General features: G+C 70.0%; 55 protein-coding genes and 2 pseudogenes (2 of these 57 cut by a window edge). 28 read left to right on the forward strand and 29 right to left on the reverse strand.

Features of this window, described 5'->3' with window-relative positions; genetic code table 11:
- From ACYU7G_RS05995 to ACYU7G_RS06025, 7 genes are all read left to right on the forward strand, one after another.
- Positions 1-517 carry the 3' portion of a hydroxyacid dehydrogenase gene (locus ACYU7G_RS05995; protein ID WP_461105805.1) on the forward strand. It extends 497 nt beyond the left edge of the window, so 517 of the gene's 1,014 nt are visible here — the last part of the coding sequence; its start codon lies off the left edge, out of view; its stop codon occupies positions 515-517.
- A 248-nt stretch (positions 518-765) separates the two neighbouring features.
- Positions 766-3,000 carry an FAD-dependent oxidoreductase gene (locus ACYU7G_RS06000; RefSeq protein ID WP_461105807.1) on the forward strand — a complete coding sequence of 745 codons (2,235 nt, stop codon included), beginning with the start codon at positions 766-768 and terminating at the stop codon, positions 2,998-3,000.
- Entirely contained in the window at positions 3,000-4,100 is a 1,101-nt protein-coding gene (locus ACYU7G_RS06005) for a GntR family transcriptional regulator (protein ID WP_461105809.1), read from the forward strand. Before ACYU7G_RS06000 ends, ACYU7G_RS06005 begins: the two co-directional genes overlap by 1 nt.
- A 142-nt stretch (positions 4,101-4,242) precedes the next feature.
- Positions 4,243-5,559, forward strand: a complete 1,317-nt coding sequence (locus ACYU7G_RS06010; RefSeq protein ID WP_461105811.1) for an ABC transporter substrate-binding protein — start codon at positions 4,243-4,245, stop codon at positions 5,557-5,559.
- Between the two features lie 2 nt (positions 5,560-5,561).
- Positions 5,562-6,506: a carbohydrate ABC transporter permease gene (locus tag ACYU7G_RS06015; protein ID WP_461105813.1), complete on the forward strand. Its 945-nt coding sequence runs from the start codon at positions 5,562-5,564 to the stop codon at positions 6,504-6,506.
- Positions 6,503-7,438: a carbohydrate ABC transporter permease gene (locus tag ACYU7G_RS06020; protein WP_461105815.1), complete on the forward strand. Its 936-nt coding sequence runs from the start codon at positions 6,503-6,505 to the stop codon at positions 7,436-7,438. The genes ACYU7G_RS06015 and ACYU7G_RS06020 overlap by 4 nt, the downstream gene beginning before the upstream one ends.
- A gap of 28 nt (positions 7,439-7,466) precedes the next feature.
- Positions 7,467-8,450, forward strand: a complete 984-nt coding sequence (locus ACYU7G_RS06025) for a hydroxyacid dehydrogenase (RefSeq protein ID WP_461105817.1) — start codon at positions 7,467-7,469, stop codon at positions 8,448-8,450.
- 69 nt (positions 8,451-8,519) lie between these two features.
- Here ACYU7G_RS06025 and ACYU7G_RS06030 read toward each other — a convergent pair whose 3' ends face one another.
- Positions 8,520-9,188 (reverse strand): ThuA domain-containing protein, encoded by a 669-nt coding sequence (locus tag ACYU7G_RS06030; protein WP_461105819.1) that lies wholly within the window; start codon positions 9,186-9,188, stop codon positions 8,520-8,522.
- Between the two features lie 58 nt (positions 9,189-9,246).
- Here ACYU7G_RS06030 and ACYU7G_RS06035 point away from each other — a divergent pair, with 58 nt between their 5' ends.
- The 3 genes from ACYU7G_RS06035 to ACYU7G_RS06045 all read left to right on the forward strand — a co-directional run bounded on the left by ACYU7G_RS06035 (position 9,247) and on the right by ACYU7G_RS06045 (position 11,431).
- A complete protein-coding gene (locus tag ACYU7G_RS06035; RefSeq protein WP_461105821.1) occupies positions 9,247-10,221 on the forward strand; it encodes an aldo/keto reductase in 975 nt (324 codons plus the stop codon).
- The gene (locus ACYU7G_RS06040) at positions 10,218-11,054 is read left to right on the forward strand and encodes an amidohydrolase family protein (RefSeq protein WP_461105823.1); all 837 of its coding nucleotides are present in this window, start codon (positions 10,218-10,220) and stop codon (positions 11,052-11,054) included. Before ACYU7G_RS06035 ends, ACYU7G_RS06040 begins: the two co-directional genes overlap by 4 nt.
- A gap of 107 nt (positions 11,055-11,161) precedes the next feature.
- Positions 11,162-11,431 (forward strand): hypothetical protein, encoded by a 270-nt coding sequence (locus ACYU7G_RS06045; RefSeq protein WP_461105825.1) that lies wholly within the window; start codon positions 11,162-11,164, stop codon positions 11,429-11,431.
- Between the two features lie 425 nt (positions 11,432-11,856).
- On the opposite strand, the gene ACYU7G_RS06050 is transcribed toward ACYU7G_RS06045, so the two are convergent.
- The 3 genes from ACYU7G_RS06050 to ACYU7G_RS06060 form a co-directional block, all read right to left on the reverse strand.
- Positions 11,857-12,339, reverse strand: a complete 483-nt coding sequence (locus ACYU7G_RS06050; RefSeq protein WP_461105827.1) for a nucleoside deaminase — start codon at positions 12,337-12,339, stop codon at positions 11,857-11,859.
- 171 nt (positions 12,340-12,510) lie between these two features.
- Positions 12,511-14,628: an FAD-binding protein gene (locus ACYU7G_RS06055; RefSeq protein WP_461105829.1), complete on the reverse strand. Its 2,118-nt coding sequence runs from the start codon at positions 14,626-14,628 to the stop codon at positions 12,511-12,513.
- Between the two features lie 10 nt (positions 14,629-14,638).
- On the reverse strand, positions 14,639-15,400 hold the full coding sequence (locus ACYU7G_RS06060; protein ID WP_461105831.1) for a 3-ketoacyl-ACP reductase: 762 nt from the start codon (positions 15,398-15,400) through the stop codon (positions 14,639-14,641).
- A 164-nt stretch (positions 15,401-15,564) separates the two neighbouring features.
- On the opposite strand from ACYU7G_RS06060, the gene ACYU7G_RS06065 reads away from it, so the two are divergent.
- From ACYU7G_RS06065 to ACYU7G_RS06075, 3 genes are read left to right on the forward strand one after another with little or no spacing between them, the layout of a single operon-like run.
- Positions 15,565-16,746 (forward strand): Gfo/Idh/MocA family protein, encoded by a 1,182-nt coding sequence (locus ACYU7G_RS06065; RefSeq protein ID WP_461105833.1) that lies wholly within the window; start codon positions 15,565-15,567, stop codon positions 16,744-16,746.
- Between the two features lies 1 nt (position 16,747).
- Positions 16,748-17,617 (forward strand): sugar phosphate isomerase/epimerase family protein, encoded by an 870-nt coding sequence (locus ACYU7G_RS06070; RefSeq protein WP_461105835.1) that lies wholly within the window; start codon positions 16,748-16,750, stop codon positions 17,615-17,617.
- A gap of 11 nt (positions 17,618-17,628) precedes the next feature.
- The gene (locus ACYU7G_RS06075) at positions 17,629-18,660 is read left to right on the forward strand and encodes a LacI family DNA-binding transcriptional regulator (RefSeq protein WP_461105837.1); all 1,032 of its coding nucleotides are present in this window, start codon (positions 17,629-17,631) and stop codon (positions 18,658-18,660) included.
- Positions 18,661-18,755: 95 nt separating this feature from the next.
- Here ACYU7G_RS06075 and ACYU7G_RS06080 read toward each other — a convergent pair whose 3' ends face one another.
- Positions 18,756-19,613, reverse strand: coding sequence for a sugar phosphate isomerase/epimerase family protein (locus ACYU7G_RS06080; RefSeq protein WP_461105839.1), 858 nt, complete (start codon positions 19,611-19,613; stop codon positions 18,756-18,758).
- Between the two features lie 178 nt (positions 19,614-19,791).
- Between ACYU7G_RS06080 and ACYU7G_RS06085 the strand changes: the two genes are divergently transcribed.
- Complete coding sequence (locus ACYU7G_RS06085; RefSeq protein WP_461105841.1) at positions 19,792-22,011, forward strand: beta-galactosidase; 2,220 nt, start codon at positions 19,792-19,794, stop codon at positions 22,009-22,011.
- 126 nt (positions 22,012-22,137) lie between these two features.
- Here ACYU7G_RS06085 and ACYU7G_RS06090 read toward each other — a convergent pair whose 3' ends face one another.
- Positions 22,138-23,910 (reverse strand): glycoside hydrolase family 35 protein, encoded by a 1,773-nt coding sequence (locus ACYU7G_RS06090; protein WP_461105843.1) that lies wholly within the window; start codon positions 23,908-23,910, stop codon positions 22,138-22,140.
- A 211-nt stretch (positions 23,911-24,121) separates the two neighbouring features.
- On the opposite strand from ACYU7G_RS06090, the gene ACYU7G_RS06095 reads away from it, so the two are divergent.
- Positions 24,122-24,649 carry an ABC transporter ATP-binding protein gene (locus tag ACYU7G_RS06095; protein WP_461105845.1) on the forward strand — a complete coding sequence of 176 codons (528 nt, stop codon included), beginning with the start codon at positions 24,122-24,124 and terminating at the stop codon, positions 24,647-24,649.
- Positions 24,650-24,757: 108 nt separating this feature from the next.
- Positions 24,758-25,510 carry an SDR family NAD(P)-dependent oxidoreductase gene (locus ACYU7G_RS06100; RefSeq protein ID WP_461107248.1) on the forward strand — a complete coding sequence of 251 codons (753 nt, stop codon included), beginning with the start codon at positions 24,758-24,760 and terminating at the stop codon, positions 25,508-25,510.
- Positions 25,511-25,556: 46 nt separating this feature from the next.
- Here the strand turns inward: ACYU7G_RS06100 and ACYU7G_RS06105 are convergent.
- Positions 25,557-26,400: pseudogene (locus ACYU7G_RS06105) on the reverse strand (IS5 family transposase).
- A gap of 169 nt (positions 26,401-26,569) precedes the next feature.
- On the opposite strand from ACYU7G_RS06105, the gene ACYU7G_RS06110 reads away from it, so the two are divergent.
- Both ACYU7G_RS06110 and ACYU7G_RS06115 read left to right on the forward strand, forming a co-directional pair.
- A complete protein-coding gene (locus ACYU7G_RS06110) occupies positions 26,570-28,228 on the forward strand; it encodes an FAD-binding dehydrogenase (protein WP_461105847.1) in 1,659 nt (552 codons plus the stop codon).
- Positions 28,229-28,237: 9 nt separating this feature from the next.
- Entirely contained in the window at positions 28,238-29,326 is a 1,089-nt protein-coding gene (locus tag ACYU7G_RS06115) for a Gfo/Idh/MocA family protein (RefSeq protein ID WP_461105849.1), read from the forward strand.
- Between the two features lie 75 nt (positions 29,327-29,401).
- Here the strand turns inward: ACYU7G_RS06115 and ACYU7G_RS06120 are convergent, their stop codons facing one another.
- Positions 29,402-29,584, reverse strand: a complete 183-nt coding sequence (locus ACYU7G_RS06120) for a hypothetical protein (protein WP_461105851.1) — start codon at positions 29,582-29,584, stop codon at positions 29,402-29,404.
- A gap of 65 nt (positions 29,585-29,649) precedes the next feature.
- Between ACYU7G_RS06120 and ACYU7G_RS06125 the strand changes: the two genes are divergently transcribed.
- Positions 29,650-30,315, forward strand: coding sequence for a carbohydrate ABC transporter permease (locus tag ACYU7G_RS06125; RefSeq protein ID WP_461105853.1), 666 nt, complete (start codon positions 29,650-29,652; stop codon positions 30,313-30,315).
- A gap of 1 nt (position 30,316) precedes the next feature.
- Complete coding sequence (locus tag ACYU7G_RS06130; RefSeq protein ID WP_461105855.1) at positions 30,317-31,063, forward strand: hypothetical protein; 747 nt, start codon at positions 30,317-30,319, stop codon at positions 31,061-31,063.
- A 180-nt stretch (positions 31,064-31,243) separates the two neighbouring features.
- Here the strand turns inward: ACYU7G_RS06130 and ACYU7G_RS06135 are convergent, their stop codons facing one another.
- The 9 genes and pseudogenes from ACYU7G_RS06135 to ACYU7G_RS06175 all read right to left on the reverse strand — a co-directional run bounded on the left by ACYU7G_RS06135 (position 31,244) and on the right by ACYU7G_RS06175 (position 38,123).
- On the reverse strand, positions 31,244-31,396 hold the full coding sequence (locus tag ACYU7G_RS06135; protein ID WP_461105857.1) for a hypothetical protein: 153 nt from the start codon (positions 31,394-31,396) through the stop codon (positions 31,244-31,246).
- Entirely contained in the window at positions 31,393-31,821 is a 429-nt protein-coding gene (locus ACYU7G_RS06140) for a hypothetical protein (RefSeq protein WP_461105859.1), read from the reverse strand. The genes ACYU7G_RS06135 and ACYU7G_RS06140 overlap by 4 nt, the downstream gene beginning before the upstream one ends.
- Complete coding sequence (locus ACYU7G_RS06145) at positions 31,818-32,135, reverse strand: hypothetical protein (RefSeq protein WP_461105861.1); 318 nt, start codon at positions 32,133-32,135, stop codon at positions 31,818-31,820. The genes ACYU7G_RS06140 and ACYU7G_RS06145 overlap by 4 nt, the downstream gene beginning before the upstream one ends.
- Positions 32,132-32,980, reverse strand: a complete 849-nt coding sequence (locus tag ACYU7G_RS06150) for an SPFH domain-containing protein (RefSeq protein ID WP_461105863.1) — start codon at positions 32,978-32,980, stop codon at positions 32,132-32,134. Before ACYU7G_RS06150 ends, ACYU7G_RS06145 begins: the two co-directional genes overlap by 4 nt.
- A complete protein-coding gene (locus ACYU7G_RS06155; protein ID WP_461105864.1) occupies positions 32,970-33,608 on the reverse strand; it encodes a hypothetical protein in 639 nt (212 codons plus the stop codon). The genes ACYU7G_RS06150 and ACYU7G_RS06155 overlap by 11 nt, the downstream gene beginning before the upstream one ends.
- Positions 33,609-33,751: 143 nt before the next feature.
- Positions 33,752-36,046 (reverse strand): annotated as a pseudogene (locus ACYU7G_RS06160) (nitric-oxide reductase large subunit); the annotation flags it as partial.
- 51 nt (positions 36,047-36,097) lie between these two features.
- A complete protein-coding gene (locus ACYU7G_RS06165; protein ID WP_461105866.1) occupies positions 36,098-36,403 on the reverse strand; it encodes an extracellular solute-binding protein in 306 nt (101 codons plus the stop codon).
- 176 nt (positions 36,404-36,579) lie between these two features.
- Positions 36,580-37,587 carry a LacI family DNA-binding transcriptional regulator gene (locus ACYU7G_RS06170; RefSeq protein ID WP_461105868.1) on the reverse strand — a complete coding sequence of 336 codons (1,008 nt, stop codon included), beginning with the start codon at positions 37,585-37,587 and terminating at the stop codon, positions 36,580-36,582.
- Between the two features lie 74 nt (positions 37,588-37,661).
- Positions 37,662-38,123: a hypothetical protein gene (locus tag ACYU7G_RS06175; protein ID WP_461105870.1), complete on the reverse strand. Its 462-nt coding sequence runs from the start codon at positions 38,121-38,123 to the stop codon at positions 37,662-37,664.
- 64 nt (positions 38,124-38,187) lie between these two features.
- Between ACYU7G_RS06175 and ACYU7G_RS06180 the strand changes: the two genes are divergently transcribed.
- The 3 genes from ACYU7G_RS06180 to ACYU7G_RS06190 are packed head-to-tail and all read left to right on the forward strand — an operon-like array spanning position 38,188 to position 39,870.
- Positions 38,188-38,742: a hypothetical protein gene (locus ACYU7G_RS06180; RefSeq protein ID WP_461105872.1), complete on the forward strand. Its 555-nt coding sequence runs from the start codon at positions 38,188-38,190 to the stop codon at positions 38,740-38,742.
- A gap of 5 nt (positions 38,743-38,747) precedes the next feature.
- A complete protein-coding gene (locus tag ACYU7G_RS06185) occupies positions 38,748-39,089 on the forward strand; it encodes a hypothetical protein (RefSeq protein WP_461105874.1) in 342 nt (113 codons plus the stop codon).
- A gap of 4 nt (positions 39,090-39,093) precedes the next feature.
- The gene (locus tag ACYU7G_RS06190) at positions 39,094-39,870 is read left to right on the forward strand and encodes a hypothetical protein (protein WP_461105876.1); all 777 of its coding nucleotides are present in this window, start codon (positions 39,094-39,096) and stop codon (positions 39,868-39,870) included.
- A gap of 7 nt (positions 39,871-39,877) precedes the next feature.
- Here the strand turns inward: ACYU7G_RS06190 and ACYU7G_RS06195 are convergent, their stop codons facing one another.
- On the reverse strand, positions 39,878-40,219 hold the full coding sequence (locus ACYU7G_RS06195) for an MGMT family protein (protein ID WP_461105878.1): 342 nt from the start codon (positions 40,217-40,219) through the stop codon (positions 39,878-39,880).
- Positions 40,220-40,367: 148 nt separating this feature from the next.
- Between ACYU7G_RS06195 and murQ the strand changes: the two genes are divergently transcribed.
- From murQ to ACYU7G_RS06210, 3 genes are all read left to right on the forward strand, one after another.
- Complete coding sequence (gene murQ / locus ACYU7G_RS06200) at positions 40,368-41,267, forward strand: N-acetylmuramic acid 6-phosphate etherase (protein WP_461105880.1); 900 nt, start codon at positions 40,368-40,370, stop codon at positions 41,265-41,267.
- A gap of 136 nt (positions 41,268-41,403) precedes the next feature.
- Positions 41,404-42,864, forward strand: a complete 1,461-nt coding sequence (locus ACYU7G_RS06205; protein ID WP_461105882.1) for a Gfo/Idh/MocA family protein — start codon at positions 41,404-41,406, stop codon at positions 42,862-42,864.
- A gap of 5 nt (positions 42,865-42,869) precedes the next feature.
- Positions 42,870-43,979, forward strand: a complete 1,110-nt coding sequence (locus ACYU7G_RS06210; RefSeq protein ID WP_461107249.1) for a glycerate kinase — start codon at positions 42,870-42,872, stop codon at positions 43,977-43,979.
- Between the two features lie 151 nt (positions 43,980-44,130).
- On the opposite strand, the gene ACYU7G_RS06215 is transcribed toward ACYU7G_RS06210, so the two are convergent.
- Both ACYU7G_RS06215 and ACYU7G_RS06220 read right to left on the reverse strand, forming a co-directional pair.
- Positions 44,131-44,796: an SIMPL domain-containing protein gene (locus ACYU7G_RS06215; protein WP_461105884.1), complete on the reverse strand. Its 666-nt coding sequence runs from the start codon at positions 44,794-44,796 to the stop codon at positions 44,131-44,133.
- Positions 44,797-45,013: 217 nt separating this feature from the next.
- Positions 45,014-45,721, reverse strand: a complete 708-nt coding sequence (locus tag ACYU7G_RS06220; RefSeq protein WP_461105886.1) for a DUF937 domain-containing protein — start codon at positions 45,719-45,721, stop codon at positions 45,014-45,016.
- A 107-nt stretch (positions 45,722-45,828) separates the two neighbouring features.
- On the opposite strand from ACYU7G_RS06220, the gene ACYU7G_RS06225 reads away from it, so the two are divergent.
- Together ACYU7G_RS06225 and ACYU7G_RS06230 are read left to right on the forward strand one after the other, a co-directional pair.
- Positions 45,829-46,557 carry a hypothetical protein gene (locus ACYU7G_RS06225; RefSeq protein WP_461105888.1) on the forward strand — a complete coding sequence of 243 codons (729 nt, stop codon included), beginning with the start codon at positions 45,829-45,831 and terminating at the stop codon, positions 46,555-46,557.
- Positions 46,558-46,698: 141 nt separating this feature from the next.
- The gene (locus ACYU7G_RS06230; RefSeq protein ID WP_461105890.1) at positions 46,699-47,511 is read left to right on the forward strand and encodes a hypothetical protein; all 813 of its coding nucleotides are present in this window, start codon (positions 46,699-46,701) and stop codon (positions 47,509-47,511) included.
- 131 nt (positions 47,512-47,642) lie between these two features.
- On the opposite strand, the gene ACYU7G_RS06235 is transcribed toward ACYU7G_RS06230, so the two are convergent.
- The 9 genes from ACYU7G_RS06235 to ACYU7G_RS06275 form a co-directional block, all read right to left on the reverse strand.
- Entirely contained in the window at positions 47,643-48,278 is a 636-nt protein-coding gene (locus ACYU7G_RS06235; RefSeq protein WP_461105892.1) for an HAD-IA family hydrolase, read from the reverse strand.
- Positions 48,275-49,003: a PIG-L family deacetylase gene (locus ACYU7G_RS06240; protein ID WP_461105894.1), complete on the reverse strand. Its 729-nt coding sequence runs from the start codon at positions 49,001-49,003 to the stop codon at positions 48,275-48,277. Before ACYU7G_RS06240 ends, ACYU7G_RS06235 begins: the two co-directional genes overlap by 4 nt.
- Positions 49,004-49,028: 25 nt before the next feature.
- Entirely contained in the window at positions 49,029-49,769 is a 741-nt protein-coding gene (locus tag ACYU7G_RS06245; protein WP_461105896.1) for a hypothetical protein, read from the reverse strand.
- Between the two features lie 93 nt (positions 49,770-49,862).
- Positions 49,863-51,068 carry a glycosyltransferase gene (locus ACYU7G_RS06250; protein ID WP_461105898.1) on the reverse strand — a complete coding sequence of 402 codons (1,206 nt, stop codon included), beginning with the start codon at positions 51,066-51,068 and terminating at the stop codon, positions 49,863-49,865.
- Positions 51,069-51,100: 32 nt separating this feature from the next.
- Positions 51,101-51,982 carry an alpha/beta hydrolase gene (locus ACYU7G_RS06255; protein ID WP_461105900.1) on the reverse strand — a complete coding sequence of 294 codons (882 nt, stop codon included), beginning with the start codon at positions 51,980-51,982 and terminating at the stop codon, positions 51,101-51,103.
- An 85-nt stretch (positions 51,983-52,067) separates the two neighbouring features.
- Positions 52,068-52,820 (reverse strand): 3-hydroxybutyrate dehydrogenase, encoded by a 753-nt coding sequence (locus ACYU7G_RS06260; RefSeq protein WP_461105902.1) that lies wholly within the window; start codon positions 52,818-52,820, stop codon positions 52,068-52,070.
- Entirely contained in the window at positions 52,813-53,478 is a 666-nt protein-coding gene (locus ACYU7G_RS06265; RefSeq protein ID WP_461105904.1) for a TetR/AcrR family transcriptional regulator, read from the reverse strand. The genes ACYU7G_RS06260 and ACYU7G_RS06265 overlap by 8 nt, the downstream gene beginning before the upstream one ends.
- On the reverse strand, positions 53,454-54,989 hold the full coding sequence (locus ACYU7G_RS06270; protein WP_461105906.1) for a class I adenylate-forming enzyme family protein: 1,536 nt from the start codon (positions 54,987-54,989) through the stop codon (positions 53,454-53,456). The genes ACYU7G_RS06265 and ACYU7G_RS06270 overlap by 25 nt, the downstream gene beginning before the upstream one ends.
- A protein-coding gene (locus ACYU7G_RS06275; RefSeq protein ID WP_461105908.1) for a branched-chain amino acid ABC transporter permease crosses the window boundary here: on the reverse strand, positions 54,986-55,502 show its 3' portion. The gene runs 530 nt beyond the window's last position; only the last 517 of its 1,047 coding nucleotides appear in the window; the start codon falls outside the window, past its right edge; its stop codon occupies positions 54,986-54,988. The genes ACYU7G_RS06270 and ACYU7G_RS06275 overlap by 4 nt, the downstream gene beginning before the upstream one ends.

Genomic DNA, 55,502 nt, shown 5'->3' on the forward strand with positions numbered 1-55,502 from the left:
TCGCCGCGTGCGGGAGGAACTGCGCCGCCTCGAAGCCGAGGTGTGGGTCTGGGACCCCTACGTGACCGACGAGGACCTCGCGCGCGACGGCGTCCACCGCGCCCCGGACCTGGAGACGCTCTTCGCCTCCTGTCTCGTTGTCAGCATCCACACGCCGCTGATCCCCGGCGTGACCGAGGGACTCGTCGGCGCGGCCCAGTTGGAACTCCTGCAGCCCGGCGCCACGCTGCTCAACACCGCCCGTGGGGCCATCGTCGACGAACCTGCGCTGGTGGACCTGTTGCGACGTCGGCTCGACGTCTGTGCCGTGCTGGACGTCACCTGGCCCGAGCCACCTGAGCCGAGGTCGGCCCTGTGGGACCTGCCCAACGCCCAGGTCACCGGGCACGTGGCGGGTGCAATCGGGACCGAGGCCTTCGCACTGGGTGACAACGTCGTCGCAGAGGTCCTCAGACACTTTGACGGCGAGCCCCTCCGCTGCGAGGTCAGTGCCGACGCCGCCGCCCTGCGCGCCTGAGGGCTGACGCCAGCGCAACAGTGTTGCGGAAGGCGCCGACTGCAGCACCCAGCGCAACATTGTTGCGCACGGGTCGGATGGGACGACGGCGAGTGTGTTGCGGTAGGTGTCGAGTGCAGCACCCAGCGCAACAGTGTTGCGGAAGGGTCGGATGCGGCGAGCCACCGATCAAGCAGTCTTTCCTGATTCCTTCTGTATTCATTCCTCTTTGCGTGGGCAGGATGGCCCATGACACGAAGGAGTGAGCAATGCGTTACGAGGAACTGGCCGCCGACGTCGTGGTGGCCGGAGGCGGCCTGGCCGGGGTGTGCGCCGCCATTGCCGCGGCCAGGCAGGGGCTCGACGTGGTGCTGGTGCAGAACCGCCCGGTGCTCGGCGGGAACTCGAGCAGCGAGGTGCGGGTCTGGGTGTGCGGGGCGACGGCCACGGGCCATCAGCGCTATGCGCGGGAGACTGGGATCGTGGGTGAGTTGTACCTGGAGAATGAGTTCACCAACCCGCTGGGGAACCCGGTCTACTGGGACCTGGTCCTGCTGGAGGCGGTGAACGCGGAGCCCAACATCCGCCTCCTGCTCAACACCCACATCCACGACGTACACGTTGTGGGTCGCGCGGTGCAGGGCGTCAGTGCCCATGTCGTCGGGTCCGAGCGGGACCTGCGGATTTCCGCCGACTACTTCATCGACTGCACTGGCGACGGCTTCGTTGCAGCACGCGCCGGCGCCGATTTCATGCTCGGACGGGAGGCCAGTGGTCAGTTCGGCGAGGGCTGGGCCCCGGAGGTGGCCGACGACACCACGCTGGGCAGCACCATCCTCTTCTACACCAGGCAGGAGGCCGAGCCGGTGCCATTCGTGGCGCCATCGTTCGCGATCGACGTCACGAGTACCTCCATCCTGGAGTCCCGCATCCTGCGCACCGGCGACAACGGTGCCGCCTACTGGTGGATCGAGTGGGGCGGCGAGCTGGACATTGTTGCTGACAACGAGCGCATCCGCGACGAGCTCTGGGCCGTCATATACGGGATCTGGGACTACATCAAGAACTCCGGCAAGTTCGACGCCGATGACCTCACCCTGGAATGGGTCGGATCGGTCCCGGGCAAGCGCGAGTACCGGCGAATCCTGGGCGGCCACGTCATGACCCAGGCCGACGTGGAGACCAACCGCCGCAAGTCCGACGCCGTCGGCTTCGGCGGCTGGTCCATCGACCTGCACCCGTCGAAGGGCGTCTACGAGCCCAAGGGCGCAGCCCAGCAGATCTACCCGCCAGGGATCTACGACATCCCCTTCGGCATCCTGCACGCGCGCGGACTGGATAACCTCTTCATGGCCGGCCGCAACGTCAGCGCCTCCCACGTGGCGTTCGGCTCGCTGCGGGTGATGGCCACCTGCGGCGTCATGGGCGAGGCTGCCGGGACCGCTGCCGCCGTGTGCCTGGACACCGGGATGCTGCCATCTGAACTGGCCGCCGACGCGCGCCAGTTGCAGCACCGCCTACTGCGGGCCGACGCCGCCATCGCGGGCCTCGCGCTCCACGACCCAACCGACCTCGCCCCCAAAGCAGAGGTGACGGCCAGCAGCAGCCTGGACACCACCGTCGAGACGCCGCCGGTGGACTGGCTCCCGCTGGCGACCGACACCGCTGCGCTGTTCCCCCGGACCGCCGCGACGACGTGGGTGCGGGCCGCCGTCCGCTCCAAGTCCCCCACCAGGGTGCGCTGGAGCATCCACGCCACTCCAGACACCCTGGCTTTCACGCCGGGGGAGGTGCTGGCCGAGGGGGAGTTGGACATCGTCGAGGGCGAACAGTGGGTCCGAGTGCCGCTGCCACCGGCAGCCGACGAGCAGTACCTGGCACTGGTGCTCCACGCCAACCCGGAACTCGCCTGGGGAATCGCCGCCGAGTACCGCTTCGGGCAGCTCGCCATGCGGCTGAGGCCCGACGGCGGCGCGGCCGAGGAGATCGACGAGCACGTGGAGGCGTCGGCCCCGAACGACGTCGTCGGCTGGGACATCAAGTCCCTGAACCGCACCACACTGGCGATCGCCCACCCGGGCTCTGCCTACGCTCCGCACCGGGCGGTCTCGCCCCACCTGCGGCCCCACGCCGGGCCACAGCTCTGGAGCTCCGGGCCGATGTCGGACGGGCCGCAGTGGCTGGAACTGCGCTGGGACCGACCCGTCGACATCGATACCCTCAGCCTCGTGTTCAACGACGACGTCAACCAGTACGCCAACAACCTCCACTACAAGCGTTGGCCGTTCCGGGTGGTGCCCGAACTGGTGGCTGACTACGCCGTCGAGGTGCTGCGCGAGGGGGGCTGGGAGCGGCTCGTGGCCGTGGCGGGCAACCGTCGGCGCCATCGAACCCACGCCGTCGAGGGCCCCGGCATCACCGCCGTCCGGCTGGTTGTGGAGCGCACCAACGGAGCCTCGTGTGCACAGCTCGTGGCCATCCGCGCCTATGGGAGGGGCGCCTGATGCAGACCACACGGCTGCCCGGCAAACAGCTCAAGTTCCACGCGCTGGCAGAGTACCTGCGCCGCAGCATCGACGCCGGCACGTGGGTGGTGGGCAGCAAGCTCCCCACCGAGCGCGAACTCTCCGAAACCACCGGGAACTCGATCAACACCGTCCGGCGAGCGGTGGAGGACCTCGTTGCCGAGGGGCTGCTGGAGGTGAGGCAGGGGGCTGGCATGTTCGTGCTCCGCAGACCCCGGAGCAAGGACCGTGAGGCCTCGGTGGGCGTGCTCCTGCCGGACCTCAGGCTCTACTTCCCGAAGGTGCTCGAGGGCATCAAGGACTCGCTGGAGGCGGCCGACACCAGTTTGGTGCTGTCCACCTACAACTACGATCCGGACCATGAGTCGGAGGCGCTCGCGCAGTTGATCCGCTCGGGTGTCGATGGGTTGCTGCTGGTGCCGAGCGCGGCGCGGGGACAGGTCGCTGGAGAGCGGATCGAGATGCTGCGCCGGCTGGGGAAGCCCGTGGTGCTCATCGAACGACGCTTCGAGGAGCTCGGTTCCGGAGACCCCACCGAGTATGTCTGCTCCCACCACACGGCCGGCGCCTTCGACGCGGTCCAGCACCTGCACGGGCTGGGCCACAAGCGGATCGCGCTCTGCCTGCGGGAGCACTCCCGGACCGGGATACCCATCAGGCATGGATTCTCCGAGGCGATGCGGGTGCTCGGACTGGACGACGACGTCGTGGTCACCGCCACCTGGGACGAGTGGGGACCCGCGAAGGCCTCCGAGGTCCTGGACACGTTCCAGCAGCAGGGGGTCACCGCGGCCCTGGTCTTCGGGGACCGGGAGGCGGCCATCCTGGAGGCGGTTGCGCTGCGCCGGGGGATCGCGGTTCCCGGGGACCTGGCGCTGGTCTCCTACGACGATGAGTCGGCCGAGTCCGCGCCCATCCCCCTGACCGCCGTCGCGCCCTCGAAGTACCGGATGGGCAAGCTGGCCGCCGAGCTGCTGTTGACCCGCCTGCGGGAGGGCAACGAGGCGCCCGTGCACCAGATCTTCCTGAAGCCCCGGATCGTGATCCGGGAGTCCTGTGGAGCGCGGCCCAGTGCCTGACCAGCGGCCAACCAAAATCTTGCAGGATTCATTCTTGATACATCCTCTTTCGGTCCCATCTACTGGTCTGCACGGCCCACTTAGGGTGACGGTGATGGACCGGAAAAGTCCCGGCAGAGTTGCAGGGAGAAGGGAAACCCAAATGTTCAACAAGCGCAGGTTTGGAATGACGGGGGCCGTGCTGGCCCTCGCGGGGGCGCTGGCGCTGTCCGGCTGTGGCACCCGGTTCCAGGAGGACGCACCCGGCGATGACCCGAGCGTCCAGGAGGACGTGACCCTCACGTACTGGGCGGCCTGGAGCGAGGGCGAGCCGCAGCAGATCATCATGGACCAGGTGATCCAGGACTTCACGGCTGAGACCGGGATCGAGGTGGACGCCCAGTACATGGGCCGTCAAGTCACCCAGACCCTGATCAACTCGCTCGCGACGGGGGAGGGGCCGGACCTGTTCGACGCCGGCACCCGCAACATCCGCGACTACGACGAGCGCGGCTTCCTCGCAGACCTGGACGCCCTCCTGGACAAGGAGGTGCCGGGTGAGGGCGGCACCGTCGGAGAAACGTTTGCGGACTCGGTGATCGAGTCCTCGCGCGCCGACGGCAAGCTCGCCATCCTGCCCACCTACATCAACTCCAACGCCATCTGGTTCAACGCCGCCCGATTCCCGGAACTGCGCGACAACCCGCCGCAGAGCTGGGACGAACTGATCGCGCTGTTCGACGAGCACAAGGCCCAGGGCCTGGTGCCGGTGGGTGCGGACGGCACCGTGGCCGGCTACAACGTGTTCTGGATCTTCCAGAACCTGGTCCAGCTGGGCGGGCCGGGCACCATGCGGGCCCTGGCCGAGGATGTCGCCAACTGGGATGCCCCGGAGGTGATCGAGGCGGCCCGTCGGGTGCAGCAACTGGTGGACGGCGGCTACCTGGACGGCACCTACATGGGCAGCAAGTACCCGGATGCGCAGAACCGGTGGGCCAACGACGAGTACTCGTTCATGCTGAACGGCAGCTACATGGGCGGCGAGACCACGGACCAGCAGGCCGAGGGCTTCGAGGCAGACACCTTCCTGTTCCCCGGTGAGGACGGCAACCAGGTGATCGAGGTCACCGCCAACGGCCTGGCCGTCAGCGCGGCCACCGAGCACATGGACGCCGCACTGGACTTCCTGTCCTATGCCGCCAAGGGCGAGCACCAGGAGATGTGGGCCACCGAGGCCGGCTTCATCGGGGCCCGTTCCGACGTCGAACCTCCGTCGGCACTGGTCAGCCTGTACGCGCACGTCCAGGAGGCGGACCAGGTCACCGGTGCGCACGACCTCGCCGCCGCAACCCATCCCGAGTGGTGGAACGACATCTTCCTGCCCGCCAGCGACGCCCTGTTCAGCGGCGAGATCGACGCCGAGGCCTTCGTCGCCCGCGGCAAGGAGGAGACCGCCACGTTCCTCGGGGTCGACGGCTGAGCATGACCCAGGTCCTAGAGAGGTCCGAGGCCCCGGTGGCCGGCACCAGGCGTGCCGCCCACCGGGGCGTGGACCGCGTCCTCATCCCCTTCCTGGCGCCGGCGATCGCGCTCATGACGCTGGTGCTGGTGTTCCCATCGGCATTCACGGTCCTGCTGTCCTTGGTGGACTGGCGCGGGCCGGGCGCGCCGATGGAGTGGGTGGGCATCGACAACTACACGAGCCTCTGGACTTCTCGGGCCTTCCGTGTCTCCTTCGCCAACACGCTGGTGCTGGTGTTCCTCGGTGGCGCCGGGATCTTCGCCGCGGTGTTCCTGTCCCTCATGACGCTGCGCGGCATGCGCGGGGCAGGCTTCATCCGGTCCGTGATCTTCGTGCCCTACATCATCTCGCCCATCGCCGTCGGCGCGGCTCTTGGTTTCCTGCTGAACCCGCGCGGCGGCGTCAACACGCTGCTTGAAACCGTGGGCCTGGAGGGGCTCCAGCGGGCGTGGTTGGCGCCGGACATGATCTTCCAGATGATCGTCATCGGGCTGGTCTGGAGCGTCAGCGGCTTCTACATCGCGATCGTGGCCACCGGAACGGACCAGATCCCGCCCTACCTGTACGAGGAGGCGGAGCTGGCCGGGGCCTCCCGCTGGAAGCAGTTCTGGCTGATCACCGTCCCGCTGTCGTGGGAGTCGGTGAGCGTGGCCGCCACGCTGTGGATCATCTCCGGGATGAAGACCTTCGAGATCGTGATCGCTTTCGTCGGCTCCCAGAGCTCCCCGCCGCTGCAGGCCCGCACCGCGGCCGTGCAGCAGTACCTGGCAACCACCGGCGGTCCCGAGGGCATCCCGCAGCTCGGCCGCGCCGCCGCCGTCGGGATCGCCATCTTCGCCGTCACCACCGTGCTCGTCCTGCTGCTGCAGCGGCTGATGCGTCGGGAGAGGATCGAACTGTCATGACGGCCACCATCCCCGTTCAGGCCATCGGCGACGACGTCGCCCCCACGCCGAGGCGGCCGCGGCGCCGAACCGCGCGGACCGGCTCATTCACGATGCCTGGCCCCATCCGGATCCTGTTGTGGATCTGGGTGGTGTTCAACCTGTTCATGGCCATCTGGGTGGGGCTCAACTCGCTCAAGACGGACCGGGAGATCTTCGGCGCCCCCTTCGGGCTGCCCGCCTCCCCGCAGTGGCACAACTTCGTCACCGCCTGGTCCTACTCAGGCTTCGGCGGGGCCGCGCTGAACTCGGTGGTCATCGTCGCCGTGTCCGCGGTACTGACCATCGCGATCGCGGCGCCGGCGGCTTATGTGATCAGCCGGAGCGCGCGCCGACTCGCGGGCTGGGCCAAGACCTACGTGGCGCTGTGTGTGGCTCTCCCCGTGCAGACCATCCTCGTGCCGTTGTTCATCGCACGCACCGAGGTGCGCACCTTCGCCATCGAGTACCTGTTCGGCTGGTGGGACGACCGGATCACCCTGGTGTTCATCTACATCGCCACCTCGCTGCCGTTCAGCGTGTTCCTGCTGACCGCTGCGTTCGCGTCACTGCCGAAGTCCTTGAACGAGGCGGCCGAGATGGACGGCGCCGGCCCCATGGACACCTTCGTGCGGATCATGGTGCCGGTGGCGTGGCCGGCCATCAAGTCCGCGCTCGTGCTGAACGCGCTGAACATGTGGAACGAGACGCTGCTGGTGCTGGTGCTGATCCCCTCGCCGTCGGAGCAGACCCTGCCGGCAGCGCTGCTCAGGCTGTACGGGACCATGCAGTACAACTCCAACTGGGGCGGCCTGTTCGCAGGGATCGTCATCCTCATCTACCCGGTGCTGGTCCTGTACCTGTGGGTTGGACGCCGGATCATGGAGGGGCTCACCAGTGGTGCCACCAAGTAGCTCTGGACCCAACGGGCATGCTCCCTTGGTGTTGCTCGCCGTCGAACCCGAACTGGCTGAACAGATCTTCCGCCAGGAGGACCTGCAGGCCATGTCCCGCGTGGCGGACCTGGTCCCGGTGACTCGACCCGCTGCGCTGGCATCGTTGCCGGACCACCTCCTCTCCCGGGCGGTGGTGGTGGTCACGGGCTGGGGCACCCAGCAGTTGGACAGCGCCCTTGCCGAGCGGATGCCGAACCTGCGTGCTCTGGTCCACACTGGTGGCAGCGTCCGCAAGGTGGTCACCCCGGAGGTCCTCGCGCGCGGTCTGCTGGTCTCCACCCAGGCTGACACCAATGCCGAGCCAGTCGCCGACTACACCCACGCCATGGTGACCCTCAGCCTCAAGGGCGTGTTCCGCTCCGCTGAGGAGTACCGGCGCGAACGTGACCGGATCGACGTCTACTCCCGATACCGGGTTGCGGCATCCCACGTGCCGACGGTGGGGGTCATCGGTGCATCCCGAATCGGCCGGGAGGTGATCTCGCGCCTGCGCTCCGAGCGGGTCCGGATCCTGCTGTACGACCCGTACTGCCACGACGCGGAGCAGTTGGGTGCCACGGCCGTCGGGCTGCCGGAACTGTTCGCGAGCAGCGACGTCGTGACGCTGCATGCGCCCGGGGTCGAGGAGACGCGGGGCATGGTCACTGCCGAACTGCTGGCCCTGATGCCCAACGGCGCCACCCTGGTGAACACTGCTCGGGGCTCCGTGGTGGACGGCGCTGCGCTCGAGGCCGAGCTGGTCAGCGGGCGGATCCGCGCCATCCTCGACGTCACCGAGCCCCTCGTGCCCGATGCCGAGTCACCGCTCTGGAGTCTGCCCAACGTCCTCCTGACCCCACACATGGCCGGTGCCGTCGGTGCCGAACTGGTGGGGCTGGGGAAGGGCGCCACCGCTGAGGTGCTGCGCAACCTTGCCGGTGAACCGATGCATCATCTTGTGGACGTGGAACAGTACGCCCGCTCGGCCTGAAGGTGCGCGACGGTGGCCGGATGCAGCTTGGCTCGCCCAGGAATCTAATGGAACTTCTGGAGAAAACGGTCAACCTGGTGGAGTGATTCCCGCGGTCAGCCATGAGGCCAGGGTGCGGATGAGCGCTCGGTGACCCTCGGAGGCGTATGAACGCTCGTCGTGGCCGAGGGCGTCGACGGCGATCCGGGAGTTCCGGTACTCCCGCACCCAAGCGGCAGGTTCGGGCCCGCCGGCGCCGTCGAAGTGTGCGACGACGTGGCTGTGGCCGATGCGCTGGAGGCTGAGATAGCGCTCGTCCTCGACGTCGAAATCTGCCACGGGGGTGCCGTCAGGCAGTGCGGCTCCGGTGATGCGCGTGGTGTCCAGTGGCGGATGCCACGACTGGCCCGGCACCCACATCCCGCCGAGCGCGGCGGCCCAGTCCGGGTAGTCGCGCAGGGAGGCAAGCGCGCAGTGCATCGCCAGGACGCCGATGCCGCGTTCGAGAGCCTTCGAGAACCGTCGCGGCCCGGCTGCGTCGGCGGGCAGGCGCTCGGCGGAATCGCGCCACGGGTCTGCGGCATTGACCACCAGCAGGTCCACGCCATCGATGCGGGTCATGGCTTGGTCCACGTCGTCGTCGATCTCAACCTCGAAGCCAGTGTCGCGCAGGATCTCAGCGAGCAGCGGTGAGGTCCTGGGGAAAGGGTGCCATGGGTCCGCATAGCGTCCTGATCCGCTGGCGATGAGCGCTCGCATGGGTGCCTTCCGGTTGGACGTCGGGTGTGTGGCAGTCTAGTCATGACAAGGAGGTTCGATGCGGACAAGGCAGTTGCGCACGGGGCTGACGCTCACGGAGTTGGGGCTGGGTGCCTCACAGATGGGCAACCTGGGCAGGGAGGTCACCGACGACGATGCGGCGCAGGTGTTCCAAACTGCCTGGGACGGCGGGATCCGCTACTTCGACACCGCTCCCCACTACGGGCTGGGACTTTCGGAGCGGCGGCTGGGTCGGCTGCTCGCCGGGGTGCCGCGCGAGGAGTTCGTGCTGTCCAGCAAGGTGGGCCGCCTGCTGGAACCCAACCCGGACCCGAAGGGCAGCGACACCGAGGGATTCGCCGTCCCGGATATGCTGCGCCGCCGCTGGGACTTCAGCCGCGACGGGGTGCTGCGCTCCATCGAGGCGAGCCTCGACCGGCTCGGCGTGGACCGGCTGGACGTGGTCTACCTGCATGATCCCGATGACCACTGGGAACAGGCCTCCGGATCTGGTGTTCCAGCGTTGGTCGAACTCCGGGAACAGGGCGTGATCAACGCCGTCGGCGTGGGGATGAACGACTCGACGATGCTGGCCGAGTTCGTCCGGCGCACTGACGTCGACCTGGTGATGTGCGCCAACCGGTACACCCTGCTGGAGCAGCCGGCAGCGGACGACCTGCTGCCACTGGCCCTGGCCAAGGGTGTGGGTGTCGTCATCGCTGGCGTGTTCAACTCCGGGCTGCTGGCCAGGCCGCGCCCGCCCGTCGACGCCCAGTACGACTACCGGCCAGCGCCGCCAGAGCTGTTGGCGCGAGCCAACCAGTTGGCCGACGTTTGTGAAGCCCATGGTGTGAACCTGCCGACGGCTGCGCTCAACTTTCCGCTCCGGCACCCGGCTGTGGTGAGCGTGATGATCGGGGTTCGCAGCGCTGCCCAGGCGACGGCCGCTCTGGATGGCCACGCCACCGAAGTGCCGGAAGATCTCTGGCGCGAACTGTCGGCCCAAGGGTTCATCGCACTGGAGGACACGTGACCATCGTCGACGCCCACCTGCACGTCTGGGACACGCGGCTGTTGCGTTATCCCTGGCTGGATGACGAGCCCAGGTTGGGTTCGCCCTACCTGCCGGGAGATGTCGAGGCCGGCGTGGTGGACAAGCAGGTCTTCGTGCAGGCCGACTGCGCTGACGGACTCGTGGAGGCTCGCTGGGTGCAGTCACTCGCGCCCGACTGGCCCGGGCTGCACGGCATCGTCGCCCATGCGCCAGTGGAGTCCGGCCAACTGGGTGCGGTTCTCGATCAGCTCGAGGAACTGCCCCTGCTGGTGGGGGTGCGGCGGCTGCTGCAGGACGAGCCGTTGGAGTTCCTGGAGTCGGCCGAGCTCGTGGCCGGGCTGCGAGTGTTGGCCGGGCGTGGGATGCCGTTTGACGCCTGCATCCGCCACCACCAGATGGCTGCCCTGGTCCGGATCGCAAGAGCGGTGCCGGAACTGCTCATCGTGCTCGACCACCTCGGCAAACCACCTGTGGCCGCTGGTTACGGCAGTCCCGCCAGTGAGGAGTGGGTCAGGAACCTGCAGGCGCTGGCGGCGCTGCCCAACGTGTACGCCAAGTTGTCCGGGCTGGCGCCCGAAGCAGATCCGGGCCGTGCCCTTGCTGGGCAGGTGGTGCCGTTCCTTGACGTCGTCCTGGAGACCTTCGGGCCCGAGCGGCTGCTGGTAGGCAGTGACTTCCCCGTCTCGGCGGACACCACTCATGGTCTGGGTTACCGGCAGTGGTTCGACCTGGTCTCGGCCAAACTGGCCGACGGTGAGCGTGAGCAGGTGATGGGCGCGACGGCGTTGGCGGTGTACCGACTCCGCGGTTGAGCCGTGGCTGCGCACTGGGTCCCACTGGGCAGCGAGCTCGGCCATCTCGGCCGGCAGCGGGGTCTTGTTGTCGCCGTACTGTCAGACCTCGATGACAGTGTGGGTTCATGCATTCCACAGCGCAGCTCCGGCACCAGGGACAACAGTTCCCGGCCACGCTGTGGACCACAGAACGACAGGCCCACCTGCGCGACAAGCCCGACCAGCTCTGCGAACTCCGCGAGCTGCTCGGTCAGGTCAAGTCCCAGATCGAAGGCCTCGAACTGGACATCCTCACCGACGCCAACTCCACCACCAACCCAGACCGCATCGCCGACACCCACATCTACTCACCAGCAGCCAAGCCGCACCAGCAGCGGCACTCACGCCATCCCTGACTTCCTACCAGCACGACGGCGGTGACCTGCCCACCGCGGATGCCCGCCTCGCTGATGCTCTGGTGCTGTTGTCCCACACCGCCGCGAACACCGGGCAGCTTCCCGCCCAGGGCGGCGATCGGCCCACGTGATCGTCACGGTCGACCACGAAACCCTGGTCAACGGACTCGGTCAGGCGACGCTGCCCGACGACACCCGCTCTCGGCAGGTGATGCCCGTCGGCTGGCGTGTGATGCAGGCATCATCCCGGCCGTGCTGGGTGGCGAGTCCGAGCCGTTGGACATCGGTCGTGAGCAGCGGTTCTTCACCAAATCCCAGCGCACCGCCCTGACCATTCGTGACGGTGGCTGTGTCTTTCCCGGCTGCAACACCACTCCACCGCCTGCCACGTGCACCTCAGGGGAACTGGGAAGGTGACGCAGCGGTCAGCTGTCTTCCGGCTCGGCGATACCGTGCAGCCGGGCGTGAAGGCTCCGGACCTCCGCGCTCAGGTCAGCGTCCGGACCCGCCACCAGCGCGCCGGGAGCGACCGACGTCACGGGCAATGGCGCGACAGGCCCCGCAGGGATCTTCCACTCCCGGTGCCACTCAGCTAGCTGCTCACTGCTTGACGCGTAGACGATTCGTCCCAGACCAACCCAGGCGTGGGCCGCTGCGCACATCGGGCAGTGCTCACCAGACGTGTACACCGTCGCCTCGGCCCGTTCCTTCGGGGACAGGTTGGCGGCCGCCCAGCGCGCTATCGCGAACTCGGGATGCTGCGTGTGGTCCCCGCCGGCGACCCGGTTGCGGTCAGCGAATCGCTCCTGCCCGTCTCTGTCCACCAGAACCGAACCGAACGGCTCATCGCCGGCCTCGAGGGCTTCGCGTGCCAGCTCAATGCATCGACGCAGGTGGTCGCGATCCACTGCTTTGAGGGTTGAGGGATGTGCCATGGGAACGCTCCAATCTGTCGAGGGCGAGGAAGGCGGGTCGCTCCTGTTCGTTGGACTCCATCATGGAGCGGTTCCCGCAGAAAGGCCACGGCCCCGGTCAAGCAGTGACCGGGGCCGTGTCTCTTGAAGGGGAAATGGGACGTCTCAGGGGCGGGCGGGGATGCCCTTGTCGGTGCGGAAGTTGCGCCAGACGTTCTCGAAGAAGTCGTCGTCGCTGGGGATGGGGCGGACGTCGCGCCAGCTGAAGGTCGGTTCGCCGGCGCCGTCCCAGTCCACCTCCTGCGTGACGCCGTCGAGCGCGCCGGCGTCGAGGACGAAGCGGAACTCCTCGGGTAGGCCGAGGTCCTGGTCCGGCCAGGGCAGGTCGCCGTCCGGATCGGTGTAGAGCACCGACCCGCGGGAGTTGCCGCCGTGGTCCAGGTAGTCCTTCATCGCGTGCAGGTAGACGTACTGGCTGGTCAGGATGTCGTGGATCTGGAACAGTCGGTTGACGCTGCGACGCGAGGAGTCGTCGACGACGATGGTCTCGGCGTAGGACTCCAGCCAGTTGGTGACCTGGTCCAGGGCCTCCAGCACGGACGCGCGCGAGCGGACCAGGCCGGCGTTGCGGCTCATCAGTTCGGTGACCTCGGTGATCAGGGCGCCGGTGTTGTCCTCGGCGCCGCCGTTGAACCTGGCGACGGCGTCGGCCAGCAGGCCGGAGGCCCGTTCGAGGAGGCGTCCGGCGACGGCGTCGAAACCGTCGGCGGAGGGAGCCTCGGCGCGGTGTGCGGCGATGTACTGCGCCGCCCGGGTGGAACCCACCTGCCCGGAGTTCAGGGCCGCCCCGCCGGGACGGTAGACGCCGTGGGCGCCGGCTGCCTCGCCCACCGGGAACAGGCCGTCGATGACCGAGGAGTGCCACCAGTCGTCGACGGCGATGCCGCCGTTGTTGTGCTGGGCGCACACTGCGATCTCAAGCATGTCCTTGGTCAGGTCCACGCCCGGGTTGCGGCCCAGGTAGAACTGGTAGGACGGCTCGTTCATGTGCCGCAGCCGCTCGATGGGCGTGGTGCCCGCCAGGTCCGCGACGCCCGCGCGCTCCAGGTACTCGCGGGCCTGGTCGTCGAGGGCCGCGGGGTCCAGGGCCCCGGCGGGGTTGCTGCGGAAGTCCAGGAAGACCCGGCGGCCGCGCATCACGGTCTCGCGGTACACGAGGAGGTCGACCAGGCTGGAGCCGTCCCGGGCCTTGCGGATGTCGAAGGGCCACTGGTAGCCCTTCAGGAACACGAGGCTGGCCAGCTGGTTGGGGTCGGTGACGACGTCGGAGAGGAACTCGCGCTCGTCGTTGCCATCGGCGTCGGTGGAGACGAACCGCGGCACCACTTGCATGTAGGTGCCGGACACGTTCCAGCGGGGCTTGATGGAAGCCAGGCCGAACTGCCACTCGGTCAGGTTGTGGCCGCGGGCGCCGTTGCGCAGCGCGGCACCGGCGGCGCCCCACTGCCCGTGCGGGAACACGGAGTCGGAGTACATGCCGGCGGGGCCGCCTGTGGCCATGACGACGTTGGTGGCGCGCACCACCAGGAACCGTGAGGTCTCCTTGGCGAGCTGCTCCTTCAGGGTGCCGGTGGGCTCGGGCGCGGGCTCCTCACCCACGTTGGTCTCGACCACCTCCTCCTCGGCGGCCGGGTTCCGCACGGCTCCGACGTCGGTGCGCAGGAACAGTGCGCCGCGGACCTCGCCGTCGGCCACGAGCACGTCCACGAGGCGGCAGTTGCCCAGTACCGGGATGCCCAGCTGGCGGACCTTGGCCTCCAGCGACTCCACCATCGACTTGCTGGTGAACGGGCCGACGGAGGTGGCGCGCTGGCGGGGGTCGTGGTCGGTCTTGTAGCCGACGAACTCACCGGAGTGGTTGGCCGGGAACGGGACCCCGGCCTCCACCAGGTGGTAGAAGGAGCGGGCGCTCAGGGCGGCCTCGGCCAGGGCGTTGTCCCCGTCCATGGAGCCGCCGCTGAACAGGGTCTCGGCCATGGAACGCACCGAGTCCTGCTCGCTGCCGGACAGCGTCAGCTTGTAGTAGGTCTGCTTGTCGGAGCCGGCGTTGCGGGAGGCGCCGGCGCGGATCTTGTCCGCGGCCATCACGACGTCGGGGGCGCCGAAGCCGGCCAGCCGCACCGCCGCGTTGTAGCCGGCAGAGCCGGTGCCGATCACGAGGCTGGTGGTGGTGACGACGGGAACCTGCTCGTCGCCGAGGCTGATGTGGTCCAGGTGGGTCATGGCAGAGTCCTCAGAGTCGGGGGAGGTGCATGCCGCCGTCGACGTTGATCACGTCGCCGGTGCTGTAGGGCATGGCGCCGGAGGCCAGTGCCGCGACGGCGCCCCCGACGTCGGACGGCTTGCCCCAGCGCGGCATGGGGGAGATGCCCTGCTCGAACAGTGCGTTGTACTTGTCCTGCACGCCGGCGGTCATGTCCGTGGCGACGATGCCGGGACGCACCTCGTAGGCGAGGATCCCCTCGGGTGCCAGGCGCGCCGCCCACAGGCGGGTGGCCATGGACACGCCGGCCTTGGAGATGCAGTACTCGCCGCGGTTGACCGAGACGGTGGTGGCGGAGATGGACGAGACGTTCACGATGATGCCGCGCGGCGCGTCCTCGAGCTGCTCCTGGGTGAGCATCTGGTTGGCGACGGCCTGGGTGAGGAAGTAGGGGCCGCGAAGGTTGATGCCCATCACGCGGTCGTAGCTCTCGGGGGTGGCCTCGAGGATGTCGAGCCGCTCGGTGGGGCCGACGCCGGCGTTGTTGACCAGCACGTCGATGCGGCCGAAGCGCGCCACGATGTCGGCGACGAGCGCGGCGTGGGAGTCGACGTCGTCGACGGTGCCGCGGAAGTAGGCGGCCTGCTCGGGCCCGCCGAGGGACTCGATCAGCCCCTCGGGCTCCTCACGGGTGGCGACGACGGCGACGCGGACACCCTGGGCGACGAGGGACTGGGAGATGCCGAGGCCGATGCCCCGACTGCCTCCGGTGACGATGGCTACACGGTTCATGCCCCCATTCTGACCGCCTCCCCAGCTTTTGGCAAGCGCTTTCCCGACGGTGCTGGTGGGGGTCGGGGGAAATCGACGGTATTCCCCTTGCGAATCCACGCGGCGCGTGTCAAGATGTTGGAAAGCGTTTACCCTGAGTCGGGTACGAGACCGAAGGAATCCAAGTGACGACCACCAACACCAACTCTTCCGGAGTCCGCGAGATCGGCATCATCATGAATGGTGTCTCGGGTCGGATGGGCTACCGCCAGCACCTGGTGCGCTCCATCCTCGCCATCCGCGACGAGGGTGGCATCGAACTCTCCGACGGCTCGAAGGTCACAGTCCGGCCGCTGCTGGTGGGCCGCACCGAGTCCAAGCTCACCGAGATCGCGCAGCGCCACGGCATCGAGGACTGGACCACGGACCTCGACGCCGCGCTCGCGGACCCCCGCTGGGAGATCTACGCCGACTTCCTCGTCACCAAGGCTCGCTCGGCCGCCCTGCGCAAGGCCATCGCCGCCGGCAAGACCATCTACACCGAGAAGCCCACCGCCGAGTCCGTGGAGGAGGCCCTCGAACTGGCGCGCCTCGCCGCCGCCGCGGGCGTGAAGACCGGTGTGGTGCACGACAAGCTCTACCTCCCCGGCCTGCAGAAGCTGAAGCGCCTCGTGGACTCCGGCTTCTTCGGCCGCATCCTGTCCGTGCGCGGCGAGTTCGGCTACTGGGTCTTCGAGGGCGACTGGCAGCCCGCGCAGCGCCCCAGCTGGAACTACCGCGTCGAGGACGGCGGCGGCATCATCGTCGACATGTTCCCGCACTGGAACTACGTGCTGGAGAACCTCTTCGGTGAGGTCAAGAGCGTCTACACCCAGGCCTCCATCCACATCCCGGACCGCTGGGACGAGCAGGGCGAGCACTACGACACCACCGCCGAGGACGCCGCCTACGGCATCTTCGAGCTCGACGGCGGCGTGGTCGCCCAGATCAACTCCAGCTGGACCGTGCGCGTGAACCGCGACGAGCTGGTGGAGTTCCAAGTCGACGGCACCCACGGCTCCGCCGTCGTCGGCCTGTTCGGCGCCAAGATCCAGCACCGCAACGCCACCCCGAAGCCCGTGTGGAACCCGGACCTGGCCGACGAGCACGACTACGACGCCGATTGGGCCGAGGTCCCCACCAACGAGGTCTTCGCCAACGGCTTCCGGCAGCAGTGGGAGGAGTTCCTGGACTCCTACGTCCAGGGCACGGACTACCCGTTCGACCTGCTCGCCGGTGCGCGCGGCGTCCAGCTCGCCGCCGCCGGCCTGCAGTCCGCCGGCGAGGGTCGCAAGGTGGAACTGCCGAAGCTGAGCCTGGAGGGCTGACGTGAGCGACGTCGACCCGCGCCTGTCCATCAACCAGGCCACCATCAAGCACGCCGATCTCGCCACCGCCCTCCGCGTCACCGCGGAGGCCGGGGTGGGGGCCATCGGCCTGTGGCGCGAGCCCGTCGCCGAGGTGGGTCTGGCGGAGGCCGCCCGCATGCTGAATGACTCCGGCCTGCGGTTCTCCTCCCACTGCCGCGGCGGGTTCTTCACCCTCCCCGAGGGGCCGGAGCGCCGCGCCTCCATCGACAACAACCGCGCCGCCATCGAGGAGACCGCCACCCTGGCCGCCGCAGGCGCCCCCGGCTCCACGCCGGTGCTGGTGCTGGTCTCCGGCGGGCTGCCGGAGGGCTCCCGTGACCTGATCGGGGCCCGCGAGCGCGTCCGCGACGCCATCGGTGAACTCGCCCCGGAGGCCAAGGCCGCCGGCGTCGAACTCGCCATCGAGCCGCTGCACCCCATGTACGCGTCGGACCGCTGCGTCGTCTCGACGCTGGGCCAGGCCCTGGATATCGCGGCGGACTTCGAGCCCGGCGTCGTCGGTGCCGCCGTGGACACCTTCCACATCTGGTGGGACCCCGACGTCGTCGCCCAGGTGGAGCGCGCGGGCCGCGAGCGCCGCATCTCCACCTACCAGGTGTGCGACTGGGCCACACCGCTGCCGGCCGATGTCCTCCTCGGGCGCCACTACCCGGGAGACGGCGTGATCGACTTCGGTCCCATCACCCGCGCCGTCGTCGCCTCCGGCTACGACCGCGACATCGAGGTGGAGATCTTCAACGAGCAGATCTGGGCCACCGACCCGCTCGAGGCCGTCCGACGCACCGCCGCCGGTTTCGCCTCTGCGGTCTCACCCCACCTCACCGCCTAGAATCCCTTGCCATGGCGAAGACCCGAAGCACCAACGGCCGCACCCCCACGCCGACCCTGAACGACGTGGCGGAGCGGGCCGGGGTGTCCCTGGCCACGGCCTCGCGTGCGCTGAACGGTTCCAGCCGCAAGGTGGCCGACTCCTACCGGCAGCGCGTCGAGGCCGCTGCCGCGGAGCTCGGCTACACCGCGAACCTCTCGGCGCAGGCGACGGCGCGCGGCACTTCGGCGATCATCGGCCTGTTGGTGGCCGACATCGCCGACCCGTACTTCGGGGAACTGGCCTCCGGCGTCGCCCGCGGCGCCGACGAGGCCGGGCTGATCGTCAACATCGCCGTCACCGAGCGGGACTCGGACCGTGAGGTGCGGCTGGTCCGAGCCCTGCGCGGGCAGCGCCCCAAGGGCCTGATCCTCGCCGCGTCCCGCATGACGCCCGGGATCGAGCCCGAGCTCCGCCGTGAGCTCGAGCTGGTCTCGGCCGTCGGCGGCCGCGCCGTCGCCATGGGCGTCGAGGACGAGGACGTCCGTGGTGTGATCATCGACAACCGCGGCGGTGCCGAGGCACTCGCCCGGGCGCTCGTCGAGCGCGGCTACCGGCGTGCCGTCGTGCTCGCCGCAGCCGAGGGCATGGTCACCTCCGACTCCAGGCTCGAGGGCTTCCGCACCGGCTTCACCGCCGCCGGCGGCGAGGAGCCCAAGATCTACCGCGGCGCGTTCAGCCGCGAGGGCGGCATCGAGATGATGCACCGCGCCCTGGCCGACGGCATCGAGCCGGGCACCGTCGTGTTCGGGATCAGCGACGTCATGGCCATCGGCGCCATGAACGCCATCCGCGACGCCGGGCGCGGGGTGGGCGAGGACATCGCCCTCGCCGGCTTCGACGACATCCCCACCGGCCGCGACGTCACCCCGCCGCTGACCACCGTGCGCATCCCCCTCGAGGAGGCGGGATACCAGGCGTTCCGCGCCGCCGTCGATGAGGACTGGGACCGCCGCGACGGCGAACTCCAACTCGACGTCCTCCTGCGTGCCAGCACCCCCTGACCCCACTCAGTTTCTCTGAGGTGCGACTACCCCCAGTTGCCCTGAGGCGCGGGCGCCAGCGAGCCTCGAAGGGCATCTGACCAGCCCTTCGAGGCTCAGGCCAGGAACCTGGCGGCAGCTGCGAGGGCCTCGTCCAGAGGGACTGCCGTCGGCTCCCAGAACCGCTCCCACTCGAGGGAGATCGGTCCGGCGTAGCCCAGCGCGTCGAGTTGCTCCAGGAAGCTGCCGCCAGGAATGACGCCCTCTCCCTGCGGGGTGGGGAACGGGGCTGCCGCCGAGGGGACGTCCTTGATCTGCACGTAGCCGCGCCCCTGGGTGATGTGGCGGCCCAGGTGCACGGCTGTGGCGGAGAGCTCCTCGCCCACGCGCCAAGGATGGAGCACGTCCCAGATGGCGCCGACGGGGTGGCCCGGGGCGACGGTGTCCAGCCGGGTCAGGATGCGGGCCAGGTCCTCGCCGCGAGCGTGCGAGTCGTGGGTCTCCAGCAGCGGGGAGACCCCGAGCCGGGAGGCCTCGTCGATGACGGCGAGCAACCGTCGCACGCCGCGCTCGTCGGCGACGTCGGTGGGCTCGGCCAGCGTTGGTGCCTCGTCGAAGGGGGCCCGGTCGGCCAGCGGGGCGCCGGGGAAGACGCGCACGAACGGTGCTCCCAGGTCGGCTGCCAGCTGCAGTTCGGCGGAGAGTGCGGCGAGGGCCGGCTGGTCCTCGCCTTCGGCCATCAGCCGGACGCCACTGGCGACGCTCAGCACCTCGATACCGGCGTCGGTGAAGCGCCGGCGGACCGCGGCCCGCTCGGCAGCGCTCGAAGCCGTGCTCACGAAGGCTCCCTCGGCGGAGCGGATCTCGACGGCGCGCACGCCGTGGCGCTGCATGGTGGCGACGGTGGCGGGCAGGTCCTCGTCCATCACCCCCAGTGTTGAGGCGGCGAACAGTCTGCGACTGGGCTGGGTCATGCGTCTCTCCTGGGCTCGCGGAACCGGGTTCACCGGCCACGATACAGGAAAGCGTTTACCATCGGCTGTGGAGGGATTCCGGCCATGGTTGCAGTGCGCCGTGCGAGCGCAACTTGTAAACGGTTACAGGTTGGGTGAGACTGGACCTGATCCCGTGTGCCGTTCCCAGGAGTAGATCGTGTCCCAGACCCGTTCCGTCAGCATCCCGCCGGTGTCCGCACCCCGGCCGGTCCCCGCCTCCCTCGGAGGCGGGAACGTGAGTGTGAACTCGCGCTTCGTGGCCGTCGATGGCGAGCCGGTGTTCCCCGTCTCGGGTGAGGTCCACTACTCCCGGATCCCGCGCGAGCTCTGGGACGACGTGCTGCGCCGCGCCCGCGCCGGCGGCCTCACCCACGTGGCCACCTACGCCTTCTGGAACCACCACGCGGACGCCGAGGGCAACCTGTCCTTCGATGGTGACCTGGACGTGCGCCACTTCCTGGAGCTCGCCGCCGGTCACGGGCTGGGGCTGCTGTTGCGACTCGGTCCCTACGTGCACTCGGAGTCCCGCCACGGCGGCCTCCCGGACCGGATCGCCGACGCCGGTTGGGAGGTCCGCACCAACGATCCGGGCTACCTGGCCGAGGTCTCCAAGTGGTACGCCGCCCTGTTCGAGCAGGTGCAGGGTCTGGACCTGTTCGGGGTGCAGGTGGACAACGAGCTCTACGACCAGCCCGACCACCTCGTCGAGCTCCGCCGGATTGCCGAGCGCGTCGGGTTCTCCGCGCCGCTGTGGACGGCCACCGCGTGGGGCGCGGCGCAGTTGCCCGACGACGTCTTCGCCCTCTACGGCGGCTACACCGACTCGTTCTGGATCGAGTCCACGGACCTGCGTGACGACCGCAGCCTCACCAACTTCTACATCAGCCGCACCCGCGACGACGACGGCATCGGCGCCGACCACCGCAAGCTCCGCGATGCCGAGATCCTGGCCGAGAAGCCCGTCCCCGTCCCGGCCCACGGTGCCGACGACCCCTTCGACGACCACCCCTTCGCCACCTGCGAACTGGGTGGCGGCATGGTCTCGCCCTACCACCGTCGCCCCGTGGTGACCGGCCGCGACGTGGAGGCCCTCGGCCTGACCAAGCTCGCCTCCGGCAGCATCTGGCAGGGCTACTACATGTACGCCGATGGCCGGAACCCGCGCCGCGGCCTGCAGGAGTGCCACGCCGTCGGCGAGCCGAACGACTTCATGGAACTCGGCTACGACTTCGGCGCCTCCCTCACCCTCGACGGCGTCCCGCGCGAGACCTGGTTCCGGCTGCGTCGCCAGCACCTGTTCCTCGAGCGCTGGGGCAGCGGCCTGGCCACCATGCCGGCCGTGTTCCCCGAGGACCAGCCCAAGCCCCACGACCTCACCTCGCTGCGCTGGAGCGTCCGCTCCGACGGCGAGCGCGGCTTCCTGTTCGTGGTCAACCACCAGCCCTCCGACCTGCTGCCCGCCCACGAGGCGGTCAGCTTCGAGGTTGCCCTCGGCGAGGACAAGGTGACCTTCCCTGCGTTCGACGTCCCCGCCGGGTCCGCCTTCGTGCTCCCGTTCGGGCTCGAGGTGGGCGGGGTACGGCTCGAGTGGGCCACCGCCCAGCCCGTCACCGAGCTGACGTGGCAGGGCCTGCCGCTGCTGGTGCTGGCCGCCGTGGACGGGATCGAGGCCCGCTTCGGCACCTCCGCCGAGGTCGCTGAGCTCGACGTCGACGGCCCCGGTGACTGGTGGAGTCTGGCCGTGGACGGCCGGACCCGCGCCAACGTCGTCGTCCTCTCCGATGCGGAGAGCCTGCGGCTTGGGGTGGCCGGTGAGCGCGTCGTGCTGGGGGACGCCATCGTCGCGGGTGACCGCGTGGAGGCGTTCGAGCCCGACTCCACCGAGGTGGACCACCTGGGCGAGGGCGGCACCGGGTTCGGCCCGGCCACCTACACGCTGCAGCTGACCGACGATGGCTGGCGCCCCGTGCTGTCCGCCCCCGCCGGCGTGGTGACGCAGGTGCCTTGGAGCGTTCGGTCCGAGGCCGGCGCCCCTCCTGCCACCGTCGTCGCCCCGAACGGTCGTGCGTCCGTGCCCACCGACTGGTCCGCCGCGGCCCACTTCACCGTGACCGCACCCGCCGACGGCACGCTAGTGCTCGAGTGGCAGGGCGACGTGGCACGCGCCTGGGACGGGGACCGCCTCGTCAGCGACGCTGTCTTCAACGGTCGCGAGTGGCGCATCACCGCCGCCGAGCGCGTCGGCGCCGCCGACCTGCGGATCGAGATCCTGCCCCTGGCCGACGACGCCCCCGTGCTGGTCTGCGCCGGGCGCCCCTCCGGTTGCGGCATCACCGCCGCCCGCGTGGAGACCCCCGGCTCGGTTGCCCTGGCCTGACGGTCGGGCGCTCGCCGGGCCGCCTGCAGGGCCGGCCGTGACCAGCGTCCGCACGCAACCGATTTCGGCGCTCTGTAGAGCCTGACGTCGGCGTGTCGCGGAGCCTGGTCACGCCCGGGTATGCGGCTACTCGACCTCGTGACCGAGGTCGGGGCGGGCGACGAAGCGGGCGGTGGTGTCGGTGGCCTGTTCGAGTTCCACGATGACGACGGTGTTGGTGCCGGCGCGGGTGGCGGGGCCGGGGACGTAGAGGGTGCGCTGGGGGCCGCGGCGCCAGTAACGGCCGAGGAAGAGCCCGTTGACCCAGGCGTAACCCTTGCCCCAGCCGCGGGTGTCGAGGAACAGGTCGGCGGCGTTGTCGAGTTCGAAGGTGCCGCGCAACCCCACCGGCCCGATGGCGCGACCGCCGCGGATGATCCCGTCGGTGGCCTGAGCCCCGCCGACGGCGTCGCCGAGTGCGGGGACGTCGAACGTGCGCACCCGCCACGGTCCGGGGAGTGGTTCGCCATCGAGGGCGGGGGAGCCTATGATGCCCTTGGCCTCGCCGATCAGCGTGTTGTAGTTCACCCTGCCGAGTTCCTCGGTGAGCAGGACGAGGTCCCGGCCGGTGGGCAGGGCGACGGTGTTGTCGCGGACGCCGCGCTGCAGGATCCCGATCTGGACGCCGTCACGGACCACCCAGGTGTAGTCGCGGACTTCGGCCTCGAGCACGCTGGTCACCACGGCAGGGGCGACGGTGGAGTACTCGGCCAGCACCACGTCGGGGCCCAACTCGTCCAGCGTCGGGGGCGTGGTGAACTCGCCGCGGTCGACGGCGACGAGTTCCAGCGGCGCGGCCACAGCCTCCAACTGCACCGAGAAGGTGGGGGCGTCGACGGGTTCGGGTAGCGGCTCGTCGGGGACGGGGGCGTGCTTGGCGATGACCTCTCGGAAGGCGTGGAACTTCGGCGTGAGGTCGCCGGACTCACTGATGGGGGAGTCGTAGTCGTAGCTGGTGACCATGGGCAGGTAGCGGCCCTGCTCGGCAGCGCCGGCGGTGAGGCCGAAGTTGGTGCCGCCGTGGACCACGTAGATGTTGACCGACGCCCCGGCGGCGAGGAGTTCGTTGAGGTCCCGGGCGGAATCCTCGGCGGGGGTGGTGTGGTGCTTCTCGCCCCAGTGGTCGAACCAGCCGCACCAGAACTCCATGCACATCAGCGGCCCGGTGGGCTGGTGCTCGCGCAGCGTCGCGAGCCGCTCGCTGATGCGGGACCCGAAGGAGCCGGTCTTGTGCAGCCCCTCGTGGGCGCCTGCCTCCAGCATGTGGGCGATGGGCTGGTCCACCTGCGTCAGCGGCACCGTGATCCCGGCGGCGCGCGTGATCCGGATCAGCTCGGCCAGGTAGGCCTTGTCGGATCCGTAGGCGCCGTACTCGTTCTCGATCTGGACCAGCACGACGCTGCCGCCGCGGTCGATCTGGCGCGGCGCGATGATCTGGTTCACCCGCTCCAGGTAGGCGGTGACCGCCTCGAGGTAGCGGGGGTCCGAGGAACGCAGCCGCATGTCCGCGTCGGCGGTCAGCCACGTCGGCAGCCCACCGTTGTGCCACTCCGCGCACACGTACGGGCCCGGCCGCACGATGGCGTGCATGCCCTCCTCGGCGACGATGTCCAGGAACCGGCCGAGGTCCAGGCCGCCGGAGGCGTCCCACCGGCCACGTACCGGCTCATGCGCGTTCCACGCCACATAGGTCTCAATGGTGTTGAGCCCCATCAGTCGGGCCTTCCGGATCCGGTCCCGCCACAGTTCGGGGTGGACCCGGGGGTAGTGGATCGCGCCCGAGATGATCCGGTGCGGTTCGCCGTCGAGGAGGAAGTCGGAGGAGCCGATCTGGAAGCGGGAGGTGCCGTCGTTGGACATGCGTCGAGCCTAGCGAGGAAGCGTTTTCCGGACCAGCTTCGACGGAGGGTTCGCGGACCCGGTCAGCGTCAGAGCAGACTGGTCCCATGATCCTCGAGACTGCCCGGCTGCAACTGCGCGAGATGACCGAGCAGGATCTCCCCGCGCTGGGCGCGATCCTGCAGGACGCCGAGACGATGACCGCCTACGAGGGTGCCTTCGACGACGCGATATGCAGGACCTGGACCTGCGAAACGCCCGCCGGTTCGTGTCCGTGGTGCCCCAGGAGTCGGTGCTGTTCGAGGGCAGCATCCGAGACAACGTCGCCTACGGCCAGGAGGACATCCCCGACGCCCGCATCGAGCAGGCGCTGCGCGACGCCAACGCCTGGGAGTTCGTGCGCCAGCAGCCGCAGGGCTGGGACACCCCGGTGGGGGAGCGCGGCGCCCGGCTCTCGGGAGGGCAGCGGCAGCGGCTGGCCATCGCCCGCGCCCTGGTGCGCGACCCCCGCATCCTGCTGCTCGACGAGTCCACCTCCGCCCTCGACCCGTCCTCGGAGCAGCTGGTCAAGGAGGCTCTCGAGCGCCTGATGCAGGGCCGGACCACCTTCGTCGTGGCGCACCGGCTGTCCACCATCCGGCAGGCAGACCGCATCGTCGTGCTCGAGCACGGCCGCATCGTGGAACAGGGCACCCACGACGACCTCCTGGCCGCAGGTGGCCGCTACGCCACGCTGACCAGGGTCCAGAACTCCGCCTAGGCCGTGTGGAACAAGTCGTGTGGTGGGCGTTGGGCCTCGGCGAAAGCCCTGCGTGCGGCATCGCGGGCTTGGCCGCCGTGACGGTTGTTCTGCCATCATGGCTGCGTGATGGAGACCTCGCCGATGAATCGCAGTGATCGCGCAGCTGTCGCTCTTGTGACGGGTGCGGGGCGGGGAATCGGAGCGGCGATCGCGCGGGCGCTGTCCGATCTCGATTATGTGGTTGTCGTTACAGACGCGGTTGAGCGTCGTGCAGAGTCCGTGGCATCTTCCCTCGGCGCTGACTCTGCGGTTCTCGACGTCACCGACGAACGCCAGTGGAAGGCCGTCGTTGCTGCGACCGAGAGACGTCACGGCGGCGTGGACGTCCTCGTGAACAACGCCGGAGTCGGGTTCGCCGCGGCACTGGATCGCACGTCACGTGAGAAGTGGGACGGTGTGCTGGCCACGAACCTCACGGGTCCGTTTCTCGGGTGCAAGACGGTCGCTCCTGTCATGAAGCGCGGTGGCGGTGGGGTGATCGTCAACGTGTCATCCATCGACGCCATTCGCGGACGAGAGGGTCTGCACGCCTATGCGGCATCCAAAGCGGGCTTGCGCGGTCTGGGTCAGTCGCTCGCGGTTGAGTTGGCAGCAGACGGCATCCGCGTCAACACGGTTCTGCCAGGGCTCGTGCCGACGTCGATGACGTCGCGTGTGGATCCCGGTTCCTTCGACATCCCGCTTGGTCGTGCGGCGCAATCGGACGAGATCGCGCAGGTCGTCGCGTTCCTCGCGTCGACGGGCGCGAGCTACGTCGCCGGCGCAGAAGTTGTCGTCGATGGGGCTCTGACAGCGCGGATCGCCAGACGCGACGGCTGACGCAGAGGGTTGCGCGCCGCCACTTCCGAGGCAATGACATTCGACACTACAGAGCGGTCTTGATCCAGATCAGCGTGGCGGCGAGGTTGACGGCGGCGCGGTAGTTGCGGGCGAGCTTGTCGGAGCGCATCGCGATTCCGCGCCACTGCTTGAGCTTGTTGAAGCAGCGTTCGACGACGTTGCGGCCCCTGTATCGCTCCTGTTGCTGGTCGCCGAAGTCGATCGGACGGCCAGGCTTCTTACAGCGGTGCGCGATCTGATCCTCACGTTCCGGGATGGTCGCCGCGATTCGTCGGTCGCGCAGCCAGGCGCGGTTCGACTTCGATGGGTAGCCCTTGTCGGCAAGGACCCGGTCGGGTCGGGTCCGTGGCCTGCCCTTGCCGGCGCGGGGCACGCGAATGTCCTCGAGCACGGCAGTCATCATCGTGGTGTCGTTGATGTTCCCGCCGGTGATCATCATGCCCAGTGGTCTGCCGCGGCCGTCGCAGACCAGGTGCAGCTTGGTCGTCAGCCCACCCCGGGAGCGGCCGATCCCGTGATCAGGCGGCTCGAACCATGGATTCTTGTGATTCGGCAGAGCCCCCTGTGTCCCGGGCGAGGGTCGCGCCGTGCTGATGAACACGGGCGATCGTGGAGTCGATCGAGACGACCCAGTCGATCTTCCCGGCCGCGTCGGCCTGCTCCTGCACCTCGGTGAGCAGGTTCTCCCAGGTGCCGTCCTCGGCCCACCGATTGAACCGCTTGTAGATCGAGTTCCACTTCCCGAACCGCTCCGGCACGTCCCGCCACGGCGCACCGGTGCGGTACTTCCACGCCATGCCCTCAACAGCGAGTCGGTGATCGGTCCATGGCCGCGATCTCCCGGTCACCGTCGGCATCAACGGCTCCATCACAGCCCACACCTCGTTAGAGATCTCCTGTCGCGTCACCAGTCCAGACTCGCGCGGCCGAGGACCGAACCACTTGATCAACACGGCCTAGGCCCACCCCTGCAGATCGGCCACCCGCCCGGCCCCGGCTCTGCGATGCTGGGAGCCGACCATCGACGAAGGAGACGATGTGGACGCGGACGCGATCGTGGTGGGAGCCGGCCTGGCGGGGCTCGTGGCGACGGCGGAACTGGTCACGCGCGGACGCCGCGTCGTGCTGGTGGACCAGGAGTCCGCCCAGCACCTCGGCGGCCAGGCGTGGTGGTCCTTCGGCGGGCTGTTCCTCGTGGACAGCCCCGAGCAGCGCCGGATGGGGATCCGCGACAACCTCGAACTCGCCTGGCAGGACTGGAGCGGCAGCGCCGGCTTCGACCGCCTCGACGGTCCCCACGGTGAGGACGAGTGGGGCGCCAAGTGGGCCCGCGCCTACGTCGAGTGGGCCGCCGGCGAGAAGCGCGCCTGGCTGCACGGGCTCGGCATCCGGTTCTTCCCGGTGGTGGGCTGGGCCGAACGCGGCGACGGCACCGCCACCGGCCACGGCAACTCGGTGCCCCGCTTCCACATCACGTGGGGGACCGGGCCCGGCATCGTCGCACCCTTCGAGGCCGTGTGCCGCGAGGCCGAGCGCGAGGGCAGGCTCACCGTGCTGGGCCGCCACAAGGTCACCGAACTCGTCACCGTCGACGGCGCGGTCACGGGAGTGCGCGGCCACCGGCTCCGCGACGACGGCGTGGCCCGGGCGGTCAGCAGCAGCCGCGACGTCGTCGGAGACTTCGAGCTCACCGCCGGGGCAGTGGTGGTCACGGCCGGCGGCGTCGGCGCCAACCTGGACCTCATCCGCCAGTACTGGCCCGAGCGGCTCGGCACCCCTCCGCGGGACCTCGTCGTGGGCGTGCCCGCATTCGTCGACGGCTCCATGCTCCCCATCGCCGAGGCGGCGGGCGCCCGGATCGTGAACCGGGACCGGATGTGGCACTACACCGAGGGCATCGCCAACCACAGCCCGGTCTGGCCGGGCCACGGCATCCGGATCCTGCCCGGGCCCTCGTCGTTGTGGCTCGACGCCGACGGCAACCGGCTGCCCGCCCCCTGCTACCCGGGTTTCGACACGCTCGGAACCCTGTCCCACCTGCGCGCCGGCGGTCACGACCACTCCTGGTTCATCCTCACGGAGAAGGTGATCGAGAAGGAGTTCGCCCTCTCCGGCTCCGAGCAGAACCCGGACCTCACGGGCAAGAGCATCCGGCAGGTCCTCGGCCGCGTCCGGCCCGGCGCGCCGGCCCCGGTGCAGAAGTTCCTCGACGACGGCGAGGACCTCCTGCAGGCCGGCACGGTCCCCGAACTGGTGGCCGCGATGAACGCCCTCGCCGGGGACGAGCGGATCGACGCCGACCGGCTGCAGGGGATGCTCGAGGCCCGCGACCGGGAACTCGCCAACGCCTTCGGCAAGGACGCCCAACTGGCCGCCGTCCGGGCCGCCCGCGCCTACCGGGGCGACCGCCTCATCCGCACCGCCGCCCCGCACGCTTTCCTGGACCCCGCGAACGGGCCGTTGATCGCGGTGCGGCTGCGAACGCTCACCCGCAAGACCCTCGGCGGCATCCAGACCGACCTGTCCTCCCGCGTCCTCGGCGCCGACGGGCAGCCCATCCCCGGCCTGTTCGCCGCGGGCGAGTCGGCCGGCTTCGGCGGCGGGGGAGTCCACGGCTACAACTCGCTGGAGGGCACGTTCCTGGGTGGCTGCCTGTTCTCGGGACGGGCCGCCGGTCGGGCAGCCGCCATCGGATAGCGTTTACCCATGACCGCAACGCTGCGCTGCGCCATCGTCGGCACCGGCGCCATCTCCCACGCCCACGCCCGCGCCATCGCCGTCCACCCGCGCGCCCGACTCGTCGCCGTCACGGACCTGTCCCGCGACGCGGCCGAGGCCTTCGCGTCCGAGCACGGCGCCCCGGCGGTCCACGACTCGCTCGACGAACTGCTCGCCGCCGAGCGGCCCGACGTCGTCCACGTCTGCACCCCACCGGCGGTCCACCGTGAGCAGACGCTGGCGGCCTTCGCGGCGGGTGCGCACGCCGTCGTCGAGAAGCCGCCCGCGCCGTCGCTCGACGAACTCGACGAGATGCGTGCGGCCGCAGCGGCCGCGGGGCGGGAGCTCGCCGTCGTGTTCCAGCAGCGCACCGGGACCGCCGCAGCCCACTTCCGACGGCTGCTGGCCGACGGCGCCCTCGGGCGTCCGCTCGTGGCGCTGTGCAACACTCTCTGGTACCGCACCGCCGACTACTTCGCCGTGCCGTGGCGCGACAAGTGGGAGACCGAGGGGGGCGGCCCGACGCTGGGGCACGCCATCCACCAGCTCGACCTGCTGGCCTACCTCCTCGGCGACTGGACCGGGGTGCAGGGGAGGCTGTGGCGGCTGGACCGGGAGACCCAGACCGAGGACTCCTCCACCGCCACCATCACCTTCGCCGGCGGCACGCTCGCGCAGGTGGTGACCAGCGCCGTCTCCCCGCGCGAGACCAGTTCCATCCGCATCGACACCCAGAAGGCCACCCTCACCGTCGACCACCTCTACGGCCACGGCCACGAGAACTGGCGCATCACCCCCGCCCCCGGCTTCGAGGCCGAGGCGGAGTCCTGGGCGCTGCCGGACCAGCCCGAGGAGCGCAGCGGCCACGACCCCCTCATCCGCGAGGTCTTCGACGCGCTGCTGGCCGGTGCGCCGCTGCCCGCCACCGCCGCCGACCCCGCCCGCTCCATCGAACTGGTCGCGGCGATCTACGCCTCCGCCGCCGACGGCGCGATCATCACACCCACCGACCTGGCCAAGCACCCCACCCACCGCAGCGGCTTCACCAGCCCGGTCACCGACCTGCGTCACGGTTGAGCCGTACCCGATGGGGCGGGGTGCCGCTCATCCGCCGGGACGCTCAGCGGAATCTCGACACGGGCGCGGGGCGCCCTACTCGATTGACGGGGTGTCCGGCGGGAGGGGGATCACGACGTGGTCGCCGTCGAGCGAGGGGGAGGCGCTGTCGTCGGCGGTGATCGTCACCAGTCGGCCGGCGGAGGTCCAGGAGCGTTCCCAGACCGCGGCGCCCTCGGTGGGCGGCACCAGTGCCCGGGCGGTGGTGAACGGCTTCACGTGCGGAGTTCGGGACCAACCAGGGACTGCTGCCCGAGGCGCCCACCATCGCCAACTACATCAAGGTGGCCGAGGGCATCGGCGGCGTTCCGATGTGGCGGTTCTTCCTGAACTCGTTCATCCTCGCCTCGCTGGCCGTCGTCGGCACCCTGTTCTCCGCGTCGCTGGCCGCCTATGCGTTCGCGCGCATCCAGTTCAGGGGAGTGGCGGTCTTCTTCACCGCCATGATCGGCACGCTGCTGCTGCCGTTCCACGTGGTGATCATCCCCCAGTACATCTTGTTCAACAACCTCGGGATGGTGGACACCTTCTGGCCGCTCGTGCTGCCGAAGTTCCTGGCCACCGAGGCGTTCTTCGTGTTCCTGCTGGTGCAGTTCGTCCGCCAGATGCCCCGCGAGTTGGACGAGGCCGCCCGCATCGATGGTGCGGGCCACGCGCGGATCTTCTGGTCGGTGATCCTGCCGCTGATCAAACCGGCGCTCATCACCTGCGCGATCTTCGCGTTCATCTGGAGCTGGAACGACTTCCTCGGTCCGCTGCTCTACCTCACGAGCCCCGAGAACTACCCGCTCCCGATCGCGCTGCGCCTCTACAACGACCAGACCTCCACCAGCGACTACGGTGCCACCGTCACCGCGTCGTTCGTGGCCCTGGTGCCGGTGCTGATCTTCTTCATCGTGTTCCAGCGCTTCCTCGTCGACGGCGTGGCCACTCAGGGGCTCAAGGGTTAGCGTGGGACGAGCAACCGGCGCGTCCGTGGTCATCCGGTCCACGGCGTCGTCGTCGCAGCAAGGAGCGGGCATGGGATCCCAGCGGAGGGCCGCCCAGGCGGCTGACCGCGCCCGCAGAGCGGCCCGGCGTCAGGCCCGGGACGGTTCTGGTCCGGTGCCCGAGGAGTCCGCACCCGCTGCCAACCCTGGCGCCCGGGGTGGCTTCGGGCTCTTCGGAGAGGTCCTGCTGGTGGGGCTGCTGGTCAGCCTCGTGGGTCTGCTCGTCGTCACGCTCCCGGCCGCCCTGGCCGCCGGGGTCCGGCACACGCGGCGTTTCGTCGCGGCCGAGGACTCCCGCCTGGCGCTGTTCTGGGCCGACGTCCGGGCGGCACTCCTCGGAGGCGCCGTCGTCGGGGCTGGCGCGACGGCCCTGGCGCTGTTGCTGTTGCTGGACATCGACCTCGCCCGGACCGGACTCCTGCCCGGGGGTGCCGTCATCGGCGTGCTCGGCTGGGCCGGGCTCGCGGCGCTCGCCGTGGCCCTGCTCATCAGTGCGGGCCAGTGGGACCCGCAGGATGGCTGGCGCCGGGCTGTGCGGGCCGTACCCAGGGCGGTGGCAGCGGATGTCCCCGGTGCGCTCTACGTGCTGGCCACCGCGGCGTTGGTGGCAGTGGTGACGTGGGCACTGGTGCCGCTGCTGGTCCCGGCGCTGGGCTGTGCCGCGCTCGCCGTCGTTGCCATCCCCGCCCGGCCTCGCCGACGCCGCTGAACCTGCGCGTTGGTTTCGACCACGCCCGGCTCGCTGTCGCTCGCGCGTGCTGCTCAACCATCGGTGGTTGAGCAGGGCCGACGAGGTACGAGTCAGCCCGTTGTCGAAACCAGTGTGTGTGGTTTCGACGACGCCCGGGCTCGTTCCTCGCCGGGGCTGCTCAACCAGCGGAAACCGGACCTACCAGCCGATCAGCAGGAAGCAGCCGACGGCGAAGACCACCAGGCCGCCGAACATCGCGATTGTGATGAACGCGCTCTCGGCCTCGCTCGGTGGGGTGTCGTCGGGCACGTAGGCGTCAACGTCGGTGGGGGATCCGGTGTGGGTACTCATACCAGTGCTCCGATTCTTTGCAGGTCGGCGGTCAGGGCGATCGCCAGGATGACGAACACCACGCCCATGAAGGCGGTGTAGAGCCAGCGTTTCGGGTGGTCCGAGCGCCAGAAGCGGCGGGTGCTGATGACCCCGTTGACGACGGCGACGACGCACAGTGCGATCCCCACGGGGGCGGCCACCCAGCCAGCGAGGCTGAACACCGGCACCAGCACGGGGATCAGCAGGTAGGTGATCAGGCACCGGATGCCCGAGAACACCACGGAGATCCGGAACGCCTTGTGCGCCCCGCGGCCGGAACGTCGGTTCACCGAGCGGATGCCCAGAAGTCGACGCATGAACCTGTCGGCCGGGCCGTCGGAACGGAACCCGAGGGGCGGGCCCGGTGCCTCGGGCGTAGCGACGGTGGTGTGGGTGGCGCTCACGTCGTCGCCTCCCCGGCGGTGCCGGGTTCGACGGCGGGCGTGCGGTGGTGCAGCCACAACCGCCGGCCGCCGATGACGGCCATCAGCACCCCGATGCCGCCGATGACCACACCGCCGAACAGGCCCCAGTACATCGGGTCGAGCATCACGTCGCCCTCGGGCCTGCCCAGCATGCTGCCACCCAGGAATCCCAGCAGGGGTGCGAGTGCGGCGATGCAGACGCCCAGGATCGTGGTCCAGAACCCGGGCGCCGTGGGGACGAGCCGCACAGGCCGGCCGGGGGTGATCGTGTCGGAATCGGTTTGGGTCATCATCTGGACTCACCTTCCATGGGTCGGTCGACAACGGCCAGTCCGGGCCTCGGACGGGAGGCCTCGGGTTCGTCCGCGGCTCCACCAGTGGCGCCTTCGACGGCCCGGACGAGGGGGCCGATGATGTCCATCGGCAGTGGGAACACGACGGTGGAGTTCTGGTCTGCGCCAAGCTCCAGGAGGGTCTGGAGATAGCGCAGCTGGAGCGACGCCGGGGCCTCGCTGAGCGTCATGGCCGCATCGCGCAGCTCCTGCGACGCCTGCAGCTCGCCCCGCGCGCTGATCACCTTGGCGCGCCGCTCGCGCTCGGCCTCGGCCTCCCGGGCCATGGCGCGCTGCATCAACTCGGGGATCTCGACGTCCTTGATCTCCACCACCGAGACCTCGACGCCCCACTGCGCGGTCTGCCGGGCGATCGACTGGGCGAGGTCCTCGTTCAGGTCTGCACGGTGCGCAAGGAGGGTGTCCAGGTCCGCCCGGCCCACCACGGAGCGGAGCGTGGTCTGCGCGAACTGCGACGTCGCCACGGCGTGGTTCTCCACGGACATGACGGACTGGACCGGGTCGGTGACCCTGAACATCACCACGGCGTTCACCCGGGCGGTCACGTTGTCCTTGGTGATCACCTCCTGCGGCGGGATGGTGAGGGTGACCACGCGCAGGTCCACCCGCACGAGCTTGTCGAGGAACGGCAGCATCAGCACCACGCCCGGGCCGAGGGGCCCGCGGAGCCGCCCCAGCCGGAACGCCACCACCCGCTCGTACTCGCGCACGATGCGGATGGTCCCGAAGGCCAGCGCCACCAGCAGGGCGACGAAGAGGATTACCAGGATGAGCTCAGTCGGCATTCTCGGACCTCCGGTCGGATGCGTAGGTGGTGCGGCGCCGGGTCATCGCCGCAGCGACGGCGTCGCGCTCCTCGAGGGTCTCGTCGAGGGTGCGCACGACGGCGCCGTGCGGGTCCGCGGGCGTGCGACGCAGGTGCGCCCACAGCGGCAGCGAGCCCACCGCGACGAGGAACGCTGCGGCCAGGGCCAGCACCTGGCTGGGCCAGGTCTGCACCGTGAGCGCGGTGACGGCGGGCCAGAGCACGGCCAGCACCGTGACGGAGCAGGCGATCCCGCGGTGGAACCGGGCCGACTCCGACGCCGGCCAGGTGTCCACCATGCGCTTCATCTCCCGCCCGTCGTTGGACGACGTGCAGGTGTCCTTCACCGGGCAGGAGTTGCACACGCTGGGGCTGCCCCGGTACCGCATGACGCGGTTGTCCGGGTCGAAGGACTTCGGCCACAGCCACTGGTCCTCGGGGCAGAGCCAGGCGTCGTGGTCCTCGTGGTAGGTGAAGCCGCCGCTGTGCTGCTCCTGCAGCCGGGTCTGGGCGCGCCGGGCCAGCCGGTCGATGCCGTGGGCAACCAGCAGCAGGACCAGGCCGTAGCCCGCGCCCAGCCAGGCGGCGAGTTCGATGTCGGGGATCATGTGGCGCCCCCGGCCGGGTCGTCAGGTGCCCGCCTGTCCGAGGCGTAGCGGCTGGGCGGGAGCTCACCGTCGGCCACGCCGTCGCGCTCCGAGGCGACGCCCGAGGTGACCAGTCCGGTGCGGTCCTCGCGGGCCTCGGCATGCTCGATGACGAACAGCGTCTCCGGCTCCATCGTGGTGACTGTGGCCTTGATGGCGTGCCGCACGCCCAGCCACGTGAGCCACACGAACGGGAGGACGCCGCCCACCAGGAACACGACGTCGCCGGGCATCCGGAGCCATTCGAGGATGACGTTGCCGGGTTCGGCGATGTAGCCGAGGGTGCGGGCCTCGAAGTAGCCCTCGTTGACCGAGTGCCACAGCTGCAGCACGCCCAGCGGCAACAGTGTCGCGAACACCATCCAGGCCAGCCCGATGTTCAGGCACCAGAAGGAGATCTTGGCAATCCTGTCCGACCACTTCTCGGGCGGGATGATGTAGCGCAGCGCGAACAGCGCCATGCCGACGGCCATCATGCCGTAGACGCCCATCATCGAGCCGTGCGCGTGGTTGGCGGTCAGCGCGGTGCCGATCTGGTAGTAGGACACGATCGGCAGGTTGATCAGGAAGCCGAACACACCGGCGCCCACGAAGTTCCAGAAGCCCACCGCCACCAGGAACATCACCGCCCAGCGGTGCGGGAACGGGGCACTGCTGCGGGACTCCTGGCGGGCGCCCAACTGCAGGAACGTCCACGCCTCGACGGTCAGGAACGTCAGCGGGATCACCTCGAGTGCCGAGAAGAACGCGCCCAGCGCCATGTGCTCCACCGGGGTGCCGGAGAAGTACAGGTGGTGCATCGTGCCGATGACGCCGCCCACCGAGTACAGGATGACGTCCATGAAGATGATCTGGATGGCGATCTTGCGGCGCACCACGCCGAGCATCACGAAGATGTAGGCCACCATCACAGTGGTGAACAACTCCAGGAAGTCCTCCACCCACAGGTGCACCACCCAGAACCGCCAGAACTCGGCGACGGTGAGGTGGGTGCTGTTGGTGGCGAGCAGCCCGACGGCGTAGAACGCCGGGATCGCCAGACCGGCGTAGAAGAACAACCACGGCATGTTGAACTTCGACTCCGAGCGGAGCCGGGCGCGGATGGCGCGGTAGATGATGATGATCCAGATGAACAGGCCCAGCACCAACAGGATCTGGAAGAACCGCGGCATGTCCAGGTACTCCCACTGCTGTCCGAAGAAGAACGTGTTGTCCTGCGCCCACTGGGGCCCGAAGATGCTGATCGCGGTGCCGCCGACGAACCCGAGCACCACGACGAAGAGCGCGCCCAGCAGCCCGTAGGTCAGCCAGTGCTGCCGCTTGGGCTCGCGGCCGGAGATGATCGGCGCCAGGAAGATGGCGATCGCGAGGAAGGCGCTGGCCGTCCACAGCAGGGACAGTTGGACGTGCCAGGTGCGGGCCAGGTTGAACGGCAGCAACTGCGCCAGGTCCAGCCCGAAGAAGCCGGAGAGTTCCACGCGGTAGTGCTCGACGGCGGCACCGAGGGTGGCCTGACCGAGGAACAGAACCGAGACCACCAGGAAGAACCACCTCGTCGCCCGCTGCGCCGGGGTGATGCCCAACTCGCCGGGCTGCCGGAACGCCAGCGCGGGAACCTCCGCGCTCTGCCAGCCGATCTTCCTGCTCCACCGGCCGTAGACGGCGAACAGCGCACCCAACCCCGCCAACAGCGCGATCAGCGACATCGCCGACCAGACCAGGATGTCCGCCGTCGGCTGGTTGTCCACCCGCGGCTCCGGTGGCCAGTTGTTCGTGTACGAGTAGTCCTGCCCGGGACGTTCCGCGGCCGAGGCCCACGCCGTCCATGCGAAGAAGGCGGTCAGGTCGTGGATCTGCTCGGGATCGGTGATCAACGACGGCAGCAGGCCGTGCTCCGTGGTCGGGGTGCCGAAGTAGTCGGCGTAGTACTCGCGGATCTCCTCGAACGCGCTCACCTGCTCCGCCGTGAACACCAGCACCCCGGTGGCCTCGTCGTAGCGGTTGGTCCGCATCATCTCGACGGTGGCCTCGGCCGGGTCCTGCACCCCGGCGTTGCTGAGCGCCTCGGTGACGTGCTCGGTGGACAGCCGGAGGTACTCGGCCGTGTAGTCCGGGCCGAGGTAGCCGCCGTGGCCGACGATCGAGCCGTACTGCTGGAGGCCCCGGTTCAGGAATATCTCCTGGCCAGAGGTGATGTCCTCGCCCGTGAACACCTCCTCGCCGGACTCGGAGGTGACCTGCTGCGGCTGCGGCATCGAGTCGCTGTAGGTGCGATAGGCGAGGAAGCCCATCACGAAGAATCCGAAGACCAGGACGAGGGCGACGCCCTGGACCCACCCCTTGGATATCGAGAGCTCGGCCCGGTTCGGCTTGGGGTCTGACTTGGTTTGGAGACTCACTGCACACCACCTGTCGTGGGGAGTACGGCTGCAACTGGACTGTCCGCGACACTAGCCAAGGCGAATGTAGATTTTTGGCGAACCGGCGAGATTCTCCGGACGCGGTGGCCAGGAGGAACCGGCGGCCTCCAGCAGCGCGCCGTCGGGGATCTCCACCTTGTCCGTGAGGTCCAGGAGCATGTCCTGCGAGGCGAGTCCGGCGAGCCGCGGCTTGTCCACCATGTAGACGTCGACGTTCTCGTCCTGGCCGCCGACGCGGCTCTGGATCACCGAGTTGAGGTCGTCGAAGGGCACGGTCTGGATTTCGACGGTGATCTCCGGGTTGGCGGCGGTGAACGCGTCGACGACGGGCTGCATCTGCTCCTGGGATGCGAACGTGAGGACCTGGACGGTGGCGCCGTCGCCCTCCTCGTCGCCGGTGCCGCCGCTGCATGCGGTCAGGGCAGGATGGCGGCCAGCGCGAGGGCCGAGGTGCGTGCGAGGTGCTTGGTGAAGCGGGACATCTACGTCTCCTGTGGGATGGGTGGGGGTGGTCAGGAACTGGATCGGGGGACGAGTACGGGGGTGACGATCTCCCGGACCGGGGCTGTGACGTCGCCCGTGAGCCGGGCCACCGTCACCTCCACCAGCCGGCGGGCCACTTGTTCCGGGCGCACGTCCATGGTGGTCAGCGCCGGGTGGACGACGTCGGCATGGGAGATGTCGTCGGTGCCGACGATGGCCACGTCTTCCGGGACGCGCAGCCCTGCCGCGTGGACGGCCCGGAGGGCGCCGATCGCGATCATGTCATTGGCGGCGTAGACGGCGGTGGGGCGATCGTCGAGGTCCAGCAGCTCGGCCATGGCGGCCCTGCCGGACTCGGGATCGAACGAGTCACCGCCCACGATGGTTGCGCTCAGGCCATGCGCTGCCATGACGGCGGCGTAGCCGTCTCGGCGTCGCCGGCCGGAGGCGTTGGAGAGGTCGCCGGCGATGTGGGCGATGTGCTTGTGGCCGCGCTCGACGAGGTGCATCGTGGCCCGGCGGGCACCCTCGGCCAGGTCCTCTGAGACACGGTCGACGGCGTCGGCGTCCAGGTCCGCATCGGTGGCGGCCAGCGCGACGCCAGCTCTCAGCAGGGGCGCCAGGTCCTCTCCCGTGAGGTGGTCGGTGACGAGTACCACGGCGTCGACTCCGTGGGTCAGCATCGCCCTGACGGCGGCCCGTTCCCGATCGGCGTCACCGAAGGTGTCCCACACCATGGCGTAGTAGCCGAGTTCCTCCGCGCGCAGCTGGGCGGCGCGGACGAAACGGGGGAACAGGGGGTTGGTGATATCCGGGACCACCACGCCGATCAGGTGCGACTGCCGGGTGCGCAGGGACCGGGCCGCGCGGTTGGGCGAGTAGCCCAGCTCCCGGGCCGCGGCCAGCACCCGCTTGCGCGTCGGTTCGCCGACGCGGATGGTCCCGTCGGTCTTGGCGTTGAGCACCGCCGAGGCCGTGGCGGGGGAAACCCCGGCCTTCTCGGCGACGGCGCGCAACGTTGGGCGTGCGGCTGGCATGGGAACATAATTCATCGATTAATCAATGGAGTCAAGTGGACCCCGTTCATCTTGGTCGCCCAGAACGAAAAGGGTCAGTGTGCCTGGCGCGGGTGGCGAGTGGCCCCGAGGGCGTTCACCAGGAAATGCAGCCCGACCGCGATGGCCAGCGCCAGCAGCAGCGCGCCGAGCGCCGTCGTGCCCAGCGTGGCAGGCACGTCGGCGTCATGGGACTGGGTGCCCGTCAGCCAGACCCACGCCAAGATTCCGGCGCCGACGGCCGCCGTCACCACCACCCATCGCCAGGGTGACGGTGCGACGCCGCCCAGGGCCCGCAACACCACGGTCTGCCGCCACGCGGCGATGACTTCCAGGGCCACCCCCAGCACCAGGATGGCGCTGAACCCGAGGCGGGCGATCAGGGCCAGCCCTTCTTGCAGCGGGATGGTCAGTCCCGCCAGGCCCAGACCGAGCAGGAGGCTGCCCACGTGGATGATCACCCACAGCAGCGGTGCCTGCTTCGCGAGCGGTTGGTTGGGGGTCTGACCGGGAGGCATTCCCCCATTATGGCTGGAGGGGGAATCAGAGCGCGTGAACCGGACGGGCGGTACCGTTTCTGGAATGGAAGAAGCACGTGAACCTGCCGAGGCGTTCGCCTTCGAGTTCGATGAAACCGGTGCGGTGTCCGCTGTGAAGCTCGCGGACGACTGGGCGAAATTCGTCGAGGTGGAGGAGTTCGGTTTCGCGCTGCTGTACGCCTATGCCGAGCAACATGCGCAGGCCGCAGCTGTCAACGCTGCCGCCTTCGCGCCCCAGAAGCAGGGTGTGCGGTACCCGACGGCGCTGCGCGACGACGTCCTCCAGCTCTCGCGGGACGTGAGTTCCCTGTTCGAGGCGCTGGGCTCGTGGAATCCGACACCCCAGGAACCGGTGGAGGTCGGGGACAGGTACCGGCACATCACGATTGAGACCGTGAGTGGCATGCCGAATGAGATCAAGGTGAACGAGTCGTGGCTGCGGACGGCAGATTTCACCGACATCGAGAACGACATCGTCGACGCCTTCAGGGCCATGTCCCAGGAGGCACCCAAGGACGAGGTGCTCGGGCAGTTGGCAGATCTCCGTTCACGGCTCGCTGACGTCGTGGCACGCCGCAACGACCACAACAAGGGATAGGGAACATGGGATACGAGGAACTCAAGACCAGACTGGAATGGTTCGTGGAGGAGAAGGGCAACCTTGAGGACGCCGAGACTGCAGTGCGGGGCGTCCACTCGTCGACGAGTGCCATCCAGTTCAATGTTGCGGCCGACACCAATCTTGCTGCCGTGAAAGCTGCCTATGACGACGCCCGTAATGCGGTCCTTGATGACATGGACGTCTCCCTGGACGCCGGTGGTGACCTGCTGGACTCGCTGGCCGGCGCGATCGCGCAGACCGGCCGGAACTATCTGGAGATGGAGTCGGCGAACACTGAGTACGCCGCGCAGATCTCCATTCTCATCGCGACATCAGGACTGTGAGGACATGAGCGACACCGTTGAAGAGATCCGGAACAAGATCGACGAGATCAACCGTGACCTGGCCGAGGCCGACAGGAAGATCGGCCCTGCCTGCCAGGACGCGCTGAACAAGATCTTCGGCCAGTGGTGGGTGCCGGACTGGATGAAGCAGAAGGCTGAGTACAAGGCGCAGGAGGCGGTGCGTGAGTTCATCACCATCCAGCCCAAGACGGACCCGACGGTGGAGTTGATCCTCCGGGAGATCAACGACTACACAGCGGTCAAGAACACCGGCCCCCAGTACTGCGGGGTGGACTTCTCGACGGCAGAATCCGCCGTGGGACAGGGCTCGCTGGGCCCACGTGGCGACGACTGGGACTCCGGGAACACCCAGAACTATCGCAACGCAATCCAGTCCCTGCCCACCAAGCTGCAGAACCTGCGCGACGCCATCGAGGACTTCTGCGAGATCCTCGGGGACCTCAAGGGTGACTACGACAGCTATTTCGTGGGAGTGCTGGTGGCCGTGATCAGCCTCGCGATCGCCATCGCCGGGCTGGTGGTTGCAATCGTCGGTCTGGTTCTTGCCATTCCGTCGGGTGGAGCTGGCCTGGTGGTCGCCATCGTGAGCCTGGTGATCGCTGTCCTCGGCGCCGTCGTCGCGGCGATTGCATTCGCCACCCTGACCGACATGGACGCCGCCCGCGCCACGGCCGCCGAGCGTCTCCGCGGAATCGGTACGTCCGTGCGCAACTCCCCATGGCCGGCGAAGCCCGCCATGGACAGCGGGGGCTGGCGCTGACCCGGCCTCAGCTGGGGCCGATGTCTGCGGCCGCCTGCTCGAAGGCGCTTGCCAGACGCTCCAGGTCTGCCCGGTAGGAACGCATCCGGGCGCCGCGGCCGTTCGGCTTGAGTACGATGCCCTCGGCGGCCCAGAGCGGGGCGGCGTCGGCCATCAGGTGCAGCGGCAGGTCGCCGGAGGCATTGGTCACCCGCCACCACGGCACCCCGTGGCCCTCGCGCGCCATGACTGCGCCCACCTGCCGGGGGCCGGTCCCGACCAGGGCTGCGACGTCGCCGTAGGAGACCAACTGACCCGGCGGCACCAGCTCCACCGCGCGCAGCACCAGCTCGGTGAGCGTCTCGTCCATGCGCCCAGCCTACGGCGGGGTGGATGCTGCGACCGCCGCTTGGGATGCTGCCGCAATCTGTTGGCGTTGCCGCTGTCGCATGTGCTGCTCTGTAAGGGCAGCACATGCGATAGCTGCAGCATCGAGCCGAACGCGGGAGGATGGACCCATGACCGAACTCCCCACCAACCTCTCCACCGAGGGCGTCGACCCCCGGTTCGCAGACCTGGACACCCGCGACGTCGCGGACCTGGCCCGGATCATGAACGAGGCCGACGCCGGTGTGGCCGACGCCGTCGCGCGGGCCCTGCCGCAGATCACCGCCGCCATCGAGGAGGTCTCGCGCCGCTTCAACGACGGCGGCCGCCTCGTCTACCTGGGCGCAGGCACCTCCGGTAGGCTCGGAGTGCTGGACGCCTCCGAGTGCCCGCCCACCTACAACACCCGCCCCGAGCAGGTGGTCGGACTGATCGCCGGCGGCGACCACGCCCTGCGCAACGCCACCGAGGGTGCCGAGGACGACGCCGAGCTGGGGGCGGCGGACCTGGACGGCATCGGCATCACCGCGGCCGACGTCGTGGTGGGCATCGCCGCCAGCGGCCGCACCCCCTACGTGCTGGGAGCGATCGCGAGGGCCCGGGAGGTGGGGGCGGCGACGGTGGCGCTGAGCTGCAACTCGGGCGCGGAGATCTCCGGCGCCGCGGACTTGCCCATCGAGGTGGTGGTGGGCCCCGAGGTGGTGGCCGGCTCCACCCGGCTGCGCGCCGGCACCGCCACCAAGCTGGTGCTCAACATGATCTCCACCATCACGATGGTGCGGGCCGGCAAGGTGTTCGGGAACCGGATGGTGGACATGCGCGCCAGCAACGAGAAGCTCCGGATCAGGGCTGCGCGGATGGTGGCCGAGCTGGCCGACGTCGACGAGGCCGCTGCCGCGGAGCACCTGGACCGCAACGGCTGGAGCGTGAAGCAGACCGTGCTCGCCATCCTCGCGGAGTTGTCGCCCGAAGAGGCGGCACGGGCGCTGGAGGCCGCCGGGGGCCACCTGCGCCGGGCGCTGCGCGCTTGAGTCGCGGCCCGTCCGCCGTGGCCGGGGCCGTGGACCCGCCAGTCGGGGAAACCGCTTCCCGCTATGCTGGTGACGTCTGCTCCGCACCGATGCCGGACAGGCGTGTGAAACCCCTTTCAGCGACTGCAGGGAAAACATGACCAACTCACCACTCACGGACCAGAACCCCACCGCACCCAGGCCCTCGACGTCGTCGTCGACGGCAGCCGAGCCGGGCGTCGTCCCGCGCTTCGCCGACGTCCCGGCCGGGCGGCCGCGCACCCGGTTCGCCGTCGTCGGCACGGGCCACCGCGCGGGCATGTACGTGACCGCCATCACCGGCGACCACGCCGACGTCGCGGAACTCGTGGCCTGGTGCGACACCAACCCCGGCCGCATGGACTTCTACGACGCCGAGGCCGGCGCCGCGCTGGGGCTGGGCGGCCCCGCCGGACTGCCGCAGTACGGCCCGGCCGACCTGGAACGCATGGTGGCCGAGCAGCGCGTGGACGCCGTCGTCATCACCACGCCGGACTTCACCCACGCCGAACTCGTCTCCCGGGCGCAGGCCGCCGGGGTGGACGTCGTCGTGGAGAAGCCCCTGGCCACCACGGCCGAGGGCTGCCGCACCATCATCGAGTCCGTGGCCGCCACCGGTCTAGACCTCACCATGACGTTCAACTACCGCTACGCGCCGCGGAACTCGACGCTGCGCGAACTCATCGCCGACGGCGCCATCGGCACCCCCACCAGCGTCCACTTCGAGTGGGTGCTGGACACCGTCCACGGCGCCGACTACTTCCGCCGCTGGCACCGCCAGCAGCGCAACTCCGGCAGCCTCCTCGTCCACAAGGCCGCCCACCACTTCGACCTCGTGAACTGGTGGCTCGACGACGCCCCCGCGCGGGTGTTCGCCTCCGCCGGCCTCCAGTTCTACGGCGACGCCAACGCCACCGCACGCGGCATGGGGGAGCGGCCCGAGCGCGGCACCGGTGTGAAGGACGACCCGTGGGCGCTGGACCTGACCAACGACCCGCGCCTGCAGGCCCTCTACCTCGAGTCCGAGCAGCACGACGGCTACCTGCGCGACCGTGACGTGTTCACCCCCGGCATCGACATCCACGACAACATGGCACTCGTGGTTGACTACCGGCGGGGCGCGCGGATGTCCTACTCGCTGAACGCGCACGCCCCGTGGGAGGGGTACAACGTGGCAGTCAACGGCACCGAGGGTCGCGCCGAACTGACCGTCGTCGAGCGCGGCGCCGTCCAGGTGGGCGCCGACGGGCGCGTCGTGCTCGACGCGTCGGCCAACCCCGAGACGCCCGGCGCCACCGCCTCGCGCCCCGAGGGGGAGCGGCTGCTGGTGCAGCGGCACTGGGAGGCCGCCCGCGAGGTGCGCATCCCCACCGGCATCGGCGGCCACGGCGGCGGCGACGCCATCCTCCTGATGGACGTGTTCCGCCGCGACCTGCGCCTCGGCCCCGATCCCCTCGGCCGCGCCGCCGGCTACCTCGACGGCGTCCGCGCCGTCGCCGTCGGAGCCGCTGCCAACCAGTCACTGGCCACGGGCCGCGCCGTCGGGATCGACGAACTCGGGCTCGGCGTGGACCTGTGAGCACGATGCGGGTCGTCGTCGCCGTCGACAGCTTCAAGGGCACCATCGGAGCTGCCGCAGCCGCCGCGGAACTGGCCGCCGGCTGGGGGAGCGTCGCGCCCGACGCCGAGCTGGTGCTGCGCCCCATGGCCGACGGCGGTGAAGGCACCCTGGACGCCTTCGCCGCGGCGGTCCCGGGTGCCGAGCGGTTCGCCGTCGCGGTCACCGGACCCGACGGCGAGCCCGTCGAGGCGTCCTGGCTGCTGCTGCCCGGCACCGACGACGCCCCGCGCGGCACCGCCGTCGTGGAACTCGCCTCCACCTCCGGCATCGAACTCCTCGGCGAGCGCCGCCCCGGCCTGGACGCGGACACCACCGGCTTCGGCCAGGCCATCGCCGCCGCCCTGGACCACGGCGTCTCGCGGCTGCTGCTCGGGATCGGCTCCAGTGCCTCCACCGACGGCGGCGTCGGGATGCTGCGTGCCCTCGGCGGTGAGTTCACCGACAATTTCGGCGATCCGATCGCGCCCGGCGCGCGAGGTCTGGCGCGGCTCGCCTCAGCCCACGTGGACCGCGTCCGGCGGCCACCCGTCGGCGGGGTGAAGGTGCTCACCGACGTCACCAACCCGCTGCTCGGCCCGCTCGGGGCGGCGGCGGTCTTCGGTCCGCAGAAGGGACTCGACGCCGCCGGCATCGCCACCGCGGAAGCGGGCCTGGCCCGGCTCGCGAAACTGATGCCCGTGCCGGTCTACGAACCCGGCTCCGGCGCGGCCGGCGGCACCGGGTTCGCGCTGCTGGCCTGGGGTGCCGAACTGGTTCCCGGCGCACCCGAGGTGGCGCGGCTCGTGGGGCTGCGGGAGGCGATCGCGGGTGCGGACCTGGTGATCACCGGCGAGGGCAGCTTCGACGGTCAATCCGCCGCGGGCAAGGTGCCCGGCTTCGTCGCGGAGTTGGCCGAGGAGGCCGGCGTGCCGACGGCGCTGGTGGCCGGCCGGATCACCGACGACGCCGACACCACCGGTTTCCGGGTGCAGCTCTCGCTCAGCGAGTTGGCCGGCTCCGGCAGCGCTGCGCTCACCGACCCGGCGCGCTGGCTCCGCGAGGCCGGGGTGCGGTTGGCATCGCAGGCCTGGTGACGGACGTGAACGACACGCCGCGTCCAGGCTTTCCAGGGCCCCGACGCGGCGTGTCGTTCACGCCTGTCACCACCGTCGGTTGAGCGGCCCCGGCGAGGCGCGGGCCGGGCGTCGCCGAAACCACCCCCCAACCGGTGCGTGTCCCCGCGGGTCAGTCCGTGGTGAAGCGGGCGTGAACGGCGGAGCGGACCTCGATGTCCTCGGGCGTCAGGTCGACGCCCTCGCCGCGGCCGCCGCCTCCTGCCGCACCGCGGGCCATGCGGGCGGCGGCGAACGCCATCGGCTGGGGGCCACCGCCATCGGGGAACGGCGCGTCGGAGAGCTCGACGAACGTGACGGCACCGGCCCCGGCGGCTTGCGCCAGGACCTCCGCCTTTCGTCGGGCGTCGGCGACGGCGTCGGCGAGGATCCTGGCCTTCTCGGCGTCCTCGCGCTCGTCGGTGAGCTTCCACTCGACGTGGTCCACCGAGACGCCGTCCTCCCGGCCCCAGGCGTCGATGAAGTTGCTCAGGGCTCGGAAGTTGTTGAACGTGAGCTTCGCGCGGCTCGATGCTCGGTGGCGCAGCGGCAACTGGCTGCCATCCTGGGCCCACGGCCGCCAACTGCGCGTCGACAGGGCCAACAGCACGGTCTCCTTGACCGGACACGGGTCCTGGGACTTGAGGTTCTGGAACTCGGTGTTCATGGCGTCCGCGAGCCGGGACGCTTCGTCGACGGCCTTGTCCAGGTCTCCGGACTCGTGGCCGAGGCTCAGGTGGAGGACGGCGATCTCAGGCTGGAACGCGGCCTTGGCCTCGCCCATGACGGTGATCTTCAAGACTGCTCCTCATGTGTTGGGGCCGACCGGACGGGCTGCAGTCGTCCGGTCGACCCTGGCTCGATTCTACTGAGAATGATTCTCAAAAGCAACGCTGGTGCCGCGCGTCGGTTCCGCCGAGCGCGGCGTGGGGGGCGACCCGACGCGCCGAGCAGATCGGGCGCAGGGGGCGCCGGTGCCCCTTCCGACGATTCCGTTCGGCGTGTCGGGTCGGCCACTACTTCTTGCCGAACAGGCCGCCCAAGATGTCGCCGAGGATCCCGCCGCCGGACTCCTTCTTCTCCTCTTGCTGCTGGGTCTGCTCGGACCCGGTGGGGAAGCCTTCGGTGGGGAACTTGTCGGTGGACCCGCCGGTCTCCGGGGTGTTGAACGGGCTGTCGCCCTGCTGGAAAGACTCCGCCGAGGTGGTGCCGCCGCCTCCGTTGCCGCCTCCGAAGATCTGGCCGAGGATGTCTCCCAAGCCACCGCCGGAGGGCTGCTGGTTCTGCTCGGCCGAGCCGCCTCCCCCGAGGATGTCACCGAAGCCGCCGTTGGTGACCTTGCCGGCCAGGTAGCCGATCACGATCGGGGCGAGCATCTTGAGCAGTTTCTGCACCTGGGCGCTGCCGAGCAGTCCGCCGAGGGCCGCGGGTTGGGCGTCGCTGCTGCCGAGCACGTGGGAGACGATCTTCTCGCCGTCGGCGGTGTCGACCTGGTTCAGGTCGATGCGGGAGTCGGTGAAGAAGCTGGAAGAGCTGTGCTGGTTGAGGGCGCCGGCCAGGGAGGCCTCACCGGCGGGGCTGCTGGCCGCGTTGCTCTGCATGCCCCCCATCAGCGAGGCGACTGCCTCTCGGGCGGCCTGCTCCGCCGTCGCCTCGTCGGTGCCGAGTTCGCCCGCCAGTTGGTCCAGCGGGATTCGGCTCAGGATTTCGTTGACCGCGTTCATCGTGGATCCTTCCGGATAGTGGAGGATTTCAATAAAGCACACGCGAAACGTCGACATCTGGGAAACTGCGAAGTTTGGTGACCCCCTGTGCTGTCACCCTTGTCACCATGCGTATGAACAAGAACCTCATCATTGCGGCCGCGGCTGCCGCAGCCCTCGGCCTGTCCGCCTGCGGTGGCGACACCGAGCCCGCCGAGACCACCCCCGTCGCCGAGGAGACCGCAGCCGGGGACACCGCAGCGGAGGAGACCCCCGCCGAGGAGACGTCGGCCGAGGAGACCCTCGCCGAGGAGGAGCCGGCCGAGGAGCCTGCCGAGGAGCCCGCCGGTGACTTCCCCTACCAGGACGGTGACACCGTAGACCCGCAGGACTTCACCGACCGGATCACGGCGGCGATGGAGGGCGTGCAGCAGATGACCATCACGTCGTCCGTGGACGGGACCGAGAGCTCGGTGACCTCCGTCGACAACTCCGACCCGGCCAACCCCCGCACCTACAGCGTCACCACCATGGGTGAGCAGAAGATCGAGGTGGTCGTCGAGGGTGAGACCTCGTGGACCCGGATCGACGAGGGCGAGTGGACCGAGGCGCCGGTCGACCCGAGCCTCGGCGGTGCGACGGACCTGAGCAACACCGCATACTCCGCGGTGGAACTTGTCAGCGCAGCCGACCGCCAGTTCAACGTGACCATCGACGTCGTCGGCTCCCCGATGGAGGCCCTCCTGAGTGTCGACGAGCAGTTCCGCCCCGCGGAGATGCAGATCGACGCCGGCGGTGTCAGCACCGTCGCCTCCTACGACTACGACAGCCCCGTCGAGATCCCCTCGGTGGCCTGACCCAACCGAGCACAGCCCTCAGGGGCGCCCCACCCGGGGTGCCCCTGTTCTGCGTCCGGACAAGGTGAGACGCGCTAAATAGTCATTGACACTACGGTGGTCGGCGGGGAGGATGGTCCCGGACCGGGGCCGGATCGGGTGGTGACGGTGCCGTTCTCGGTACCCAAACTGCCGACCCTGTCCGCGACCGCCGACGAGTACGGTGCGGTGTCCGTCATCGGCCAGGGCTTCGCGTCGACGGGGCCGCTCGAGCTCCTGCTCCTCGACAGCAGTGGAGCGGAGGCTTCGGGACCGTTCACCGTCGAGACGGGCCAGGACGGCAGTCTGGAGACCATGATCGAGGCACCGTGGGAGGCGGGCACCTACACGGTCCGCGTCTCGGGGGACTTCGCCGGCTACCCCACGCAGACGGTCGAGACCACGTTCACGGTCTACCGCCGCGAGGTGTTCTTCGAAGGGCCTCGCATCCAGGACGGTGTGTTCAACCTCATCTTCACCGGCAGCGGCTTCGCCCCGGGGGAGCGGGTTTCCTTCCGCGTGATGGGCGCTGATGAGACCTGGACGATCGAGGCCGGACCCGACGGCGGGTTCACCGCCAACGTGCCCGCCCCGCAGGAGCCGGGGGACTACGAGGTGCAGGTCGAGTACCCCGACTGGAACGACACCATCTGGGTCACCGTCCCCGTGATGCCGACGGTGCAGGCCGACGGTTACCCGTGGGGCCAGTACTCCGTGGTGGGCACCGGCTTCGACCCGTTCACGACGCTGCAGCTGTACCTCGAGGGGGTCTTCTGGCAGGAGGTGTCGGTGGACCAGCAGGGCTGCTTCGAGGTGGTCGGGATCGACGGGCCCCAGGAGATGGGCGTCCACGCCGGTCAGGTGCTGGGCGACTTCGCCGGCGCGACGAACCAGAGTCTTGCCTTCGAACTCGTGGTGGCACTCATCGGCGCCTGACCCGGGGGCGCGAAGCCCTTCGAGGCTCGCTGTCGCTCGCTCCTCAGGGCGACTGGTGTGGGTGTCGCTCGCTCCTCAGGGCGACTGGTGTGGGTGTCGCTCGCTCCTCAGGGCGACTGGTGTGGTGCCGCTCAGGGCGACTGGACGTCGGGTGCGAGGTACTCCAGCAGCTCGGGGAGTTCGTCGATCTGGTGGTCGCCGGCCAACGGCACGTCGACGCCGGGGGTGGTGAGCATCACCGTCGCCATGCCGGCGGCGGCCGCGGACTCGGCGTCGATGGGTCGGTCGCCGATCCCGACGCACTCCGCCACGTCCAGGCCGTGGCGACGGACCAGTTCGGTGTACATGGCGGGGTCTGGCTTGCGGGGGAAGCCGTCGTCGGTGCAGACGAGGTCGTCTACGCTGAGGCCGAGGCCCTCCAGCAGGGAGGTGGCGCTGGTGCGGTCGCGGTGCGTGACCACGAGGTTCAGGCCGGGCACCTGCTCCATCACGTCGTGCACGCCCGGCATCGCGGGCGGCGGGGAGGTCCGCCAGCGCTGCTTGAGCTCCTTCTCCGCCTGCGTGAACTCGGCCTCCGGGATGCCGAAGCGCTCGGCGAGGGTGCGGATGGCGTGCCCGGTGGACACGCGGGTGGCGGCCGCGACGTCGCTGGGGTGCACGCGCTGGCCGGTGGCGCGCACCACCCCGGCGAGGATGGCGTCGAGGCCCGGATAGGTGTTGACGATGGTGCCGCCCATGTCCCAGAAGACGTGCCTGAACCCGCTCATGCGCTGATCCCTCCCGTGTCCCCGCGCAGCCCCACCGAGGTGCGCACCGGCTCGCTCTGCCCGCCGCTGTGGGTGAGGGTTGACCCCTCGACGCTCACCTGCGACGCATGGTGCTCCAACGCCCGGACCACCACCGGCAGGTGGCGTTCCAACTCGAACCAGACCACGTCGTCGCCCGGTTCGTGGACGACGACGGCGAACCCGCGGCCCAGCACGTCGGCGGCCGTCCGGGCCAGGTGGTGGCAGCGGACGTGGTCGGGGTGCCCGTAGCCGCCGTCGGCGTCGTAGGTGATGACCAGTTCGGCGTCGACGTGCCGCAGCCACGCCAACATGTCCGCGACGACGTCGGCCTCGTCGGCGGCGCAGAACGAGCGCTCGTCCGAGGTCTCGGCGGGCCCGGCCACGCCGTCGCTGATCCAGGCCATGCCGGAATCGCGGTAGTGGCGCGAGCCGAGGGCGTCGCGGGCCGGTGGGTCGCCGAGGAACGCGTGCTTGCTGACCCCCAGGGCCGCGAGCGCGCCGTCGAGCTCCTGCTCCCGGTGGGCCTCCAGTTCGGGGGTGCCCGCCAGCCGGGAGAGGGGCCCGGGGACGACGTCGCCCAGCTCGCCACGGGTGGCGGTGAGCACCGAGACTGCGTGTCCCTGCTCCACGAGGTGGGAGATCAGGGCGCCGGTGGCGATGGTCTCGTCGTCGGGATGGGCGTGGATGAAGGTGATCCTGGTCAACTTCTCCTCCGGGGGTCGGGGCCCGTCAGTTGGCGGCGGGTTCGTGCGCTGGTCGGTCCCCAGCGTACGAGGCGACGGGTCCCCGTGCGTGGGCGCGCCACCAGAGGGCGGCCGTAACGACGGCGGCGACGAGGCAGAACGCCGATGTGAACCAGCCGGTGCCGGGAGGTTTGTCCCAGAAGGCGTCGCTGAACGTGATGGCCACCACGTACTCCGCGGCCTGGCTGATCAGCCCGGGAGTGGCGGCCGCGAGGGCGACGACGGTGGCCCGGCCCAGCGTCGCGCCCCGGACACCCGCCCGGGCCAGCGCCACCAGTGCCGCGGGAACCGCCAGGTTCGCGAACAACAGGAGCGTGCCGCCCGGTCCTGACCAGCCGTCGCCCGCACCGAGCGCGGTGAGCAGTGCCCCCGTGATGACGAGCAGGCTCGGGAGCATTGCCACTGGCCGGTGCCAGCCGCGGAGACCGAAGGCGGGCAGCACCGCCGGCCACGCCGTCGCCAGGGCGAGTGCGGCGGCCGTGCCCAGCAGGCCGGTGGCGCCGTCGCTGTTGCCGAGCATGGGGAAGATCGGATTGTCGTTCATCGCCGCGAGGCAGGCGTCACTGAACTCGGTGGGGTAGCGGTACCCGACGAGGATGCTGCCGTTCAGCATGCTGCCCGCGCACGGCCGCCAGACCAGCCAGACCGCGACGGCGTGCAGCGCGGCGCCGACGGCGAGCAGCACCGCAGCCGGCAACCAACGGATTGAACGTCCCCCGATGTCCATGCCGACAGCCTACGTCCGGTTCTGGGGCCGCGCACCGGTTTCGTCCGGGACCCACGAGAAGGGCAGCACCGACGCAGCGGCCCGACCCCGGCATCAGGCCGGCAGCACCCGACGGTAAGCGGCCAGGGTGCGCTCGGCCACCAGCGGCCAAGTCATGTCCCGGGCCCGGTCCCGGCCGGTGGCGCCGAGCGTGGCGCGGCGGGCGTCGTCGCGCAGGAGGGCGGTGAGTTCTCGCGCCCAGTCGGCGGCGTCGTGGCTGGGCACCAGCAGACCGGTGTGGGTGTTGCAGATGGCCTCGGTCAGGCCGCCGGCGGCTGCGGCCAGCACCGGCACCCCGGACGCGGAGGCCTCCAGCGCGATCAGCCCGAACGTCTCCGAGTGCGACGGCACCAGCATCACCGACGCGTGCCGGATGATGCGGGCCAGCGACTCGCGGTCCTGGCCCGGCAGGAACGTCACCCGCTCCGTCAGCCCGAGCTCGGCGACGAGGGCGTGCAGTTCCCGCTCGTAGCCGGCGAAATCAGCGGAGGTCTGGCCCACCATGACGAGGTCCGGCCGCTCGGCCTCAGGGACGCCGGCGAGGGCGCGGATGGCGACGTCGGGGCCCTTCAACGGCTGCAGCCGGGCCGCGAATACGACGTAGCCGGGGCGGACCGCGGGCGCGGGCACCCAGGCCGGGCGGGCGTCGTCGGGCAGTGGGTGGAACAGGTCGACGTCGACGCCGGGGCGCACGATCACCACGCGTTCCGGGTCCGCGTTGCAGCGCCCGATCACGACGGCGGCCTCGTGGTGGGAGACCGCCACGACGAGGTCCGACTGCTCCGCGCAGACCACCTCGCCCGGCAGCCGGTCCGGGGTCTCGGGCGGCTCACCGTCGCGCAGGGAGGAGTTGGGGTGGGCGGCCACGGAGTGGAACGTCATCACGTGCGGCACGCCCCAATCGCGGGCCAGCGGCAGGGCCGCGACCCCGGACATCCAGTGGTGGGAGTGCACCAGGTCGAACGGGCCGAGCCGTGCCATCCCCTCCCGGAACTCGTCGACGAAGGTGTGGATCTCGCTCTTCGGCAGCGGCGTCGTCGGCCCGGCGGTGACGTGGCGCAGCACCACGCCCTCGGCGAAGTCCACCACGTCGGGCTGGTCCGCGTGGCTGCGACGGGTGATGAACTCGACGTCCACGTCCAGCCGGCCCAGCGCCGTCGCCAGCGCGTGGATCAGCACGTTCATGCCGCCCGCGTCCGCGGTGCCGGGCCGCTCCGCCGGGGAGGTGTGCATGGAAACGAACGCGACGCGCAGGGTCATGGCCCGACGCTACACGCTCGCGACCATGGTGTTCAGGCGTGCTGCGGCAGCGACTGGCGCACCGCCTCGGCCACCACGGCGGCACCGCGCGGCAGCATCGCGATCGTGTAGTGGTTCACCCCACCCACGGGCTGCACCGAGAGCGACGGCACCCGCGCGCGCCAGCCGTCGAGCCACCGGTCGGTGTAGAGGCCGCCGGGCTGGTCGAGCATGCCGCGCTCGGCGCGCAGCAGCAGCACGGGCAGGTCGATGGCGTCGAGGGCCCGGGTCAGGTCCGTGTCCGCACCGGCCACGTCGACGGTGTCCTCGGCCATCGCCCCGTAGCGGGTGGCGGGGCGCATCTCGGGCGGGTCGCCGTGCAGGTCGTAAGCCACATAGGCGCTGAGGTCCTCGTTCCACTCGGCCATCGCGGGGTGCTGGCGCCACTCGGCCTCGTAGGCATCGAGCGACGGGTAGGTGCGCTGCAGCCGCTCGGCCGCCGGACCGAGGACCGCCTCCACACCCGCCTGCGGGTCCACGCCGTCGGGCAGTTGCAGCGGGATCCCGCCATCCACCAGCACCAGCCGGTCCATCAACTGCGGGTGGCGGTGGGCCAGCACCACGGACACGAACGCGCCCATCGAGTGCCCCACCGGCAGCACCGAGGCCACGCCCAGGTGGTCGAGGAGCGCAGCGACGTCGTCCGCGTGCCGCGCCATCCCATAGGGGCCGACGAGGTGGTTGCTCAAGCCGCGCCCCCGCAGGTCCGGTGCGATGATCCGCCACTGCGGCAGCTCCCGGGAGAGTGCCGCCCAGGCCTTGTGGGAGGACGTGATGCCGTGGATGGCGACGATGGTGCCGGCCGGTTCGTCGTCGGGTTCCCAGATGCCCGCGTGCAGCAGGCCGGGGGCGTCGAAGATGGTGTAGGTGCTCATCGGGTCCGCCCTTCGAGGCTCGCTGTCGCTCGCACCTCAGGGCAACTGGAGGGGAGCGCCCTAGGGCAACTGTTCCTGTCGGTGGTCATCTTGCGGTCCACCCGCCGTCCATCACGTAGCTGGAGCCGCTGGCCATGTGGCCGTGGGGGCCGGCGAGGAAGGAGGCCAGGGCCGCGATGTCGGCGGGCTCGACGAACTCCTTGCGGGCGGGCATCTGCAGGAACACCTTCTCGGTGACCTCGGCCTCGGACAGGCCGTGAACGGCCATCTGGTCGGCCACCTGCTTCTCCACCAGGGGGGTGCGCACGTAGCCGGGGTTGATGCACACGGAGCTGACGCCGTGGGCGCCGCCCTCCAGCGCGGTCACCTTGCTCAATCCCTCGAGGCCGTGCTTGGCGGAGACGTAGGCGGACTTGAACGGCGAGGCCACCAGCCCGTGCACCGAGGACACGTTGATGATGCGCCCCCAACCGCCGGCGTACATGTGCGGCAACGCGGCCCGCACCAGCAGGAACGGCGCCTCCAGCATGATGCGCAGGATCAGGCGGAACCGCTCCGGGTCGAACTCCTCGATGGCGGAGACCCGCTGGATGCCGGCGCAGTTCACCAGCACGTCGGCCTCGAGGCGCAGGTCCTCCAGGGAGCGGGTGTCGGACAGGTCGACGGCCCAGGGCTCGCCCCCGATCTCGGCGGCGTGCGCGGCGGCGGCGTCCTCGTTCAGGTCGGCGACGACGACGTGGGCGCCGTCGGCCGCCAGGCGGGTGGCGATGGCGGCTCCGATGCCGCTGGCGCCGCCCGTGACGACGGCGCGGCGGCCGGCGAGGGTCTGCTCAGTCATTGCGATGCTCCTGTTCTCGGGTGGCCCGCGGGTTGAGTGCGCCGTCGACCAGCAGCATCAGCTGGTCCAGGACGTGGTCGGGCAGGGTGGTGGGTTCGCCGTCGTCGGCGGGCCACACGAGCCAGCGCATGGCCATGATCTCGCCCATGCCCATGAAGGCCCAGGCGGCCACCTCCGGGTCGAACTCGCCGATCTCGCCCTTGCGTTGGGCGATGGTGAGGCCGCGCACGTAGCCGTCGGCGATCTGCTGGTAGTGGCGCCGCATCGCGCCCGGGTCCACGAACTCGGCCTGGCGGATGATGCGGTGCAGTTCGGGGTGCTGCGCGGAGAACTCGAAGAACGCGCGGAAGCCGGCGCGCTCGATCTCGGAGCGGCCCCTGGCCATCGTGCCCGCCTCGGACATGGCGCGGCGTACGCGGTGGTTGAGGTCCTCCACCACTTCGCGGAACAGCTCGAACTTGCCCTCGAAGTAGAGGTAGAACGTGCCGAGCGCGATGCCGGCGCCCTCGGTGATCTTGACGATCGAGGCCTCGTGGTAGCCGAGTTCCGCGAACACCTCCGTGGCGGCGTCGACGATGCGCTGCCGGGTCTTGCGACCCTTGGCCGTCGGTGGCCGCTGCGGGTGCGGCGGGGTCAGGTCGTAGGCGCGCTGAGCCATGACTCTGCCTCCTTCCGAAGGGCCGACCGCTGCACCTTGCTCAGGCTGGCGGTGGGCATGGCGTCGGTCCAGATGAACCGGCGTGGAACCTTGTGGGCCGCCAGTTCCCGGCGGCAGTGGGCGGCGAGCTCCTGCTCGTCGACGGGGACGTCGGCCTTGCGCACCACCCATGCCCACGGCACCTCGCCGCGGGCCGGGTCGGACACGCCCACCACCCCGCAGGCGGCGACGGCGGGGTGCCGCAGCAGCACCTGCTCCACCTCGCTGGGGTGCACGTTCTCGCCGCCGACGAGGATGACGTCGTCGAGGCGTTCGAGGATGGTGTAGTAGCCGTCGGCGTCGCGGCGCACCAGGTCCCCGCTGCGCAGCCAGCCGCCCGCCATCCGGGCGGCGGTGGCCTCCGGGTCCCCGAGGTAGCCGGCGAACACGCCGGGTCCCCGGACGAGGAGTTCGCCCTCCGCCTCGCCTGCGAGGTGCTCGCCGGTGACCGGGTCGGCGATGGCGACGTCGATGTGCGGGTAGGGCTTGCCGGCCGACCCGACGTGGCTGTAGGCGTCGGCGGCGGGCAGGCACAGCACGTTGGGGGAGGCCTCGGTGAGGCCGTAGCCCTGGATCAGGGCGACGCCGCGGTTGTGCCAGGTGCGCAGCAGCGGCGCCGGCATCGGAGCACCGCCGACGATGGCCGTCCGGAGTGCGGACAGGTCCGCACCGTCGAAGCCGGGGGAGGTGGCCACCATGTGGTACTGAGTCGGCACGGCCATCATGGCGGTGACGCGGCGCTCGGTCAGCAGGCGCAGGGTACGGCGGGCGTCGAAGTGGCGCTCCAGCACCACGGTGGCGCCCACCCACAGCGCCAGCAGCGTCTGCACGTTCCAGCCGCCGGAGTGGAACTGCGGCATGACGGACAGCACCACGTCGTCGTGCGTCAGCGGCACGGTGCGCGAGAGCGAGAGGTTGGTCCAGAAGCAGTTGGAATGCGTCAGCACCGCGGCCTTCGGGGCGCCGGAGGAGCCGGAGGTGAACAGCACCAGCAGGGCGTCGCCGTCGCGGGTGGGCCGGGGGAGTTGCGCGGGGCTGCGGTGGGTGCGGTGCGGCACCCGCGCCTCGAGCTCGGTGGTGAGCACCGACGGCGGCGGCTCCGGCAGCCGCTCCGTCGCAGACCCGGTTAGGGAGGCCAGTTCGCTCTGGTGCACCACCAGCACCGGGTCCACGATCGCCAGCTGGGTTGCGAGTTCGGTGCCGGACAGCCGCCACGACAGCGGGGCCAGGGCGATGCCGGTGCGGGCGCAGGCGAACAGCAGCACGACGTGGGTGGCGCAGTTGCCGGTCACCGTCGCGATCCGGTCCCCCGGGCCGTAGCCGGCGTCGGTCAGGGCGGAGGCGAGGGCGGAGATCCGGGACTCGAGCTCTGCGTAGGTGACCTCCAGGCCGCTGTCGTCGAGCGCGACGTGGCCGGGGAACACGCGGGCGTTGTCGCTCACCCAGCGGCCGATGGTGTGCAGTCCGCTCATGCCTCTGCCTTCCTGTACTTCCTGCGCAGGTCGGACACGGCACCGCTGATTCCGCCGGGCATCAGGACCACCACGAGGATGAACAACGTGCCGAGGATGAACATCGGCTCGCTGAGCGGGAGCCGCAGCACGAACGGCAGTTGGCTGATGGCCTCCGAGCCGGCCAGGGCCGCGAGCCGCTGGTTCAGCAGCGTGTAGATCACTGCGCCGACGATGGCGCCCCAGCGGCTGCCGACTCCGCCGAGCACCACCATGACCAGCAGCGTCAGCGTGAAGTCGGCCGTCGTCGTCGTGTGGCTCGCGCGGGACTGCAGCAGCAGGTATGCCATGCCCACGATGATTGCCAAGGTACCAGCGCCGACGAACGCCAGGTACTTGACCAGGAACGGGTTACCGCCCAGCACCTTGACGCGGGTCTCGTTCTCGCGGACGGCGGCGACGACGTGGCCGGCGCGGCTGTGCTCGATCCAGGCCACCACGACGAACACGAACAGCATCACCGCGAGGGCGAGC

The organism is Tessaracoccus terricola (genome assembly GCF_054776555.1).

Bases quoted from the DNA above. Each gene is read 5' to 3' on its own strand.
- ACYU7G_RS06000 (WP_461105807.1), top strand. From the start codon at position 766: ATGCGTTACGAGGAACTGGCCGCCGACGTCGTGGTGGCCGGAGGCGGC.
- ACYU7G_RS06005 (WP_461105809.1), top strand. From the start codon at position 3,000: ATGCAGACCACACGGCTGCCCGGCAAACAGCTCAAGTTCCACGCGCTG.
- ACYU7G_RS06010 (WP_461105811.1), top strand. From the start codon at position 4,243: ATGTTCAACAAGCGCAGGTTTGGAATGACGGGGGCCGTGCTGGCCCTC.
- ACYU7G_RS06015 (WP_461105813.1), top strand. From the start codon at position 5,562: ATGACCCAGGTCCTAGAGAGGTCCGAGGCCCCGGTGGCCGGCACCAGG.
- ACYU7G_RS06020 (WP_461105815.1), top strand. From the start codon at position 6,503: ATGACGGCCACCATCCCCGTTCAGGCCATCGGCGACGACGTCGCCCCC.
- ACYU7G_RS06030 (WP_461105819.1), bottom strand. From the start codon at position 9,188: ATGCGAGCGCTCATCGCCAGCGGATCAGGACGCTATGCGGACCCATGG.
- ACYU7G_RS06035 (WP_461105821.1), top strand. From the start codon at position 9,247: ATGCGGACAAGGCAGTTGCGCACGGGGCTGACGCTCACGGAGTTGGGG.
- ACYU7G_RS06045 (WP_461105825.1), top strand. From the start codon at position 11,162: ATGCATTCCACAGCGCAGCTCCGGCACCAGGGACAACAGTTCCCGGCC.
- ACYU7G_RS06055 (WP_461105829.1), bottom strand. From the start codon at position 14,628: ATGACCCACCTGGACCACATCAGCCTCGGCGACGAGCAGGTTCCCGTC.
- ACYU7G_RS06060 (WP_461105831.1), bottom strand. From the start codon at position 15,400: ATGAACCGTGTAGCCATCGTCACCGGAGGCAGTCGGGGCATCGGCCTC.
- ACYU7G_RS06075 (WP_461105837.1), top strand. From the start codon at position 17,629: ATGGCGAAGACCCGAAGCACCAACGGCCGCACCCCCACGCCGACCCTG.
- ACYU7G_RS06080 (WP_461105839.1), bottom strand. From the start codon at position 19,613: ATGACCCAGCCCAGTCGCAGACTGTTCGCCGCCTCAACACTGGGGGTG.
- ACYU7G_RS06090 (WP_461105843.1), bottom strand. From the start codon at position 23,910: ATGTCCAACGACGGCACCTCCCGCTTCCAGATCGGCTCCTCCGACTTC.
- ACYU7G_RS06095 (WP_461105845.1), top strand. From the start codon at position 24,122: ATGCAGGACCTGGACCTGCGAAACGCCCGCCGGTTCGTGTCCGTGGTG.
- ACYU7G_RS06100 (WP_461107248.1), top strand. From the start codon at position 24,758: ATGGAGACCTCGCCGATGAATCGCAGTGATCGCGCAGCTGTCGCTCTT.
- ACYU7G_RS06115 (WP_461105849.1), top strand. From the start codon at position 28,238: ATGACCGCAACGCTGCGCTGCGCCATCGTCGGCACCGGCGCCATCTCC.
- ACYU7G_RS06135 (WP_461105857.1), bottom strand. From the start codon at position 31,396: ATGAGTACCCACACCGGATCCCCCACCGACGTTGACGCCTACGTGCCC.
- ACYU7G_RS06145 (WP_461105861.1), bottom strand. From the start codon at position 32,135: ATGATGACCCAAACCGATTCCGACACGATCACCCCCGGCCGGCCTGTG.
- ACYU7G_RS06150 (WP_461105863.1), bottom strand. From the start codon at position 32,980: ATGCCGACTGAGCTCATCCTGGTAATCCTCTTCGTCGCCCTGCTGGTG.
- ACYU7G_RS06155 (WP_461105864.1), bottom strand. From the start codon at position 33,608: ATGATCCCCGACATCGAACTCGCCGCCTGGCTGGGCGCGGGCTACGGC.
- ACYU7G_RS06165 (WP_461105866.1), bottom strand. From the start codon at position 36,403: ATGCAGCCCGTCGTCGACGCGTTCACCGCCGCCAACCCGGAGATCACC.
- ACYU7G_RS06170 (WP_461105868.1), bottom strand. From the start codon at position 37,587: ATGCCAGCCGCACGCCCAACGTTGCGCGCCGTCGCCGAGAAGGCCGGG.
- ACYU7G_RS06175 (WP_461105870.1), bottom strand. From the start codon at position 38,123: ATGCCTCCCGGTCAGACCCCCAACCAACCGCTCGCGAAGCAGGCACCG.
- ACYU7G_RS06180 (WP_461105872.1), top strand. From the start codon at position 38,188: ATGGAAGAAGCACGTGAACCTGCCGAGGCGTTCGCCTTCGAGTTCGAT.
- ACYU7G_RS06185 (WP_461105874.1), top strand. From the start codon at position 38,748: ATGGGATACGAGGAACTCAAGACCAGACTGGAATGGTTCGTGGAGGAG.
- ACYU7G_RS06190 (WP_461105876.1), top strand. From the start codon at position 39,094: ATGAGCGACACCGTTGAAGAGATCCGGAACAAGATCGACGAGATCAAC.
- ACYU7G_RS06195 (WP_461105878.1), bottom strand. From the start codon at position 40,219: ATGGACGAGACGCTCACCGAGCTGGTGCTGCGCGCGGTGGAGCTGGTG.
- murQ (WP_461105880.1), top strand. From the start codon at position 40,368: ATGACCGAACTCCCCACCAACCTCTCCACCGAGGGCGTCGACCCCCGG.
- ACYU7G_RS06205 (WP_461105882.1), top strand. From the start codon at position 41,404: ATGACCAACTCACCACTCACGGACCAGAACCCCACCGCACCCAGGCCC.
- ACYU7G_RS06210 (WP_461107249.1), top strand. From the start codon at position 42,870: ATGCGGGTCGTCGTCGCCGTCGACAGCTTCAAGGGCACCATCGGAGCT.
- ACYU7G_RS06220 (WP_461105886.1), bottom strand. From the start codon at position 45,721: ATGAACGCGGTCAACGAAATCCTGAGCCGAATCCCGCTGGACCAACTG.
- ACYU7G_RS06225 (WP_461105888.1), top strand. From the start codon at position 45,829: ATGCGTATGAACAAGAACCTCATCATTGCGGCCGCGGCTGCCGCAGCC.
- ACYU7G_RS06235 (WP_461105892.1), bottom strand. From the start codon at position 48,278: ATGAGCGGGTTCAGGCACGTCTTCTGGGACATGGGCGGCACCATCGTC.
- ACYU7G_RS06245 (WP_461105896.1), bottom strand. From the start codon at position 49,769: ATGGACATCGGGGGACGTTCAATCCGTTGGTTGCCGGCTGCGGTGCTG.
- ACYU7G_RS06250 (WP_461105898.1), bottom strand. From the start codon at position 51,068: ATGACCCTGCGCGTCGCGTTCGTTTCCATGCACACCTCCCCGGCGGAG.
- ACYU7G_RS06255 (WP_461105900.1), bottom strand. From the start codon at position 51,982: ATGAGCACCTACACCATCTTCGACGCCCCCGGCCTGCTGCACGCGGGC.
- ACYU7G_RS06260 (WP_461105902.1), bottom strand. From the start codon at position 52,820: ATGACTGAGCAGACCCTCGCCGGCCGCCGCGCCGTCGTCACGGGCGGC.
- ACYU7G_RS06265 (WP_461105904.1), bottom strand. From the start codon at position 53,478: ATGGCTCAGCGCGCCTACGACCTGACCCCGCCGCACCCGCAGCGGCCA.
- ACYU7G_RS06270 (WP_461105906.1), bottom strand. From the start codon at position 54,989: ATGAGCGGACTGCACACCATCGGCCGCTGGGTGAGCGACAACGCCCGC.